The sequence below is a fragment of the Brevundimonas sp. Leaf168 genome (assembly GCF_001423685.1).
In the GTDB taxonomy this organism is placed as follows: Bacteria; Pseudomonadota; Alphaproteobacteria; order Caulobacterales; family Caulobacteraceae; genus Brevundimonas; species Brevundimonas vesicularis_C.
On sequence record NZ_LMOY01000013.1, the window covers coordinates 1 to 55,683 of the forward strand.

Sequence of the window (55,683 nt, forward strand, 5' to 3'; positions counted from 1 at the left end):
GGGTTGCCGTTGCCGGGGTTGCCCGAGCCTGGGTTGCCGTTGCCCGGATTGCCCGAACCCGGGTTGCCGTTGCCGGGGTTGCCCGAGCCTGGGTTGCCGGCGCCAGGGTTGCCGTTGCCGGGGTTGCCCGAGCCCGGATTGCCTGAGCCAGGGTTGCCCGAGCCCGGACTACCGTTGCCCGGATTACCGTTGCCCGGGTTGCCGGCGCCTGGGTTGCCCGAGCTGGGGTCGCCAGAATTAGTCGCTCCAGGATTGGCGCTGTTACCGGGGCCCGCTGCGGCATTGTTGCTTGCGTTGGTTGCAGCTGGCGGCAGTGAAGCGTTTCCGCTTGAAGCGGAGTTTCCTGCCGCAGCGGTGGACGTCGCAGTTGAAGACGTCGTTGGAACCGAAGTCGTGCTTGTGGTCGTAGCCGATGTTGTCGTCGTCGCGGCCGTCGAGGCGCCTGATGTGGACGCCGTCACAGTAGTGGCTGCTGGCGCGGCCGCTGGGGGGTTCTGAACCAGACCATCGGTCAAGGCCTCGTAGTCCAGACTCGGCGCCGCAACGGGAGCCGCTTCCGTCGGAACTGCAGCCGCCGGTGTGGAAACCTCGACGCTGGACGGTTGTTGGCGTGGAACCAGGGCGGTGGCGCCCGCCGCCACGTCGCTGACGGCATTGCCGTTATTGGCGCGAACTTCGACCAGACCTTCTGCGACATGCACGCGGTCGCCCATGGGGTCGACGGTGACTGTAAATGTCGTCCCCTTCACCACGGCGGCAAGCAGCGGCGTCTCCACGCGGAAGTGCGGCTGCCTCTGCCGATCGACCTGGAAAAGGGCCGAGCCGAGGTCCTGCAAGACCCGCGTCATGCCTCCGACTTCTGGCGCGAGCGTGGTGCGACTGTTCGGCCCTACCACGACCCTTTGCTGACCGTTCGTGATCATCGCACGGCCGTTTCCGCCTGTCGTGACGCTGGTTCCGGTCGGTAATACCTGCCCAACCGAGCCGTTTGCAGCGGGCCGCGCCGGTATGGCCACGCGAACAACGCCCGCCACTTCCCTGATGCGCCATTCATCCGCCAGAGCCTGGGTCGGGTAGCGCACAAAGAAGAAAAGGATCGCGAAGAATATTGCGTATCGATTGGCCAACACACACTCCAGACATTCTGTTTGATGTTCTGGATATCAGGACGTGCCTGCCAAGCTCTTAACTGGTGATATTAACACGATTTTTAGCCCGAACGCCGTAAATGATCTCCTGTGTTTGGAGAACGGCGTGCGTCATATTTTTTCGACTTCATGGTTAAGAACGATCAGCGTCCTGTGGGGGATGGTGGCGGTGCTGACCATGGCTGTCGCGGGACCGGTTCGCGCGGACGCTGAGCCGGCCTCGACGCCGGACGCCGGATGCGCCGGATGTCTGATCCTGACCAGCATGCTGATCCAGGGGGTGAGCGCCTATCCACTCGCCGATCTCGCCGACACCTATGACCAGCAGTTGGCGCGGCGCGTCTCGGTGGACGATCTTGTGCAGTCGGCCAATGCAATCACCGCCCGTTATCGCAACGACGGATATTTTCTGACCCGCGCCGTCGTCGCCGAAACCGACCCCGCCATCGGTGCCGCCCGCATCGTGGTGTTTGAAGGCTATATCTCGGAACTGAAACTGACCGGCGATGGCGCACGCGCCGTCGAACCGATCCTGAAGCCCCTGGTGAACCAGCGCCCCCTGACAATCGGCGAACTGGATCGCCGTCTGTCGCTGGCGTCCGACGTGCCCGGCGTCAAACTGACCAGCCGCATCGAGCCGATCATCGGCGACCCGGCGCAACACCGGCTGGTGGTCGAGACCGAAATGACCTCTGGCAGCGCCGGCGTCTATGCCGACAATCGCGGCTCCGAAACCCAGGGTCCGTGGCAGGTCTACCTGTCCGGGGCCCGCAACTCGACATTCATAACCGGCGACCAGATGACATTGGGCGTGCTGACAGTGCCGGATCGCCCTGAAGAACTCACCTATGTCGATGGGTCCTATTCTATCGTCGCGCCCGGAGGCGGCCGCGTCCGCTTCGGCGTATCGGGCTATGAGACGGATGCGCCGCTCCAGAACGCATCGGGCTGGGTCGGGGGGAGCAGCCGCATGGCCTCGGTCACGCTCTCGCATCCTCTGGTCCGTTCGCGCGACAAGAACCTCTGGCTCAACGCGGGACTGGATGTCCGTCGCGTCGAGCAGAACTACGTCGCCACGGGTCGCACCGACGAGACCCTGACCGTGGCGCGGATGTCGGTGGCGGGACAGCGGCGTTCCAGCTCCGGCTGGATGGCCGGCTCAATTCAGCTGTCGAAAGGGATTGACGCCTTCGGCGCCACGACCGAGCGCTCGCCGCTGAATACGCGCTACGACGCAACGGGCGAGTTCTTCAAGGTCAACGCCCAGGTCAGCGCCTATCGCGATCTCAGCAAGTATGTCGGCGTTTACATTGAGGCCTCAGGCCAATGGTCGGACGACGCCTTGCTCAGCTCCGAAGAGTTCTTCGTCGGCGGCCCGACCTATGGCCGGGCGTATGACTATGGCGAAGCCAGCGGCGACAAGGCCGTCGCCGGGATGATCGAGGCGCGGATCGGATATGATCCCAAAAGCGACCTGATCACCTTCGCCCAGGCGTTCGCCTTCTTCGACACCGCCAAGGTGTGGAACAAGACGCCCGGTCGCGACTGGTCCGAACAACTGACGTCCGCCGGCGTCGGTTCGCGCATCACCTTCGACCGCAAGACCACCCTGCGTATCGAGTTCGCCAAACCCCTGTCCCGCGCGCCCTATAACCAACCCGACAAAGGCTGGCGCACTTTCGTGTCTCTGTCGAAACAGTTCTAGGCGCGCGCAGAAACCCTCGCGATGCGCTGCGATGCATCGCGAGGCGGAGAACGGCCCGCCTAAAATTGGCGTCACGTTTGCAGTCGTATTGTTTGGAAGAAGTGGCGCACCCGGAGCGATTCGAACGCCCGACCCTCACATTCGTAGTCTGGCGAAAAGTCTCTATGGTTCAATCGAATACATTTCTGGACCTGTGACAAATGGGATTGGGGCAGAGAACTATCTCGCCCTGGTCGGTTGGGCAGCTTGATTGAACTTAATGTTTGAATTTCAGCCGGAGGGCTTGGTCGCAAACCGATCCGTTACGCGCAGTCGCCCGAGCCCTGACTTGACCGCTACCTGTCCGAGCGCAGCGAACCGAAAAGATCACGGACACTGGCGTCGCTGGCGCGCCCTTCACGCATGCGGTCCTTGTATTCGTCCATCATAGAGTCGGCGTAGGCCTCTTCGCGTTCCTGATATCCTGTCTCGGTCTCTTCCAGGACGTCCATAGCGCTGGCGACCTCCAGTTCTAGGTGTTTGGCGATGAACTCGATATCATCGCGAACACCCGAAAAGTCTTCGCCCGTGCGGCACTCCAAGAGCTCGCTGTCGATCGCGGCCAAGGTCTGCGCCCCCGCCTCCTTAAGCGTAGCGACAATAGCTTGGCCCACTGCCTTGAAGTCGGGAAAGTCCCTCCCGCGTTGGCCGCTCTGCTCGCGGAAGAAGCCGTGTCCGGAATACAGGGCGCGATCGTGCTGGCGCGCGCCCTGGGAGAAGAAGCCGCCTTCAGCCGGATCGTCCGTCGTCAGCATTCCATCTTGCTCGGGGCAATCGCCGAGGGCCACGCAAGGCCTGCGACGTGAGCAGCAAACGAAAAATCTTCTCATAATCATAGAGAGGATGTCTTAGAACCACCCATAGCTGCCATCGACCTCGACTGCTTTCCGGCCTTGGAGCCAACGTCCCCTTTTGGTGCCAAAGCCTACGGCCGAAATCGACCCACAGTGCCCCCTAAGTCATGGATTTGCCGGACTGCCTGAGGAAGGACGATCGCCGGGTATCTGGGGAAGCAGTAGGATCAAGGCCAGAATGACTACGGCAAGAAGCCCTGACGCATGCGGGCGACTGAACGCCAGACCCCGTGGTCGAGGAAGGTCGCCCACCACAGCTCCAAGGGGTCGCGTCAGGATTAAGGCCGCCCAGAACAACAGAACCCCGTTGATGCGGGTCCAAACTGCAACCTCCATTGAGATCGCCTCCCTGTCCGTAGCAAGTCTACGCTCTGCGCATTTATTTCGCGCCGCGAACGGACATTCGCGCTGGTACGCATTGCGGACGTTGGCAACTTGGGGGCGCTTCAATGGCTTTGCGCCAGTTTCCGACGTGTAGAGTTCACCGAAAAGCAGACGTTCAATCGCCTTCACGATCATGCCGGTGAACGCATATCATTGGCTCGCCGACCGGCACCTGGTCGGCTTAATGGTAGCTTGTGGGCGGGCTCTTATAAGTCACCCGAGTTCGCGCCCCTTGAGCTAGGCCGCCACGGCCCCCGACGCGTCCGACACGGCCTGGGACACGGCGCGGATCAGGGCCTCCGCCGCCACCGGTTTGGACACGACGCCGCAGAATCCCTGCGCCGACAGACCGGCTTCCTGACCCTCCGCGGCGTCGGCTGTATAGGCCAGAATGGGCGTGCGCCGGTTCGGACCCGATCCGGCGCGGATCTGCCTCAGCGCCTCGACTCCGCCCATCTTCGGCATCCGCATATCCATCAGGATCACGTCATAGGCGGCGAACTCGGCGCGTTCGACGGCCTCCGCGCCGTCCACGGCGTCATCAACGACCGAGCCCATGCCGCTCAGGAAGGCGCGGGCGAGTTCGCGGTTAGCCGGGTGGTCGTCGGCCACCAGCACACGCAGCCCCTCGACATCGACGCCGCCCATCGGCGTGGCGCCGGCCGCGATCTGCTGTTCCGCTGCGGACGCCGGTATATCGAACCAGAAGACGCTGCCCTGGCCCTCGATGCTGTCGGCGCCGATAGAGCCGCCCATGGCCTCGACCAGACCCTTGCAGATCGCCAGCCCAAGGCCGGTGCCCGCATGCGAACGGGTCTGCGACCCATCGATCTGCGAAAACCGTCGGAACAACCGGTCCAGCTTGTCGGCCGCGATGCCGTCGCCGGTGTCGTAGACGGCGACGCGCAACCGCTCGTCGACGCCGTTCCAGGTCACGGCGACGCGCACGCCGCCCTGATTAGTGAATTTCACCGCATTGCCGATCAGGTTCAGCAGGACCTGACGCAGGCGGTCGGGGTCGGCGACGATCGAGGCCTGATTCGTCGCCAGGTCCAGATCAAGGTCGAGGTCCTTGGCGCCCGCCTGGGGCGTGAACAGTTCCAGCGTCGAACGGGCCAGGGCGTCAATGTCGGTCGGCTCGGGCCGAATGGCGACCTGACCGGCCTCCAGCTTCGAGAAGTCCAGAATATCGTTGACGGTGCAGAGCAGGGCGCGCCCGGCGTTGTCGACCCGACCGACATAGTTGCGCGCCAGATCGGGGAGTTGCTGCTCCAGCGTCAGGCCGGTGAAGCCGATGATGCTGGTTAGGGGAGTGCGGAGTTCGTGGCTCATGTTTGCCAGGAACTCGGCCTTGACCGCCGCGGCGGCCTCGGCCTCCGCGCGGGCCTGCTCCAGTTGCGCCTCCAGCGCCTTGCGCCGCGAGATGTCTCGGATCACCACCACCGTCTCGACCGGGCGGCCGGCTTCGTTACGGACCAGTTGCATCCGGGTCTCGCCCCAGATCGCGCGCCCGTCGCGGTGGATCAGCCGGTGTTCCAGCGTCGCAGACCCCTGTCCCCGCGCCATCTGAGCGAAGGTCTCGGCCAGGCGCCCGCGATCGTCGGGATGGATGAAGGATTCCGCCGTCCGTCCCGCCATCTCCAACGGCTTCCACCCCAGCAGGCGCTCGACCGCAGGCGAGATGTAGTTGGAATTACCGTCCAGCTGAACGCGGGCGATGACGTCGGCGGCGTTGTCGGCCAGCAGCTTGAACCGGGCATGGCTGCGCGCCAGAACGTCCATCGCCGCCCGCTGGTCGGTCACGTCCTGGAAAACGCCGAACATGGCCAACGGCGTGCCGTCCGGCGCAAACTCGGCGGCGCCCTTGCTGACGACCTGGCGAACGACGCCGTCGTTGCGCCGAATGCACATATCCAGCTCGAACGGCCCCGCCCCCTTTAAGGTGCGCTGCCAGTTCTCATTCAGCAGCTTGCGCTCGGCCTCGGGATAGAAGGCCGTCGCCGTCCCGAAATCGGGCGTGAAAGCTTCGGGCGAGACGTCATGGATTTTGTAGACCTCATCCGACCAGAAAACGGCCTGATCGACCATGTCGACACGCCAGTGACCGACGCCGGACAGACCTTCGATCATGCTCAGCATATGCAACTGCTCGCCGCGCTGACGCTCTGCGCGCGCCCGTTCCAGCTCGGCCACGACCAGTCGCGCCAGGTCCCTCAGGCGATCCAGCGTCGCATCGTCCGGTCGCGGACGCGGCTGCGAATCGATCACGCAGAGCGTGCCGTAGTTGGCGCCGTCCGATCCTGTCAGCAGGGCGCCGACGTAGAAGCGGATGTGGGGTTCGCCCGTCACCAGAGGATTGTCGACGAAGCGGCTGTCCTGCGTTGCATCCTCGACCACCATCACGTCGTTGGCGGTCAGACCGAGGGCATGCGTACAGAAGGACACATCGCGTGGCGTCGAACAGTCGTCCATGCCGATGCTGGCCTTGAACCACTGGATATCCTCGTCAACCAGCGTCACCAAGGCGATGGGACAGTCCAGCAGATGCGCCGCCAGACGCGCCGCCGCATCGGTCGTCGCGTCGCGCTGTGCGCCTACGGCGTGCAACGAACGCAGACTGGAAAGACGCTGACTCTCGTTCATCGACGCGGCACCCGAACAACAACTTTTGTCCAAACCTCTGACAGCTTGCCTACTTTAGCGTTACCGTGACGGGAGCCTTCCGTGTGATCGGCTGCAATAAATCACGAGTGGCAATCTGTGCAACGGTCTGAAAAGCGCCAATACCGAACGTTGGTGGTGGGACCAAAACCAGACATCGTCCATCTTGGGATACGTGAGGAGGGCGTTTTGTTGGCGGTGCCAGATTTAGCAGGCCATGGCCCTCGTCGGACATTTTTTTGCTCCGGTGGGGCTGGCTGGAGGATAGCCTGAAAGGCGGCCCGATACCCTAAGATCTGGAACGGGTTCGCCGCATAAGAAATGCCATTTGTCATCGGATGATCGCAGCCCATGCTGATCCGCATGGCGACGGCGTCGCTTACATCACGTGCCAAGTCCTGGACGGAACGGTCGCGCATTACTCGGCAACCGAGCTTGAGGAGGCGATCAGGGATTTGGAAGAAGTGCACCGCCCCTCCAAATCGTAGCCAACTCTGCGCCACGACCGGTCGTTGCTGATCGCCCGATAAGCAGACTTTCGTGCGAGGGCCACCAAACTAAGAAAATTGCGCTGCTTCTCTTTAACACCCGCTCACCCCAGCCGCCCTGGCTCGGAAGACGAAGTTGAGAATCTCGAGGTCGTTGAGGACCGCCGAGGGGTCTACATCCAGCGCCGAAGCCAAAGCGTTCTTCAGCCAGGGGCTCATCCCGGGATGGTTCAGGACAAAGTCGATGGACGCATCGGCCGACACGGGCTTCTGACTACCAGATTTGATCTCTATCATCACACCGCCTCCTTGATCATCGGTTTGGTCGCTTCGACACGTGCCTCCCGGACCCACTGGAGATCGCCCGCGTATCGCCATGCCATCTGGCCGTCGTCGTCGAGGGTGAACAGATGTAGCCACCTGTTGTCGAATAGGCTTCGCACGCCAGGGTGGCGGTTCAGGATTTCGGTCATCGCCTCGCGCGGGGCCTCGATGCACACGGACAGGCGCAAGGGGTCATGAACATACGCTACCCCATCGTGGACGGACTGCCAGGGCAGGCCTACGCGAAGAAGTCCCCCATTGCCCTCGACGACGCCGATCCCGCCCGTCACGTTGTGGAGTACCTTGTCGCCACCGCCGAACGCCTCGGGGGCTACGATCGAGCCGTAGTACTGCAGGCTGATCCAGCTGGCGACCACCACCGGGGCGGTTAGAATCAGCTCGAGGACGGCGAACCCCTTGTCCTGCCTCCAGTCGTAGTCATGCAGAAATACGCGCCCTCCCAGGTTCCTGCCTGCGGTGCGCCGCCGAGGCGCTGCGATGAAAGCTTTGCAGCCCGCTAGACCCCATTCGGGCCGGGTTTCGGACCAGTCATTGCTGCGGCCCCAGAGGTCGCCTCTGTTCGCCCGCGGCAGTCTCAGGGCCCGCTCCCCCCGGGTCAGCACAGCGGCTCTGAAGAACAAGGTGCGCGCCTGGTCTAGCTCGTCCTCATGCACGGGAGACACGCGTTCCAGATCGTATAACTGTACGTCGTCCGACGTGGTGTCGTGAAGTGCCGCGACGAAGAGGGTGTGGAAAGGGATCGTTACGCCTCTGTCTGCCAGACCCGTGCGGACTTCTCGGTCGTTCAGCAACTGGGCCAGAAGACGAACATTGGCCTCACCCGAATATCCGCCGCAGGCTCCGCACTGGAGCGCGCTGGCGTGGGGGTTGTTGACGACCTTCGCGCCGTGTCCGATGAGAAAAACGAGCGGCGCGAACTGGTCCGTCAGGCACATCGCCCGCAGGACCCTCTCGGCCATCTTGATACGGGCCGGGAGCGGCGGTTCGGGATCGAACTTCGGGGCCGGATCGGCGTGGTGGGTCTTTTGTCTGAGGCCCAGGGCGTCGCCCGCCAGCTTGCCCACATACAGCGGGCCGGCCGCCTCCACGAAGGCGAAGGAAGAGACGGCCGCCAGCTTGAACCGACCCCATGCCCGATGGGCGCGCGACTGTATCCGCGCGAAGGTCTCGCCGACGATGGCCCGGTCGGATGCGCGAGATCTGAGGCTGGGATTAAGTAGAACCGGCAGCCTTAGCTCTTCGACATCCGAGGCGAATCGCCTGTGCGCGGTCGCCAGGCCGAAAAAGCCCGCAAACCCGAACGTCTGGACGCCGGGATCGACGCTCTCGAGAGCACGGCGAAAGACCTCGGAGCGAACGTCGATGCAGAAGGCGGCTTGCAGCTTAGGGCGGGTCGCGGCGTGGGGTTCTGGATGGTTGGCGAGGCCAGCGGACAGGACTCGTTGCCCCGCTCGGTCCGCCGCGTCTTGAAGGATGGCGTCGATCACGAGGTCCGGTGTCGGGACCACGGGTGCCTCATGGGCGGAGCGGACTTCGGTCCAGGCAGCGCCGATCCGCAGTCCGTAGCGAAGGAACAATGCTTCTTCCCACAGCAGCCGGACGGCTAGGAGATCCGTAACCGTCGTGTCTGCGCCGCCGACGAGTTCAGCTTGCCACTGCTTTTGCCGAGCGACCTGGGCCCACCCGCCAAGTGTCATCAATAACTGGTGGAAATAGGTGTCAACGGCCTGGGCAGACAGGCCCAACGTCTCGGCGACCCGGGCTGTCAGTACCGAAGCGGCGTCCGGTGCCTCGGCCACATGCAGGGCGAACCCCGGCAGGCCCGCGATCTCAGGCGTCAGGTCGTGGGTGGCGACGGCTTTCCAGGCCGCGTAGGCGCATCTGCCGCGTGGTCCGGCCCAGAAGCCTGCCCCTCGTCGAAATATGACCCAGCCTAGGCACCCAACCGCTCGGCGATCAAACCTGGCCAGTCGACCCCGGATGCCTCGGCCGCGAGATCGGCGACGGTGGGTAGGGCGACGGGCGATGGACGTGTCCGCGCGGCGGCGGCCTTCAGCGCGGCCAGGGTCGATGGCCTGAGGCGCGGATCGGCCAATTTCCAAGCTGCCAGAAGGTCTTCATCCAAAATAAGACCTTCGGCGATCCGGGCCTGACACCAGGCACGCGGCATGGTCACCGAAGCGCCGGCCACGCGAGCCAGACGCGCACCGGCCGTGGCCAAGTCTTCGCCCGCCTGTCCGAGGAAGGGGTTCACCGCGACACTGGAGGCCAGGGGCCAGACGGGCGGGATGGCATGGGCAGCGCGATTCGCCGCTCGCTCGAAAACGGCCTCTGGGCCATGGGAACAGACCTGGGTCATGATGCGGTGTCCTGAAGGTTGTCGGGATCAGGTCGGGCGGCGCGACGACCAGCCTCCGACCACGCGGTCGAAGAGAGCGTTGGCGTACAAGCCGTTCGACAGGTGGACGCGGAGCCCGGCGGCGGCCGGATGCTGGGCCCACAGCGGGAACATCGCCTGCACCACCGCGACCAGTCCGAAGCTAGTCACCGCAAGCAAGATCAGGCCCCATTCGAGGAGTCCAGGCGTGGGCGCGGACGGCAGGACGCCCGAGGTCAGCCATGTCGCGCCCATCTGCAAGGCGAAGTAGGTGGCCGAGGTGAAGACAGCATAGACCGCTGTGCGACGGGTCAGAGCGGCCGGAGCGGCATCCGCGAACCCCTGAGCCAGCATATAGGCGACCCCGAAAATTAGGATGGCCCCTAGGGCGACGATCTGAGGCGACTTGTGCGTCAGGCCAAAGGCCAAGCCGATGAGGCAATAGAGGGCAAACGCAGCCAGGAAAGCGCGACCGACAGCTCCCGCGTCCGGTGTCGCGACCGGCCCCGGCCGATTGATCGCGGCAACACGCTCGACGGCCCCACCCGACGACAGGAAGGAATGCGTCTTGTAGAGAGAATGAGCGACGATGTGCAGCAAGGCCAGCGGAAAGAGCCCGAGTCCGCACTGCATGGTCATGAACCCCATCTGGGCCACGGTCGACCAGGCCAAGGAGGTCTTGACGGCCGGCTGGGTCAGCATAACCAGACTGCCGAACAGGGCGGTGAAACCGCCGAGCACGACCAGCGGAGCCATAACGCCCGGCGCCAACAGCATGACATCAGCAAACCGGATCAGAAGGAAGCCACCCGCATTGATCACGCCTGCGTGAAGCAGGGCCGAAACCGGCGTCGGGGCCTCCATCACCTCAGTCAGCCAACTGTGCAGGGGGAACTGCGCAGATTTCAGCACGGCGGCCAACGCCAGAAGAGCCGCTGCGCCGACCGCCAGCCCGCCGCCCTGGCCGTCTTTGGCGTTGGCGAGGATTTTCCCGATGTCTGCTGTGCCATAGGTCAGCGCCCCGAGCGAGAAATGGGGGGCGGCGGCGCGGGCCTGGTCAGGCCTCAGGGCTTCGGCACTCCAGAGGAGTTCCTTGAGGCCACTACCCTCCCTCGCCGCGTCTCGCGCTTCCCAGATCTCGGAGCCGCGCGGCGTCAGGACGATCGGCTGCGCCGATGTGCTGTCGCTGTTGGCGAGGAGGCCGATGGCGCGGCAGGGCCCAACATAGGTGCCCAGCATCGTGCCGGTGCGGTCGACTGGAAACGGCACGGTTCGCCCGACCTCAAGGCGATCATCTCCGCGCTGAAGATGTTAGTTCCAAGCGCACCGCCGCCGTCGTCACTGAATGATGAAGCGCGCGATGGATAAGGTTAAATACGTCCAGCGCATCCGACGCCCGGACGGCACCGTCGATCTATATTTTCGCAAAGGGAACCACCGTGAGGGCCCTCTGCGGTCACTCGATGGTTCCCCAGAACTGAAGGCCGAGGTCGATGCGATTCTCGCTCGACTCGCGAGGGCGCAAGCCGCTCAGACACCGAGGGCGGGGACTGTAGGCGGCGCTATCCAGCGCTACAGAAAGTCCGCCGATTTTATCGGGCTCGCCCAGTCGACACAGATAGAATATGGGCGCCTACTCAATGAGATCGAGGTAGACGTCGGCGACGTTCGCCTCGCTGAAGTTGATAAAGGTTGGGTAAGAGACCTGCGTGATCTTTGGGCGCCGCGTGGCCATAAAGCCACGAATGACCGCGTTCAGATGCTCAAAAACGCCCTGAAGCCGGCCATTGAGGACGACCGCATAAAGACCAACCCTTTTTTGGGGCTGAAAAAGCTGGCTCCGCCCCATGACGCTGATGAGGTGAACCTTGCCTGGACAGACGAGGAAGTGGACGCGTTCATCGCGCTGGCCCTGGAGCGCAACATGCCGGGTCTGGCCCGTGCCGTGGCTCTAGGGCGCTGGGGCGGCTTCCGTCGGGGTACAAACTGCAACATCCCGCTGAGCGCTCGGATCATCGCGCAAGATGACGACGGTTTGGCCCAGCGTCGGCTCTACTGGACGACCGAGAAGCGTAAGGTTTCGTGCGACAAACGTGAAGACAGCCGTCTCTCCGCCTTTTTGGAGAGCACGCCTGCCAAAGCCCTTACCATCGCATACAACCAACGCGGCCACCCCTGGAAGGTGCGCGCTCTTAATCAGGCTGTCACCCGCCTGGCCACTGCGCTGGCTAAGACTAAGCGCGCTCGTCCCAATCTTACACCTCATGGCCTGCGCCATGCCCGTGGGCTTGAACTCGCGTACGCAGGTGCATCTGATGCCGAAATCATGGCGCAGCTTGAACACACCACCGAACGAGCGGCGCGGATTTACCGCCGGCAGGCGCAGCGTCGCCGCATGGCGGACAGCGGACAGGACCGAGTCGATAATGTCGTAGCGCTCAAGGCAGAGAGAAAACGGTCTTCGAACGGGACGTGAACGCAGACTGTAACGAAGGGTGTAAAACGACTGTAACAGCGCGGATCAAAACACGCGCCTCGTCCACTAAGTCGTTGAAAAAGATGGCGCACCCGGAGCGATTCGAACGCCCGACCCTCAGATTCGTAGTCTGATGCTCTATCCAGCTGAGCTACGGGTGCGGCTGCCTTGCGGCGAGGGCGGGTCTTTAGCCGGTGGATCGGGCGGACGCAAGCGGGGGAATGCAGTTTCTGCGTCTGAAGCGGTTGGCGTGGCGGCTGCGACGGCTTAGGCCTGTCTGACGCTCCCCTGCTTTCGGATCTTCCATGCGTTCATTCCGTCGCCAGATCGCCGCTGTGCTGGTTCCCGTCCTGATGGCGGGATGCCAGACCGCGACAGACATCCACGGCGCGCACTCGCCGACGACAGCGTCGTCGGCGGCCGTGTCGGCCCCACCACCTGCTGCATCGCCCGCTCGGGGGCCGTTCGTGGCGGCGGCGAATCCGCTGGCGGTCGAGGCGGGGATGACCGTGCTCCGGCGCGGCGGATCGGCCGTGGATGCGGCGGTGGCGATCCAGGCGGTTCTGGGTCTGGTGGAGCCGCAGTCGTCGGGCCTCGGGGGCGGAGCCTTTCTGATGAGCTATGACGCCGAGACCGGGACCGTCACGGCCTATGACGGGCGCGAGACGGCGCCGGCCTCAGCGACGCCCGAACTGTTCTATGAGGACGGCAAACCCCTGCCCTTCATCGACGCAGTGCTGTCGGGCCGCTCGACCGGGGCGCCGGGGGCGGTGGCCATGCTGGCGATGGCGCAGAAGGATCATGGAAAGTTGGCCTGGCGCGATCTGTTCGGAGACGCCGAACGGCTGGCGCGCGACGGGTTCACCGTCAGCCCGCGTCTGGCCGGCATGATCAATGGACGCTATCCCCAGGCGCGGACGCGTTGGGCCAGCGCCTACTTCACCAAGGCTAACGGCACGCGGTATCAAGCGGGCGATACGCTGAAGAACCCCGCCTACGCCGACACCGTCGCGCGACTGGCGCAGCAGGGGCCGGGCGTCGTCTATGGCGGGCCGATCGGGCGCGACATCGCGGCGGCGGTTCGCGAAGGACCGCGTCCCGGCGGTCTGACCGAGGCGGACATCGCCGGCTATCGACCACTTCGCCGCGACGCCCTTTGCCGGCCCTATCAGGCCTATGTGATCTGCGTGCCGCCGCCGCCGTCCAGCGGGGTGGCGTTGCTGCAGTTCCTGGCCATGGCCGAGGCGACGCCCGATCTGGACAAGGGGGCCAAGAGCCCTGAAGCCTGGGTCGCGTTCGGGCGGTTGCAGCGGCTGATGTATGCCGACCGGGACCGCTATATCGGCGACAACGACTTCGTCGGGGTGCCGATCGCCGGTCTGCTGGATCCCGATTATGTCGCGTCGCGCGCGGCCCTGGCCCCGCAGGTGAACGGGCCGGTCGAGGCCGGCGCCCCGACGGGATCGCCGCCGCGCGGGGTCGACCAGACCGCCGAGCCGGGCGGCACCTCGCACATGGTCGTGGTGGACGCCTGGGGCAATGCGGTCAGCATGACCACGACGGTCGAGAGCATCTTCGGCAATGGCCGGATGGTCGACGGCTTCTTCCTGAACAACCAGCTGACGGATTTCTCCTTCACGCCGCAGGAGGACGGACATCCGGCCGCCAATGCCGTGGCGGCGGGCAAGCGGCCGCGCTCGTCGATGACGCCGGTGCTGATCCTGGATCGTCAGGGGCGACTGGTCGGCGCAATCGGCTCGCCAGGCGGGTCCAGCATCCTGGCCTATGTCGCAAAGGCCCTGGTCGGCACGATGGACTGGGGCCTGTCGATGCAGCAGGCGATCGCCCTGCCCAATCTGGTGGTGCGGGGCGAGATGGTCGGGGCCGACACCGACATGATCGCGCCGGATATCCGCGACGCCCTGGCGGCGGCGGGCATGGCCCTGAGGCCCAACGCCACCGAGACCTCGGGCCTGCATGGCGCGATCTGGCGCGACGGGCGCTGGGACGGAGGCGCAGACCCGCGTCGCGAGGGCGTGGCGCTCTCGGAGATTCGTTAAAGGCTCAGCGGCCGGGACGGATCGACAGCTGGAAGGCCAGCAGGCCTTCGCTGACGTCGGTGTCCAGACCGTTCATGCCGCGCAGACCCTTGCCGGCGTCGATCTCGCGATAGACGACGCCAAACGACGTCTGCATGTCGCCCTTGCGATAGGCCACGCCGATCGAGGCGTCGCCCAGGAAGCTGCCCTTGTCCTGGGTATAGCCGGAGCGCGCGTAGTCGCCGTCGCGGGTGCGGGCGAAGTTGTAGCCGACGGCTCTGCCGGATCCGGCGGCATACAGATACCAGCGCGGCCGCTCGCCGAACCGCTCGCGGCCGTTGGGGGCCAGACGATCCAGACCCTCGCCGATCTTGAGCGTGACGCCAGCCTCGGCCGAACGGCCTTCGCTGCCGACGCCCAGGCCCGCGTGGGGCGTCAGGCTGACTTCCAGGCCGGAGGCGGTATGGCCGCGCGCGCCGCGGAAACCGCGCACATAGCGCAGGTCATAGGCGTCGGGGTCCAGTTCGGCCCGATCGACGGGCGTGACCGGCAAGGGAGAGCCGTCGGCGCGGCGCAGACGGCCGGCCGTCTCCAGCGTCACCCGGTCGGTGAAGTCGGTGCGATCGATCCAGACGTCGTTGCGCGTGCTGGCGGACAGGCCGGATCGGTCATCAGGACGGAAGGCGGTCGGGATTTCGATCTGGGCGCCGAACCGGGCGTCAGGTGCTACGCGGAAACTTGTCTGTTCAGTCAGGCGCGCCTCGACATCGGGCGAGGCGTCGAAGGCGTTGGGGGCCCAGGTCTGTGCGCAGGCGGCGCTCGCGCCGGCCATCGCCAACACGCCCCCAAAGCCGACAATACAGGCCTTTAATCGCATCCGGTCTCCCCACCGATCCGCTGGACACACACTGCAACCCTCAGGCGCAAGAGTCCAACGGCTTTTGGTCATGGTTTCGTCGCTTTTGAACGAGGACGACCAGCAGCGGTTCCCAAACGAAAAAGGGCCCCGCTGTCGCGGAGCCCTTCGGGTCGTTTGGTGCAGATGGCCTTATTGGCAGGCCAGGCACTCGTCGTAGTCGGTCTTGGGCAGGGAGAAGAGATCCGGCTGATTGGGATCGATCACCTCTTCCGCCTTGTCCTCGGCGCCTGCGAAGGCGGCGCGCTGCACCGACTTAGAGCGTAGATAGTAGAGCGATTTCACGCCGCGTTCCCAGGCGGACCAGTGCAGCATGTGCAGGTCCCATTTGTTCACGTCGCCGGGGATGAACAGGTTCAGCGACTGGGCCTGGCAGATTTCCGGCGCGCGGTCGGCGGCCAGTTCGATCACCCAGCGCTGGTCCAGTTCGAAGGCGGTCTTGAACACGCCCTTCTCGTCCTCGTTCAGGGCGTCGAGGTGCTGGACCGAACCTTCGTTCTCCAGGATGGAGCTCCACACCGCCTCGGTGTTGATGCCCTTTTCGTCGAGCAGGCGCTCCAGATAGGGGTTCTTGACCGCGAACGAGCCCGACAGGGTCTTGTGGGTGTAGATGTTGGCCGGGATCGGCTCGATGCCGGCGGACGTGCCGCCGCAGATGATCGAGATCGAGGCGGTCGGGGCGATGGCCAGCTTGTGGCTGAACCGCTCCATCACGCCGCGTTCCTCGGCGTCCAGGCACGGGCCCTTCTCTTCGGCCAGCAGGCGGCTGGCCTTGTCGGCCTCGCGACGCAGATGCTTGAACAGGCGCATGTTCCACGACTTGGCCATGGCGCTTTCGAAGGCCACGCCCTGCCCCTGCAGGAAGGAGTGGAAGCCCATCAGGCCCAGACCCACCGAACGCTCGCGCTTGGCCGAATAGACGGCGGCGGCCATGGCGGGCGGGGCGCGGCGGATGAAGTCCTCCAGCACATTGTCCAGGAACCGCATCAGGTCCTCGACGAAGCGCGGCTCCTCGCGCCATTCCAGGAAGGTCTCGGCGTTGACCGACGACAGGCAGCAGACGGCGGTCCGATCCACGCCCAGGTGGTCGCGGCCGGTATGCAGCATGATCTCGGCGCACAGGTTCGACTGTTTGACCTTCAGGCCCAGGTCGCGCTGGTGCGGCGCCATCTGGCGGTTCACCGTGTCCGAGAAGATCAGATAGGGCTCGCCGGTCTGCATGCGGATGTCGAGCAGCTTGGTCCACAGCGAACGGGCGTCGACGGTCTTCATGACCGCGCCGTCCTTGGGCGACTTCAGATCGAAGGTTCCGCCGACCTTGACCGCCTCCATGAATTCGTCGGTGACGTTGATGCCGTGGTGCAGGTTCAGGGACTTGCGATTGAAGTCGCCCGACGGTTTGCGGATCTCCAGGAACTCTTCGATTTCCGGGTGGTGGATGTCCAGATAGACGGCGGCCGAACCGCGGCGCAGCGAACCCTGGCTGATCGCCAGCGTCAGGCTGTCCATCACACGGATGAAGGGGATGATGCCCGAGGTCTTGCCCGCGCCCTTCACCTTTTCGCCGATGGAGCGGACGCCGCCCCAATAGGTGCCGATGCCGCCGCCGTTCGAGGCCAGGGCCACGTTCTCGTTCCAGACGTTCTGGATGCCGTCCAGGCTGTCGCCCACCGCGTTCAGGAAGCAGGAGATGGGCAGGCCGCGATCCGCGCCGCCATTCGACAGGACCGGGGTCGCCGGCATGAACCACAGGCGGCTCATATAGTCATACAGGCGCTGGGCGTGTTCGGCGTCGTCCGAGAAGGCGGTCGAGACCCGCGCGAACATGTCCTGATAGCTTTCGCCCGGCAGCAGATAGCGATCTTCCAGCGTCTTCTTGCCGAAGTCGGTCAGCAGATCGTCGCGCGAGCGGTCAACCTGGACCGATTTGACCACGGTCAAATGGGGGCGCTCCGGCGTCGGCGTCGCCGCAACGCCTTGGAATTCCGTCGTCTTCAATGCCTCGCCGCCAGCCATGGTCATCTGCGTCCTGAACAAAAAATCGTTTGAGCCGCCCGCGCCGCGACCACATCATCTTGTGGCCTCTGCGCTCCCCGAGCCCACATATAGGGCGCATATGCCTAATGACCCGTCAACGGGTTGACGCCGACCATTGTGGGCGAATCGGTCGGACAAGTCCCAGCCGTCTGGGGAAAAGCCCGCGTGCAAGCCAGCACGTTCGTTTTGCGCGCCTGCGACAGCGTGATCACGAACGCGTGATCGGAACGACTGCTCAGCTTGGCCGTTGGCTCGCCCATGACGCTTTCTGACTTACGCGCCTTTTTGATACGCGCCCTGACGGTCGCCCGCACGGAAATCGCCGCGCTTCTGGCCCTGCTGGTCGTCGCCGGCGGCGTTCTGACCTTCGCCGGCCTGGCCGATGAGATGACAGAGGGCGAGGGCCAGGCCTTCGATCTTCAAGTTCTGGCGCTGATGCGGCCTTATGCCGACGATCCAGGCCGGCCGTGGGGGCCGTGGTGGCTAAAGGAGGCAGCGGCGGATATCACCTCGCTGGGCGGCATCTCTGTGCTAGGCCTGTTCGCCCTGATCGTGATCGTCTTCCTGCTGAGCCAGCGGAAATGGCTGTCGTCCCTGCTGCTGGTCATTGGCCTGGCCGGCGGCGTCGTGCTCTCGGAGGGCCTGAAGGCGCTGTTCGAACGCGCCCGCCCCCCTGCCGCCGCTCAGGCGGTGGAGACGATCAACGCCAGCTTCCCCTCCGGCCACGCCCTGCTATCCACCGTCTTCTATCTCAGCGTCGCTGTCATGCTGACCCGCGCCTTCCCGCGCGAGCGGTTCAAGGTCTTCGTGCTGGGCGTCGGCATTCTGCTGGCCCTGCTGGTCGGGCTGACGCGCATCTATCTGGGCGCCCACTGGGCCACCGACGTCTTCGCCGGCTGGGCGGTCGGCGCGGCCTGGGCCATGGCCCTGTGGCTGGTCGCCTATGGGGTGGCGCGCTGGCAGAAGCGCCACCGTGCGGCGCTGCAGGACGAAGCCTCCCCGATCGAAGCCGCGCCCGACCCGACCAAAGTCTAGGCCCGCCATCCGCCTCGCGGCAGGCTAGTCTGAAGACATGTCGGAGACGCACGCCATGGATCACGCCGCCCTCTACGCCGAACGCCTGAAGACCCCCGACCAGGCCGCCGCCCTGATCGTCTCGGGCGCCAAGGTCGCCATGGGCCTTGGCGTGTCCCAGCCGCCCGCTCTGCTCAGGGCCCTGGCCGAACGGGCCGAGCGCGGCGAGGTGGAGGATGTGAACCTCTACTATCTGCTCTCGACCGCCATCGCCGGGGAGACGGTGCTGCGCTATGAACGGATGGACCGGATCCGCCCCTGGAGCCTGTTCCACAGCGCCATCGAACGCCGGCTGGAACAGCGCGCACACGAGGAGGGTCGCCCCAACCCCGTGCAGTTCATCCCCACGGGCTTTCAGCAGTCGCCCCGCCTTCTGTGCGACGAGGTCAAGGTGGACACCCTTATTTGCACCGTCTCGCCGATGGATGCGGACGGCTTCTTCTCGTTCGGCACCAACACCGACTACGCCAAGCCGGTGTCGCAGACGGCGAGGACCGTGATCGTCGAGGTCAATCCGCACATGCCGCGCGTGTTCGGCGACTGCACCGTCCATGTGTCCAAGGTCGCCGGCATCGTCGAACATGCCGCGCCCCTGCTGGTCGTGCCGCGCGCCGAACCCCAACCGGCGGACCTGGCCATCGGCCGCATCATCGCCAACCTGGTCGAGGACGGGGCGACGCTTCAGATGGGGATCGGCGCCCTGCCCAACGCCGTCTGCGACGCCCTGATGGACCACCGCGATCTGGGCGTTCATACCGAGATGCTGACGCCCGGCCTGGTCGAGCTGATGCAGGCCGGCGTGGCCAACCATGCCCGCAAGACCCTGCATCCCGGCGTAGGCGTCTTCGCCTTCTCGATGGGCGACCTCAACACCTATGAGTTTCTGGACGGCAATCGCGGCATGGAGGCCCATCCGGTCTCGTATGTGAACGACCCGGCCGTGATCGCGCGCAATGCGAAGATGATCTCGGTCAACGCCACGCTTCAAGTCGATCTGACCGGCGCCTGCTGCTCAGAGTTTCTGAACGGGCGCCAGTTCACGGCCGCCGGAGGCCAGCTGGACTTCGTGCGCGGCACCTATGGATCCGAGGGCGGCAAGTCGATCATCGCCTGTCATTCCACGGCGGCCAAGGGCACGGCCTCTCGCATCGTCGCGCGTCTGGACGGGCCGGTCACCACGCCGCGCAACGACACCCACATCGTCGCCACCGAACACGGCTGGACCAATCTGAAGGGCAAGTCGTCCAGCGAACGCGCCCGCGCCCTGATCGCCTTGGCCGCGCCTGAGTTTCGCGACGGCCTGACAACAGCGGCGCGCGAGCAGGGTCTGATCTGACACCGCACTTGATCTCGGGCCGTCTGTCGGGACTTCTGGCGTCATGAAGACCGTCCGCCTGCTGGCCCTGCTGTCCCTGCTCGTCGCCGCGCCTGTCAGCGCGAGGGCCGCACAGGGCGCCTATGCCACCGATGGCGACTGTGACGGCCGTCCTATGACCACCGTGCGCATGGCGCCCGGCTACTGCCTCGGGCTGGTCTGGCAGGGCGCGAGGGCCGAGGAACCGCGAATGCCGCGCGGCCTGCTGGCGCTATCGAACGGCGACTGGTTGGTGACGGATCTGGGCAACTGGTATCCGGGCAATGGCGCGATCTGGCGGCTGTCGTTCGGCTCCGACGGTGCGCCGCGCTGGAGACGACTGGCCCAGGGGCTGAACATGCCGCACACGGCGGCGCGCGGGCCGGACGGGCGCATCTATGTGTCCGAGATGAACCGCATCCTGACGATGGACCCCGACGCGGCCGATCCGGCGGCGACGGTGCGCACCGTGATCGGCGACCTGCCGGACAACCGGCTGCACGCCAATCGCCACCCGCTGTCCAGCTTCGTCTTCGACGCAAACGGCGACCTACTGGTCAATGTCGGCGCGCCCAGCGACCGCTGCGTGGATGCGCGGGGCAGAGCGCGCGCCAATGCGGCGGGGGTCTGCATCGACAGCGCGGCGACAGCCCAGGTGCGGCGTCACGCCTATCTGGGAAACGGCCGCTGGGCCGAGGACAGCACCGTCTTCGCCTCGGGCCTGCGCAACTCCATCGCCCTCGTGCGGCACCCGTCGGGCACGATCCTGCAAGGCGAGAACTCGGTCGACCTGACCACGCCCGACCATCCCTATGACGAGATCAATGTCCTGCGTCAGGGCGGCCATTACGGCTGGCCCTATTGCGTCGATCTGGCGACGCCCCTGCCGGGCTGGAGCGCGGGCCAGGCGCGATGCAGCCAGCGCGACCGCCCGGTCGCCCTGCTGCCGCCCCATGCCGCGCCGCTGGACCTGATCTATTACGACGGGGCGATGTTCCCCGAACTGCGCGGCCGGCTGCTGATGAGCTGGCACGGCTATCGTCGCGCGGGCGGCCGGATCGTGGCGGCCGAGGCGGATGGCGAGGGCCGCCCCCTGACCGACATCGGCGGTCGCTACGCCATCTATCCGCGCGGCGCCCTGACCTATCCGGCCGGCGCGCCCAGCATACGCGGCAAGGTGCTGACGCCGGGCTGGGACACGGTCGCAGGCCGTCAGCCGCGCGGCGCGCCGGTCGTGCTGGCCGTCGCCGCCGACGGATCGATCTGGGTCACGGACGACCGAAACCGGGCGATCCTCAGGATCGCCCGGTCGGATAGGACGCCCTAGCTCTTGCGCGCATCGCGCTTGGCCAGGACGCGCAGGCGCAGGGCGTTCAGCTTGATGAAGCCGGCCGCGTCCTTGTGGTCATAGGCTTGGACGCCTTCTTCGAAGGTCACCAGGTCCTGATCGTACAGGCTGTTGGGGCTTTCGCGGCCGATGACCGAGACATTGCCCTTGTACAGCTTGATCTTGACCGTGCCGGAGACGTTTTCCTGGCTCTTGTCGATAGCGGCCTGCAGCATCTCGCGCTCGGGCGAAAACCAGAAGCCGTTGTAGATCAGCTCGGCGTATTTCGGCATCAGCTGGTCCTTCAGGTGCATGGAGCCGCCGTCCAGGGTGATGCTTTCGATGCCGCGGTGCGCCGCAATCAGGATGGTCCCGCCGGGGGTCTCATAGACGCCGCGCGACTTCATGCCGACGAAGCGGTTCTCGACCAGGTCCAGACGGCCGATGCCGTTGTCGTGACCATACTGGTTCAGGGCGGTCAGGATCGTGGCGGGCGACATGGCCTCGCCGTTGATCGAGACGGCGTCGCCCTTTTCGAAGCCGATCTCGATGACCGTCGCCACGTCCGGCGCGTCCTCAGGGCTGATGGTGCGCTGGTGGACGAACTCGGGCGCCTCGAGCGCCGGGTCTTCCAGCACCTTGCCCTCGGACGAGGAGTGCAGAAGGTTGGCGTCGACGCTGAAGGGCGCCTCGCCGCGCTTGTCCTTGGCGATGGGGATCTGGTTCTTCTCGGCGAAGTCCAGCAGGGCCTCGCGGCTGCGGAACTCCCACTCGCGCCACGGGGCGATGACGCGGATGTCGGGCTCAAGCGCATAGTAGCCCAGTTCGAACCGGACCTGATCGTTGCCCTTGCCGGTCGCGCCGTGACAGACGGCGTCGGCGCCGACCTGACGCGCGATCTCGATCTGGCGCTTGGAGATCAGCGGGCGGGCGATGGAGGTGCCCAGCAGATAGTCGCCTTCATACTGCGCATTGGCGCGGAACATCGGGAAGACGAAGTCGCGCACGAACTCTTCGCGCAGGTCGTCGATGAAGATGTTTTCGGGCTTGATGCCCAGCTTCAGCGCCTTCTCGCGCGCCGGGCCCAACTCTTCGCCCTGGCCCAGGTCGGCGGTGAAGGTTACGACCTCGGCGTTGTATTCGGTCTGGAGCCACTTCAGGATGATCGAGGTGTCCAGCCCGCCCGAATAGGCGAGGACGACTTTCTTGACGGGCTTGTCGGCGGGGGCGGACATGGCGGCTCTTTCAGCAAGGGGCGGTCAGTCGGGGAGTTGACGCGCGCATAAGACCGGGGGTGCGGCGATGCAACCTTTTCCGGGTCGCGCGGGCGAGAACATGAACCTTTCGTCATGTTCCATTTGGTCGCGTTGCCAGGCGGCAGACCGGCGTTATGGTCCCCTCCAACTGCAATCCCGAGGATATCGCATGCGCCGCACTGGCTCTCTCGTCGCCGCCGCCGCCCTTCTGGCGGTTTCAACGCCCGTCTGGGCCTCCGTGGCCTCTGCACCCGCCGCCCAGGCCGCTGGTCAGGCTGCCGCTCCCGCCGTCCAGGCCGCGCCGGTCTCGCAGCTGATCAACGAAGTCGACATCCCCTACACCAAGTTCACCCTCGACAACGGCCTGACCGTCCTGGTCCATGAGGACCACAAGGCCCCCGTCGTCGCCGTCTCGGTCTGGTACAATGTCGGCTCCAAGGACGAGCCGGCCGGCAAGACCGGCTTCGCCCACCTGTTCGAACACCTGATGTTCGGCGGCTCGGAAAATGCGCCCGGCAGCTATTTCACGCCGATGCGCAACATGGGCGCGACCGACATGAACGGGACTACCTATTTCGACCGCACCAACTATTTCGAGACGGTCCCGACCCCGGCGCTGGAACAGGCCCTGTTCATGGAAAGCGACCGCATGGGCTACATGCTGGGCGCCATCAGCCAGGAGACGCTCGATCTGCAACGCGGCGTCGTCCAGAACGAAAAGCGTCAGGGCGACAACCAGCCCTATGGCCTGAACCAGTACAAGCAGCTGGAGGCCTTGTTCCCCGAAGGCCACCCCTATCGCCACTCGACCATCGGTTCGATGGCCGACCTGGACGCCGCTTCGATGCAGACGGTGCGCGACTGGTTCACCTCCAACTATGGCCCCAACAACGCCGTTTTGGTGCTGGCCGGCGACATTACCCCCGCCAAGGCGCGTGAACTGACCGACAAATACTTCGGCCCGATCGCAAAGGGGCCGGTGAACAATCCCGCCCAGGCCCCGGTCCCGACCCTGTCCGCCCCGCTCAGCGAAACCACCCATGACCGCGTCTCGAACGCCCAGGTCGAGGTCAGCTGGGCTGTGCCCGGCATGCTGGACCCGGATTCGGTGCCGCTCAGCGTCGCGGCATCGGTCCTAGGCGGCCTGGCCTCCTCGCGCCTGGACAATGAGCTGGTGCGCGGCGAACAGACCGCCGTCTCGGCCAGCGCCGGCAACAGCGCCTTCCACCGCGTCGGCATCTTCGAGATGAGCGCCACGATCAAGCCGGGCGAAGACCCCGCCGCCGTCGAGGCGCGGATGCGTGAAATCCTGAACGGCCTGATCGCGAACGGCCCCACGCAGGACGAGATCAACCGCGTCGTCACCCAATACGCCTCGCGTCGCATCCAGGGCCTGGAACAGGTCGGCGGCTTCGGCGGCAAGGCCACGGCGCTCGCCGAGGGCCAGCTCTATGCCGGCGATCCGGAGTTCTACAAGAAGCAGCTGGCCGCCTACGCCGCCGTCACGCCGGCCCAGGTCAAGGCGGCGATGCAGAAGTGGCTGACCCGTCCGGCCTACACGCTGACCACCCTGCCCGGCCAGCGCGAAGCCTATCAGGAGGCGGCCGCCGCGCCGTCCGGTGCCAACCGCACCCCGGCGCCGGAAATCGAACGCAAGCCGCGCATGCCCAAGCCCGAGATCGGTCAGGTCGCCAACGTCGACTTTCCGGCCGTCGAGCGCACGCGCCTGTCGAACGGCATGGAGGTGATCTACGCCCAGCGCGACGCCACCCCGACGACGAAGATCGCGCTCGACTTCGACGCCGGCCTGGCCGCCGACGACCGGTCCAAACTGGGTCTGCAGACCCTGATGCTGGACCTGATGGACGAGGGCACCCGCACCCTGAACGCCACGCAGCTGGCCGAGGCGCAGGAAGCCCTGGGCGCAACCATCACCACCGGCGCGACGATGGACAGCTCGGTCGTGCAGCTGTCGGCGGTGACGCCGAACCTGAAGCCTTCGGTGGATCTGATGGCCGAGGTGGTGCGCAATCCCGCCTTCGCCCCGGCCGAGCTGGAGCGCCTTCGCGCCACCCGCCTGTCGCGCATCGCCGCCGAGCGCACCCAGCCGGCCGCCCTGGCCAGCCGCGCCCTGCCGGAACTGATGTACGGGCCGAATAGCCCCTATGGCCGTCCGTTCAGCGGCAACGGCGACGAGGCCAGCGTCAAGGCGATCACCGACGCCGACATCCGCGCCGACTACGCCAAGTGGATCCGTCCGGACAACGCCAAGCTGTTCGTCGTCTCCGACCGCCCCCTGGCCGAGCTGACGCCGATCCTGGACAGCGCCTTCGGTCAATGGGTCCCGCCCGCATCGGCCAAGGCCGTCAAGGACTTCTCGGCCCCCATCCCGGCCGCGACGCCCAAGATCGTGCTGATCGACCGTCCGCAATCGCCCCAGTCCTACATCATGGGCGGCGAGGTCCTGGGCCTGTCGGGCACCGACGACCTGTTGGTGCTGAACGCGGCGAACAATGTGCTCGGCAACGACTTCCTTTCGCGCATCAACTCGGATCTGCGTGAGACCAAGAGCTGGTCCTACGGCGTCAATGCCTCGGTCAATCCGTTCGCCGGACGCGTGCCCTATCTGGTCACCGCCCCGGTCCAGGCCGACAAGACCGGCCCGGCTATCGAAGCCCTGAACCAGCAGTTCAATGACTTCCTGTCGGGCGGCAAGGGCGTGACGCCCGAGGAGCTTCAACGCACGATCAACGGCAACACCCGCCGTCTGGCCGGCAGCTACGAGACCTCGGCCGCCGTCCTGGGCGCGATGCGCTCCAACGCCCTGCTGGGCCGTCCGGACGACTATCCGGAAACCATCGCGGCGCGCACCAACGCCCTGACGGCAGCCCAGCTGGACGCCGCCGCCAAGGCCGCCATCGACCCGTCCAGGTTCGTCTGGGTCGTGGTCGGCGACGCCTCGGTGGTCAAGCCGCAACTGGACGCCCTGGGCATCCCTGTCGAGGTCCGCGCGGCGGCCCCCGCCGCCCAGTAGGGCGACGACAAGCCGAAACGACGAAGGCCCGGAGAGCGATCTCCGGGCCTTTTCTTTTTGCCGTCGTGCTCGGGCCTGACCCGATGATGAGGGCCTCTAGTCCAGCGTGGCGCCGGTCGTGCGCATGATCTCGGCGCGCAATTCGGGCAGACCGAGACCCTTTTCGGACGAGGTCAGGGCCACCACCGGGAAGGCGGCGGGGCGTTTGGAGATGGCCTTCAGGGTCGCGGCCTGCACGGCCTCGCCCTCGCCCTTCTTCAGCTTGTCGGCCTTGGTCAGGACGATCTGATAGCTGACGGCCGCCAGATCGAGCGCATCCAGCGCCTCCGTATCCACCGACTTCAGCCCATGGCGGCTGTCGATCAGCAGATAGACCCGCTTCAGCGTCACCCGGCCGCGCAGATAGTCGCGGCCCAGATCCTGGAACTTCTTGACCGTGGTCTTGGACGCCTTGGCCCAGCCATAGCCGGGCAGATCGACCAGACGCATCCGGCCATCCAGGTCGAAGAAGTTGACCTCGCGCGTGCGGCCCGGCTCGTTCGAGGCGCGGGCCAGCTTGTGCATGCCCACCAGCCCGTTGATCAGGCTGGACTTGCCCACGTTCGAGCGGCCCGCGAAGGCGATCTCAGGCAGATCCGGGTCGGGCAACTGCTCGATCTTGGCCGCGCCCATGACGAAGGTCGCAGGCCGCGCGAACAGGACGCGCGCCGCCTCGATGTCCTCGGGCGTGAACTCGGTCTCGTCGATCACGCCGGTGACTTCTTGAACCGGGCGAAGAAGGTGTCGATCGGGTTCTCGGCCTTGTAGCGGTGCATGATCACATACTGCTGCAGGATGGTCAGGATGTTGGACCAGGCCCAGTAGATCAGCAGGCCCGCCGCGAACGGCGCCATGATGAAGGTGAACAGCAGCGGCATGAACTGGAAGATCTGGCGCTGGACCGGATCGGCCGCCGGCGGGTTCATCGCCGTCTGCAGCCACATCGTCAGGCCATAGGCGATCGCCAGCAGACCCAGGTGCAGCGGGCCGGCCAACAGGCCGCCGATCAGCGGCGCCATCGCCGGATCCCACGGGATCAGGCCGAACAGGTTCCAGATCGACGACGGGTCGCGCGCCGACAGGTCATGGATGAAGCCCAGGAACGGCTGGTGACGCATTTCGATGGTTACGGTCAGCACCTTGTACAGGGCGTAGAAGACCGGAATCTGAAGCACCAGCGGAAGGCATCCGGCGACCGGATTGATCTTCTCGCGCTGATACAGGGCCATCGTCTCCTGCTGCTGCTTCTGCGGGTCATCTTTGAACTTTTTCTTGATCTCCTCCATCTTGGGCTGGAGGTTCCGCATCTTGGACATCGAGGCGTAGGCGTTGTTGGCCAGCGGGAACATGACCAGCTTGACGATGACGGTCAGCGCCAGAATGGCGACGCCGAAGCTGCCGACCAGGCCATAGACGTTCTCCAGGATCCAGAAGATCGGACGCGTCAGGAACCAGAACATCCCCCAGTCGATCGCATAGACGAAGCGGGGCAGGTTCAGGCTCTGCTCATAGGATTTCAGCACCTCGGCGCGCTTGACCCCGGCGAACAGGCGTTGGGTCTCGGTCGCGGTGGCGCCGGGCTGGATGGTGCGGGTCGTGCCCAGGACATTGGCTTCCAGCTGCTGGGCGCCGTTCAGGTCGCGGACGCGGAATTCGGTTTCGACCGCCTCGTTCTGCTGAGGCAGCAGGGCCGCCAGCCAGTATTTGTCGGTGATGCCCAGCCAGCCGCCGGTCGAGGCGTTCTCGATCCGCGGCTCCTTCAGCCAGTCCTTGTATTTCTTCTGCTCGGTCCGGTAGTCGCCCGGCTTGCCGAAGGTGCCGATCGCGCCCTCGTGGACGATGTGCGACGAGCCGGCTGCGGGCGGCACGCCCTGGCGCTGGACGCTGCCGTAGGGTGCGATGGTGATCGCCTGCGTGCCCAGGTTCTGGACCGTGTCCTGCACCGAGAAGACGTATTTGTCGTCAACCGAGATCACGCGGGTGAAGCGCAGGCCCTGGCCGTTGTCCCAGGTCAGGGTGACCGGCGTCGTCGGCGTCAGGGTCGAACCATTGGTCAGGCGCCAGACGGTATTGGGTCCGGGCACGCCGCCGGCGACATTGGGGCCGGTCCAGCCGAACTGGGCGAAATAGGCGTTCTGCATGCCCTGCGGCCGGAACAGCTCCACCGGCTGGGGCTTGTCCTGAACCTCGCGGTAGTCGGTAAGGAACAGGTCATCGATCCGGCCGCCCTGAAGCGACAGCGACCCCTTCAGGGTGCCGGACTGAATCGGCACCCGCGCGGCGGTGCTCAGCGCCTGGCTGCGGTCGGTGACGAAGGTCGGGCCCTGCGGGCTCAGCGCCGTGCGCGCGGCGTTATCGGCGGTCTGCGACTGCTCGGCCTGGGCCTGCTGTTGCACGGCGCGACGCTCGGCCTGCGGACGCAGCACGGCGAAATAGTAGATCCCCATGATCAGGACCGAGCACACGATGAAGATGATCGTGTTGCGCGTGTTTTCGTTTTTCATGGATTCTGGCGGTCCTGGCCGGAGGGGGCGCGGGCGTGCGAAGGCCTGTTGGCCTTGGGTGTCGCCAGCCTTGTAAGCGTCGATTTCACGTCGTCAAGCAGACGGTCCCACGCACGCTCGGTCGTGCCCATGCGGGCGATGAAGACATAGTCGCTTCCGGGCACGCCGTGCTGGGCCAGCATGGCCCGTGCGGCCTCGCGCAGACGGCGTTTGGCGCGGTTGCGCTGAACCGCCCCGCCGATCTTCTTGGTGGCGGTGAAACCCAGGCCGATGTGCGGCGAACCGTCGCCGCGCTCCAGCCGCTGGATCACTACGGCGCCGCGCGCCTCGGAAACGCCTTTGGCGGCCGCCAGGAACTGGGGCCGCCGCAACAGACGCTTGATCTGTAAAAGGTCGCTCATGCGTCCAAAAGGTCCGGACGCGTAAGCCGCTTACGCCGTCAGGCGCTTGCGGCCCTTGGCGCGACGGCGCGCAACAATCTTCTGGCCGTTCTTGGTGGCCATCCGGCTGCGGAAGCCGTGACGGCGCTTGCGCACGAGTCGCGACGGCTGATAGGTCCGCTTCACGGTCGGCTCCTGACGTTAAAAGGTTGGGCGACGGGGCAAGAGGCGTCCGCCGCAGGAAGGGCGGGCGTATAAGTCGCATGTCCGCGTGAGTCAACGCTCGGACGGCATTTCGGGACGATGAAACGGATGGCGAAACGAACGGCGAAGGAATGGGCCCTGCGGCTGGCGCCGCTGGCGGCCATCGCCGGCCTGGTGATCGCCTTCTTCGCCCTGGGCTGGAACCGCTATCTGTCGATGGATCTGATCCGTGAGCACGGACTGAACCTTCAGGCCTATGCGCAACAGAACTGGTGGATCGCGCTGGTCGCCTTCATCGCCGTCTACGCCGTGGCGACCGCCTCGACCATTCCCGGGCCCGTTTTCCTGACCCTGCTGGGCGGGATGATGTTCGGCCCCTATGTGGGGGCCCTGGCGCAGTCGACGGGGGCCACCATCGGTTCGGTCGTCATCTATTATGTCTATCGCACCTCGATCGGTTCGTGGCTGCGCGCCAAGTTCGAGGCCGACGCCGGCTTCATGGATCGGCTGGCCAAAGGCATCGACCGCAACGCGTTCACCACCCTGTTCACCCTGCGCGTGATCCCCAGCGTGCCCTTCGTCTTGGTCAACGCGACGGCGGGGATGATGGCGGTGCCGCTGAGGCCCTACATCATCGCCACCTTCATCGGCCTGCTGCCATCCACCTTCATCTATACCTGGATCGGATCGCAGTTGGGCGACCTGCTGCGCGCCGGCGTGCGGCCGGACCTGCCGATGCTGCTGCAACAGTTCTTCTGGCCTTTGATGGGCGTGGTCTTCCTTTCCCTGCTGCTGCCCATCGGCATCAAGCTGTTCCAAATTATCCGTGCACGGCAGATCGGGGCGACGGCGGCATGAGCGCCCTGTTCGACCGGATCGCAGCGCGGCTGAACCTGACGCCGGACCAGGCCAGTCTCTGGCGCGAGCGTCTGACGCCGCGCGCGCCCGACGGTCTGTCGGCGCGGCTGCTGCTGCTGACCGTCGCCTTCACCCTGGCGGTCGAGGCTTTGATCCTGGGCCCGAACCTAGCGGCCTTCCATGAGCGCTGGCTGCGCGACCGGCTCCAGGCCGCCGAACTGGCCTCGGTCGGGGTCGAGGCCCTGCCCTATAGCGCGGTCGAGGACGACACGGCCGCCGAGCTGATGCGGATCGGCGGGGTTCAGGCGGTGGCCCTGACGGAGCAAGGCGTGCGCCGCCTGCTGCTTCAGGCCCCCAACCTGCCCCGCGCGCCCGAACTGATCGATCTGAGGCGTCAGGACAGCTGGTCGCGCCTGACCGACCCGTGGCGCACCCTGTTCGGCCATCCGGACCGCTCGCTGCGGGTTCAGGCCAAGCCGCGCTATCGGTCCGGCGACTTCATCGAGATCGTCACCCCCGCCCAGCCGTTGAAGCTGGAACTGCGTGCCTTCCTGCTGAACAGCCTGCTGGTGTCCCTGCTGGTGTCGGTGACGGCGGGCGCGCTGCTGTATGGCGGTCTGGCCCTACTGGTGCTGCGGCCGCTTCGTCGCGTCACCCGCTCGATGGAGCGGTTCGCCGCCGATCCCGAGAGCGAGGCCGAGGCGCCGTCCGATCGCCACGACGAGATCGGCCGCGTCGAGCGCGAACTCAGCCGGATGCAGGAGGAGGTGCGCCATTCCCTGCGCTCTCGCGCCCGTCTGGTTGCGCTGGGCGAGGCGGTGGCCAAGATCAACCACGACCTGCGCAACATGCTGACCTCGGCCCAGATGGCGTCCGAGCGGCTGGCGACCTCCGCCGACCCCCAGGTGGCCAAGGCCCTGCCCCGGCTGGAGCGCGCGCTCAGCCGCGCCGCCGGCCTGTCGCGCAATGTGCTGGAGTACGGAAAGAGCGAGGAGCCCGCCCCCCAGAAGACCCGCGTCGTCCTGACCAAGGCCCTGACCCTGGCGGCCGAGGACGCAGGACTGGACCCCGACGGCGTGCGCCTGGTCAAACAGCTGCCGCCTCGGTTCGCCGTCGAGGCCGACCCGGATCAGCTGTATCGCATCCTGGTCAATCTGATGCGCAACGCCCGCCAGGCCATCGAGGCCGATCCCACGCGTCCGCCCGAGCGGCGCGGCAAGGGCGCCATCACCGTCAGCGCCTTTGGTCAGGACGGCTTCTGCGTCGTGCGCATCGCCGACGACGGCCCCGGCATTCCGCCGCGTCTTGCCGAACGCCTGTTCGAACCCTTTGTCAGCTCAAAAAGCTCGGACGGCTCGGGCCTGGGCCTGACCATCTCGCGCGAACTGGCCGCCCTTCACGGCGGCGACCTGCGGCTGGTCGAGACCGACGGAACAGGCGCAGCCTTCGAACTGCGCCTGCCCGGATAGGCGATCAGGCCGCCTTCAGGGTCGCCATGTCGATGACGTAGCGGTAGCGCGCCTCGCCGTTCTCGATCTTCACATAGGCGTCGTTGATCTCGGCGATGTCGATCATGTCGACCTCGGGGGCCACGCCGTTGGCGGCGCAGAAGTCCAGCACGTCCTGGGTTTCCTGAAGATTGCCGATCAAGGAGCCGCCGACCGTCTGGCGTTTGAAGGCCATTTTCGAGTTGTCGACCCCATCCACAACATCGAGATTGCCAACAACGATGAAGGCCGCATCGCGCTTCATCAGGTCCAGCAGGGCGCCGATCTCGTGCTTCTCGGGCACGGTGGACAGGATGAAGTCGAACGTCCCCGCCAGGGGCGCCAAGGCCGTCTTGTCCGTCTCGATATGGGCCGCGTCGGCGCCCAGCCGCTTGGCGTCCTCGATCTTCTCCGGCGTCGAAGTCAGGACGGTCACTTCCGCCCCCAGAGCCTTGGCCAGCTTGGCCGCCATATGGCCCAGACCGCCAAAGCCCAGGACGGCGACCTTGTCCCCCGCCTTGACGCCCCAGTGTTTCAGCGGCGACCACGTGGTCACGCCGGCGCACAGGATGGGCGCGGCCGCCTTGAGGTCCAGGCCTTCGGGGATGCGCAACACGAAGTCCTCGGGCACGACCACCACATCGGAATAGCCGCCGTAGGTATTGTCCCGGCCGTACATGTTGGCGCCGTCTTCGGTCTCGGTCGCTGGCGTCATGGGGCCGTTATAGGTCGCCAACCAGCTGTTCGGACCCTCGCAATAGTTCTGATCGCCGGCGCTGCAGGCCTCGCATTGGCGGCAGCTGTCGATCATGCAGCCGACGCCGACCAGATCGCCTTCCTTGAAGCGCGAGGTCTCGGCGCCCGCCTGTTTGACCCGCCCGACGATCTCGTGGCCCGGCACGCACGGATAGACCGTGTTGGCCCATTCGTTTTTGACCTGGTGGATGTCGGAGTGGCAGACGCCGGCGTAAAGAACCTCGATCACCAGCTCGTTGGGCTTGGGATCGTCGCGCTCGAACGTCATGGGCTCGAGCTTGGACCGGGCGGTCTTTGCGCCATAACCGATTGATTGGAACATGAAAGTCTCCGGGAGCAAGGGGATGTTGCCGCAATCCCCAGCGCTCGAAGACGTTCCAGCGTCGCCCTATTCCAGACCGTCGTCGGACACGACGAAGGGCCGGTTCTCCGCCTTGGCCTGGGCCGCCAGCTCCTCCTGGACCAGATGCCAGCGCCGCAGCCGCTCATAGTCGATGGCGTGTTCGGGCGAGGCGTCCAGCCAGTGACGGAAGTCCTCGACCTGAAGCCTGGCGTCTGCGGCGGTCATATCGGGCAGGGCCGGCACGTTCGGCAACTGGCGCGCGACATCCGCAGGAATGGGGAAGTCGCCGGACGCGGTGCTCAGGATCATCGATCTTCTCGGCTAGGCTGCGGTCGGGAGAGATCGACCATGACGCGAAGCCGAGCCTTTCGCCACCTTTTCATCGCTGCGGCGTTGTGCAGCAGGATCACAATGGCCAAGCTGCGGGCAACGCCTCGGCCTCGGGAGAGACAGTCATGATCATTCGCACCGCCGTCGCCGCCGCCCTGCTGGCCGCCGCCCTGACCGCGCCCGTCGCCGCCCAGACGACGACGGCGCCGGCGACCGCCGACCCCTATCGCGATCAGCGCGCCCTGCCCGACCCAGCCGATCCCGCCAGCCGCGACGCCCTGCTGAAGGCGCGGGGCGAGGCTTATCACCGGGCCAGCGACGCGCAGCAGACCGAAGAGGAACTGCGCACCACCCGCGCTCTGAACGACGAGATCGCCGCCCAGAACGCCCTGGCCGACAAGACCGACGCCGCCAACCGGCTGGACTACGACGCCGCCCTGGCCCGTCACCAGATCGAGGTCAGCCAGGCCGAGGAACAGGCCCGCGCCGCCGCCGAGACGGCGCGTTTGGCCCAAGAAAAATATGATCGAGACTACGCCGCCTGGCAGGAACAGGTGCGACTGTGCCGCACGGGCTTCCGCCCCGCCTGCACCGCCCGGCCGGCGTGGGTCGAACCGGCTCAGTAAACGCCGTCAGTCCGCCTTGGCCTTCGCTTCGGCGATCAGGGCGTCATCGATTTCGCGGGCGCGCACAGCGGCCGGGCGGGTGGTGATCCGCTCGGCATAGGCCTTGAACGCCGGCCGTTCGGGCAGGCTCTTGAACATCAGTCCCCAGGCGATCTGGCTGCCGACATAGACATCGGCGGCGCTGAACCGTTCGCCGAGGATCCACGGGCTGCGATCCAACGCGTGTTCCAGCCCGTCGATCACCTGATCGAACGAGCCGTAGCCGACCATGGCCGACTTCTCGGGCGGCGGCAGTTGACCCAGCGACTTGGCCGTCACCGCCGCCTCGACCGGTCCGGCCGCGAAGAACATCCAGCGGTAATAAAGGCCGCGCAGCGGATCGTCCGTCGCCGGCGCCAGGCCGGCTTCAGGAAAGGCGTCGGCCAGATAGGCGCAGATGGCGGCGCATTCGGTCACGACGACGCCGTGATGTGCGATGGCCGGCACCTTGCCCATCGGATTGATCGCCAGATAGTCCGGCGACTTCATCGCCGGATAATCGACCACGACGGTGCGATAGGGCTGGCCTGCCTCCTCCAGCATCCAGCGAACGATGCGTCCGCGCGACATGGGGTTGGTGTAGAAGACGATCTCTTCGCTCATGGCGTGCTCTCCCTTTCGAGAGAGCCTACGCCCGAAATGGGAGATGGGTCAGCCCGCGGCCAGGCTCATGTCGCGCCGCGCCATCATGCGATCGAACGCGCCCCAGACGCCCTCGACACCGCGCCAGCCCGGAGCAATATGATCGCGACTACGCCCCTTGGCAGGAACAGGCGCGGCTATGCCGGTCGGGCCTCCGCAAGGCCTCATCGCGCGACCGGCCTGGATCCGGCCAGCGCAATAAACCGTGCCGGCTGAAACCATAGAGGGATCGGGCGGTTGTCTCTATCGAACCCCAAGCGAAAGAGACCCTCCATGGCCGATGCCACCGCCAATATCGCCGCAACCAAACGCTTCGGCGAGATCGTCAACACGGGCGCTCTGGACGCCTTTCCCGAGGTCGTGGCGGAGGCTTGCGTCGACAACGATCCCGCACCGGGTCAGGGACCGGGGCCCGAAGGCTTCAAGGCCTTCTTCACCGAGATGCGGACCGCCTTCCCCGACCTGAAGGTCGAACCTCAGACCATGCTCAGCGAAGGCGATCAGGTGGCCTTCGCCTACACCCTGACCGGCACGCACAAGGGCGACTTCCAGGGCGTAGCCGCTACGGGCAAGTCCATCGAGGTTCGCGGGATGCAGATCGGCCGGTTCGAGGAGGGCAAGATGGTCGAACGTTGGGGCAGCTCCGACGAGCTGGGCATCCTCAAACAGATCGGCGCGGCCCCCGTCTGAGGCCGCGCCCCTGGTCGCGGGTTCAGCCCGCGACCAAGCTCATGTCGCGGCGCGCCATCATGCGGTCGAACTCGGTCCAGACGCCGTCCGCGCCGTGCCAGTTTCCTTGCGTCGCCGCCTTGGAATATTCGGTGGCGCGGGCCTCGAAGAAGTTGGCGTGTTCAACGCCGCTGAGCAGCGACTGCAGCCACGGCAGCGGATTTTCCGTCACCCCATAGACTTCCGGCAGCTTCAGCTGACGCAGGCGCCAGTCGGCGATGAAGCGGATGTATTGTTTGATGTCTTCCGGCGTCATGCCCTGGACCGAGCCCATCTCGAAGGCCAGGTCGATGAACTTGTCCTCCATGTTCACCACCGTCTTGCAGCAGTCGACGATATCGTCCGCGACTGACTTGGTGACGGCCCCCGTCTCCTTATTGAAGGCGTGGTACAGCTTGATGATGCCTTCGCAGTGCAGGCTCTCGTCGCGCACCGACCAGGACACGATCTGGCCCATGCCCTTCATCTTGTTCTGGCGCGGGAAGTTCATCAGCATGGCGAAGGACGCGAACAGCTGAACGCCTTCCGAGAAGCCGCCGAACATGGCCAGGGTCCGGCAGATGTCCGCGTCTGAATCCACGCCGAACTGGCCCATGTAGTCGTGCTTGTCCCGCATGGCCTCGTATTCCATGAAGGCGCCGAATTCGCTCTCGGGCATGCCGATGGTCTCGAGCAGCAGGGCGTAGGCCGCGATATGGATCGTCTCCATATTGCCGAAGGCGGCCAGCATCATCTTCACCTCGGTCGGTTTGAAGACCCGACCGTAGCGTTCCATGTAGTTGTCCTGAACCTCGATGTCCGCCTGGGTGAAGAAGCGGAAGATCTGGGTCAGCAGGTTGCGTTCGCCGTCGCTAAGGGTGGAGGCCCAGTCCTTGACGTCCTCGCCCAGCGGCACCTCTTCGGGCATCCAGTGGACCTGCTGCTGCTTCTTCCACATGTCGAACGCCCACGGATAGCGGAACGGCTTGTAGGCGGCCGACGGGGTCAGAAGACCGGCGCGCTCGGGGAGGATGATCGGAGTGATGGCGTTCATCGAACTGGACCTGAGGGCGATTCTGAAGACGTATTCACCATGCGGTTTGAAGGCGTCGGCGCCAAGTCAAAATAGGTCTATTTTGCGATCACAATTTATCGCGACCGCTAGATGTTGTGTCCGTGCCGCACATTCCTGGGGACGGGCCTGGGGATGAAGCCGCGCCCGACGGCTCAGGCGGCTTGGGCGTCCAGTCGCGACGCAGCGGCGCTCAGCGTCTCGTCGATGGCGGCATAAAGCTTGGCCTGGGTCACCGGTTTGGCCAGATGACCGTCCATGCCGGCGGACAGGCACCGTGCGGCGTCTTCGGGCATGGCCTCGGCGGTAACCGCCAGGATCGGCGTCCGGCCGGCGGAGTCGGCCAGGGCGCGGATCGCGCGAGTGGCGGCCAGACCATCCATCACCGGCATGCGCACATCCATCAGGATCAGGTCGAAAGCTTCGGCCGAGGCGGCGTTCACCGCCTCGCGCCCGTCGCAGGCCTCGGCGGTGTCGCAGTCCGCGGCCTGCAGCATGATGCGCAGCAGATCCCGATTGGCCGGGTGGTCGTCGACGATCAGAACCTTCATGCGACGGCTGTCCAGCGGCGCGCCGCTCTCCGTCTCCACCGGAACCACGACCGGCGCCTCGATCTCCACGGTGAAGGTCGAGCCCTGCCACTGCACACTTTCGACGGCGATCGTTCCGTTCAGCCGCTCGGCGTGGCTCTTGGCCAGGGCCAGGCCAACGCCCGCCCCCTCATGCGCGCGGCTGGTGGAGGCGTCCGCCTGTTCGAACAGGCGGAACACGCCGGCCAGGGTCTCGGCATCCATGCCGCAGCCGGTGTCCGACACGGCGATCCGCAGCCGGTCATCGGTCCGATCGACCATGACGCCCACGCCTCCGTGCGAGGTGAATTTCGAGGCGTTCAGAGTCAGATGATGCAGAATCTGGCGAAGCCGCCGCATGTCGGTCAGCACCCAGCCCTCGGCCTCCGGCGCAATGTGCAGGTCGAAGGTCAGGCCGCGGATTTCGGCCCACTCGCGCGCCGGCGCCACGGCGTCCTGGATCAAGGCGCGCAGATCGGCGGGCTTCAGCACGACCTCGTCGCCTCCGCGCGAAATCTCCAGCAAGTCCTCGACCAGACGCAGCATGGATTCGCCGCACTGGCGCACCGCATTGACCTGGCGATGGCCCTCGGCGTCCAGACTGGTGGAGCGCGACAACAGGTCGGCATAGCCGGTGACCCCGGTCAGGGGCGTGCGCATCTCGTGGCTCATCAAGGCCAGGAAGCGCGACTTCGCCTCATCGGCGCGCTTGGCCCGGGCCAGGGCGTCCAGCGCCGCCGCCGTGCGCGTCCGCAGACGCGCCGTCAGACGCCGACGCTCGGTCGACAGGGTGGTGATGGGCAGGACAGACCCGACGACGCACAGCAGGAACAGATGAAACACGTTCATCTGGCGCATCACCTCAGGCAGGGCGGCGAGAACCGGATCGGGCGGCAGGCGGGTCAGCACGACCGGCCCATGGCCGCCCAGCGTGGCGGCGCCGCCGATGGCCGCGACCAGCACCACCGCGCAGGCGGTGGTCGGCGGGCAGAGCCGGAAGGCCAGAAGAATCAGCGGCGGAAGCACCGCGAACATCACCGGCGCCGACGACTGGGTAAACACCCACAGCGTGACGCCGCCGACCAGAACCAGCAGGGCGGCCGCCTCCGTCATCGTGGCCTGGGCGTCGTCCCTGAAACGATGGTTGCGCGCCAGCAGCAGCAGGGACGGCGTGACGATCATCATCGCCAGCAGCTCCATGTCGAACAGGTGGTGCATCCGGAACGCCAGCGTGCCCGGCACCTTCCAGCTCATCAGCACCGCGACCGCGCCCGCGAGCAGGGTGCTGATCAAGACGGCCGGTACGGCGGCGAAGACGGCGAAGCGGAACAGACGCCAGGGACGTCGCATATCCAGCGCGGCCCCGCAAAAACGGCGCGCCAGCACGGCGGCGATGCAAACCTGGGTCAGGTTCAGGGCGACATTGGTGAACATCATCACGCCGGGGTCGCCGCGCACGACGTTGCTGGCCAGATTGATGGCCGCGCAGGCGATCATGACGCCGATGGCCTGACGACGATGAAGTTGAAGAACGGCGGCCAGCAGCACGGCATTGGCCGGCCACAGAACCGTGGCGCCGAAGGCATGCATGCTCCACTGGGCGACCGACAGGCACAGGGCGAACAAGGCCACATAGGCGTAGGGCGACGGTCCAGCCGCGCGGCCGGCCTCGTGACGGAAAAACCGCCAGCGCCCGCCTTCTGCGTTCACCCACTTCAGTCCCATGACGTAACGGTGACACGCAGGGGTTAAGGATCCCGTAGCGGCCCACCTAAGTAGGATTGCGGAACCGCCGTTCAGCGTCGCCGTTTACTCGCCCTTGCCAGCGAAGGGCCCCAGCCAATGTCAGACGTGATCGCCGAACCGACCTTCGAGCCGCCGGCGGACGCCCTGGCCTTCTATGAAGAGAGCCTGCGCCTGCTGAAGGAGAGCGGTATCCCCTTTCTGCTGTCGGGCACCTATGCGGTCACGGCCTACACCGGCATCCGTCGTCCGACCAAGGATCTGGACGTCTTCTGCAAGCCCGGCGACTACCCCCGCATCCTGGCCTTCTTCCAGAAGCACGGCTACCGCACCGACGTCGAGGACGAGCGCTGGATCGCCAAGGTCTGGAAGGACGAGAAACACTTCTTCGACGTCATCTTCGCCATGTCCAACGGCACCATCGCCGTGTCCGACAGCTGGTTCAGCGAGGACCGGATCACCGTCTATGGCCATCAGGTCCAGATCACCCCGCCCACGGCCCTGATCCTGTCCAAGGTCTTCATTCAGGACCGCTATCGCTATGACGGGGCCGATGTGAACCACGTCATCCTGAAACAGTCCGACGCCATCGACTGGAAGAGCCTGCTGGACCAAATGGACCTCTATTGGGAGGTGCTGGCGGCGCATCTGCTGAACTTCCGCTTCGCCTATCCGACCGAGCGCGACCGGATTCCGCGCTGGCTGATGGAAGAGTTGGTCCAGCGATTGACGGCCCAGATCGATCTGCCGGCGCCGCGCGTGAAGGTCTGTCGCGGCCGGCTGTTCAGCCCGCGCGACTATGTTGCCGACGTCGCCGAATGGGGCTTCGGCGACGTGGTGGGCAAGGGGCTGGAGGAACGCCACGACCCCGTCAACCTGGGCCACTGAAAAGGTAAGCCGCCATGACCGACGCCGTCCCCGATCCTCAGACAACCCAACCCGGCCTGGAACCCGGCCCCGCCAAGACACTGCGCGTCGCCGCCGTCGGCGACCTCCATGTCGGCGAGACCACCGAGCATCGCTATCGGGACCTGTTCGAGCGGGTGTCGGACGACGCCGATGTCCTGTGCCTGTGCGGCGACCTGACCAACTACGGCAAGACGCCCGAGGTCGAGCGGCTGCTTGAGGATCTCAAGCTTTGCAAAATCCCGATGGTCGGCGTGCTGGGCAACCATGAGCACGAGTGCGGCCAGCCCGAGGTCGTCACTAAGATGCTGACCGACGCCGGGGTCAAGATGCTGACCGGCGAGGCCTATGAGATCGACGGCGTCGGCTTTGCGGGCGGCAAGGGGTTCGTCGGCGGCTTCGGCCGCTATATGCTCTCCTCGTTCGGCGAGGCCTCGATCAAGCGTTTCGTGCAGGAGGCGGTCGAGGACGCCAATCTGATCGAGAACTCGATCCGCATGCTGCGCACCGAACGCTCGGTCGTGCTGCTGCACTATGCGCCCGTGGTCGAGACGGTGATGGGCGAGCCGCCCGAAATCCACGCCTTCTTGGGCTCTTCGCGTCTGGCCGAGACCATCGACCGCTATGACAATGTTCGCCTGGTCGTTCACGGTCACGCCCATCGCGGCGGACCGGAGGGACGCACCACCAAGGGCACGCCCGTCTATAATGTGGCCCTGCCGGTACTGAAGACCCTGGGCGACAAGCCTTATCGGGTCTTTGAAATCTGACCGGACTGTAGGAGGGTGCGGCCGGGGCTGGGATGCAGCCTCGTTCGGGGCCGCAAGGCGGCCCGTCGTGGAGTTTCCGATGCGCCTTCTGTCTTCCGCCGCGGCCGTCGCCGTCCTGGCCCTGACCACCCCCGCCTTCGCCGCCGGTCAGGCCGCCGCCCCTGCCCCTGCGCCCCAAGCCGCTCCGGCGCCTGAACCGGCCGAAGAGGCGGACAGCCCCGAGGAAGCCGCCTTCGAAGCCAAGGCGGAAGCCTTCGGTCAGGTCATGGAGACGATGGCCAGCGAGATGCAGGCCGCCGCAGCCCAGGCCGACAAGACCAAGGCCAAGGCCGATCTGGACGCCATCCAAGCCAAATATCAGCCCCAGGTCGACGCCTTCGCCGAAGATGTCCAAACGTTCGCCGTCAGCAGCGGCCAGGCGACGCCCGAACAGCTTGCGCCGGCGATCCAGCAGATCAAGGGCATCCCTGCCGATGTCCGAGGCAAGATCGACGCCGCCGTTGCAGCCCCTGCCGCCGCTGCGCCGGCGACGCCGCAGTAAGCCAAGCCTTACCGCGATTTCACTTGAGACGGGGCGGCTGAGGGCGGAGTTTGCGCGGGTCATTCAACGGGAGCCGTCCCATGATCCGCCTGCTCAGCCTGACCGCCGCCCTGGCGCTCGCGCCCCTCTCCTCGGCCTTGGCGCAGACCCCCGCGTCTGCGCCTTCGCCCGTGCCGGCTTCCGCCGAAGCCGCCGAGGCCCGGATGGAAGCCGCCGCCGAGGCTTTCGAAGCGCGCATGGAGACCTTTGGCGAACGCGCCGAGGCGATTTCCGAAGACGAAAGCCTGAGCGAGGCCGAACGCGGCCGTCGCATCGCCGCCCTGTGGTCGGACTATGCGCCCGATGTCGCCGCCTTCACCGCCGAGACCACGAAACACGCCACCGAAATGGCCGCCCAGGCCCTGAAGGACATCGACGTCGACGCCATTGTCGCTGAGGCGCTGAATGACCCCGAGGTCAAACAGGCGATGGAAGAGGGGATGCAGAAAGGCGTCGTCACCGCCGAAGGCATCGCCCGCAACAGCGCCTGGACCAATCCGACGCCAGAGCAGATGGAGACCTACAGCCTGGTCGCCCAATACGCGCTGGACCAGGCCGCCGACGCCGTCGTCGAGGAGGGCGTCGAAGCGCCCGAGGCCCCGGAAGCGCCCGAACCGCCGGCGCCGCCGGCCCGTCCGGCCGCCTAACGTCTTTATCTCCTCCCCATGCAATGGGGAGGGGGACCGCGCAGCGGTGGAGGGGCTCTTGTAATCGCCCGGATGCGTACTGGCGGTGAAGAACCCCTCCGTCACGGCGCGAAGATGCGCCGCGCCACCTCCCCGCGACGCGGGGAGGAGACAGAGCGCCTTGACCGCGACAGACTAAGCAGCGACATCGCGCCGCATGCCCGCCTTGCCCGTCGATCCGCACCTCTATTCGACCTTCCTCGGCGTCATGGCGGTGATGGCGATCACGCCCGGCCCGGCCAATCTGTTCGCCGTCGCGACCGGCGTTGAAAAGGGCCGCGCCTCGGCCCTGATCGGCGTACTGGGCATGAACGCCGCGACGCTGGTGTGGTTCGGCGCGGCGGCCCTCGGTCTCGGCGCCTTGGTCAAGGCCTTCCCCGCCGCCTTCAAGGTCATCGCCGTGCTGGGCGCGCTCTATGTCGCCTGGCTGGGGATCAAGGCGCTGCGCGGCGCCTTCGCCACCGCCGCCGATCCCGACGAGGTCGTCGTCAAGAAAGGCCGCAGCGCCCTGATCGACGGGTTCGCCGTCCAGATCGCCAATCCCAAGGCCATCCTGTTTTTCACAGCCGTCCTGCCGCCCTTCATCGACGTGAACCGCCCGGTCGCGCCGCAGATGGCGATGTTCGCCATGGCGGCCATCGGCATGGATATGGTGTCGATGAGCACCTATGCCCTGTCCGGCGCCGCCTTGTCGCAACGCATGCAGCAACCGCGCTTTCGAAAGGGCTTCGGCGTCTTCGTCGGCCTGCTGCTGATGGTCGCGGCCGTGCTGATCGTTCTTCGGCTCTAGACGCCGCGACGCTTCGTCATACAGTGGTCGGGAACGCCTTCGTTCATGCTCCGTTCAGCCGTCAGAGCGCCCGAATGGGCGATCAAGGAGTTTGATGTCATGAAAACCCTCCCCCTGAAGACCCTGGCGGTGACCGTCGCCGCCGGTCTGGCCCTGGCGGCCTGCGCCACCGCCACCCCGTATCAACCCGCTGGCTTCAACGGCCAGCGTGGCGGCTATGCTGAGCAGCGCCTGGAAAACAACCGTTTCCGGGTCAGCTTCTCGGGCAATTCGCTGACGTCGCGCGAACAGGTCGAACAGTCGCTGCTGCTGCGTTCGGCCGAACTGACGGTCGAGAGCGGTTACGACTGGTTCTCCACCGTCAACCGCGCCACCGACCGCGACACCCGCTTCGTCGGCACGCCCGACCCGTTCTATTCGGGCTATAACCGCTTCTACAGCCCCTACTGGGGTCCATCGTGGCGCTACTACCGCAGCGGCTTCTGGAGCCCGTGGGACCGTTACGGCCCGTGGGGCGTCAACGACTTCGACGTCCGCCAGGTCGACCGCTTCGAGGCCAATGCCGAAATCGTCCTGGGTCGCGGCCCCAAACCCGCCAACGACCCCAACGCCTTCGACGCCCGCGAGGTGATCCAGAACCTGGGCCCGCAGGTCACCCGCCCGGCGGCCTGATGCTGAAAGCCCCTCTCCACGGCGTGGAGAGGGGCTTTTTCTTTCATCCCACCCGCGGCGACTTCAGCCGGCGCTTGTTGGAGTGGGTCGCGGGCGCCGTGCCCAGATCTTCCGGCACCTCGCCCTTGAAATAGTAGCGCTGCCACGCCTCCTTGGCCGCATCCGGGTCGCCTCCGGCCAGACGCTGGTTGAAGTCGGTGCGGGCGCGGTTCCAGGCCTCGAACTGACCCTTCATCACCGGGTTGGATTCCAGCGTGCGGATGATCGGCTGGAACTGTTCGACCTTCTTGTGCTCGATCAGATTGATGAAGCAGAAGGGTTCGCCCTTCTCAAACGTGATCCGTCCCGGCCGGGTGAAGATCCAGTTCATCGTGAAGGGGAAGGGCAGCCAGTCCGTCTCGATCAGGCCGACCAGCGGCTGGATGCCGTCCTTCACATGGTTGGGCGACCCCGAACACATCATCCCCCAGCCGGGCGGCGTGCGGAACAGATATTGCGGATGCATGGTCAGCACCCCGCGCGAGAAGTGCGAGGTGACGAAATGGGCCAGATCGTGCTGGGGCCGATCCGGCGTGATGACGATGTCTTCCTGGCGCGGACCGCCGTTCCACTCGGCCGAGAAGCCGAACGGGCACAGGATCTCCCACCCCGTCGTGTTGGCCATGTTCAGCGGCAGGCAGCGATAGGGGTGGCGGCTGATGAAGGCGTCCATCCAGTTGCGCGACTGGCGGCCGGGCACCAGGTCCGGCGGCCGGGCCGTCATCGGATAGCATTCCAGTTCCAGCGGGCGCGTGTTGACGGTATCGACCATGACCATTTCCTAACGCCCGAAACCCGACGGCTCAACCATGACTGACGCACCCGCTTTCGACCGCGAGACCCTGACCGTCTGGCTGAAGGCGAACGGCGTGGATCACGCGACCCACGACCACCCGGCCGTCTTTCGGGTCGAGGAAGGGCTGGACCTCAAGGCCGACCTGCCCGGCGCCCACACCAAGAACCTGTTCCTCAAGGACCACAAAGGCCGGCTGTGGCTGATCTCGGCGCGTCAGGACACGGTGATCGACCTGAAACGCGCCGCCGCCGTCATGGGGTCGGGCCGCTTGTCGTTCGGCAACGAGACGCTGATGTGGGAAACGCTGGGCGTCCGCCCCGGCTCGGTCACGGCGCTGGGCCTGATCAACGACATCGACCGCCGCGTGACCTTCGTGCTGGACCAGCGCCTGTGGGACGCCGACATCGTCAACTTCCACCCCCTGACCAATACGGCGACCACCGCCCTGGATCAGTCGGCTTTCCGGCGAGTGCTGGCGCTGCTGGAGCGTGAGCCGGTGGTGGTGGATTTCGAAGCGATGGGCGCTTGAACCGATTGCGCGACATTACATCTTAGCCAGGCGCGCCCTTCTCCACGACGCCCGAACGCCAAGGATCGCGACCGGCAGGGCGAAGATGTTCATATAGCTACCGCCCATTCTGTAGTCGAACAGCCACCGGCCGCAGGTGATTTCCACCACGAGCCAGGCGAGGACAAAACAGATCGGCCAGATCGTGCGTCCATACACGATGGCGTAATAGGCCAGGATCACAAATCCCGTCAGCACCCCATGCACGACCAGACTGGACCAGTCGCCCGTGAAGAGCGCGACAAAGGCCAAGAAGCCGTGAACCATGCCTAAGGGAATAACGGCTGTGCTTCCGCCTTCGATGCCCTCCGAAAGGCTGCGTTTTGTGTCCACGGGCGCGAAGGCGGCCGCCAGAACCCTCCGATCATTGCCGAGGGCGTTCGACACCACCTCACCAAAGCGCACCCTGCGACCGGCGGCGCGCTCCGCCAGCGGCAGCGGCTTTTTGATGGGGCTGTTTTGGTTGTCCAGCATTCAACCTGAATACGGCAGGCTTGCTTGAAGACAGGTTAGCGGCGATGCCGAAGCGGTCGCGGCACCTATCCTGTTGGACTTCGGGAATGTCGCGAGGGACGCGGCAGCGTTGCGTTTACACCATCGTCATCGCCAACCGCTTGAACCTTGCCGCACAGGCCCCATCTCGCAAAGTCCGGCACAATGAGGCAGACGAGCGGCGGGGGAAGTCAGACGAATTAGACGAATTAGACGGTGTTTTTCATGACCACCGTCTGAAATCCCGGCGCGACCTTTTCCCGGCTTGATGCCGACGCATCCCGACGCCATCTGAACCGTTGAACCTGACCGATCTCTGCGCGGACCTCGCCCATGACCCTGCTCGACCCGACCCTGACCCCCGACGCCGCCGGCGACCTGATCAAGGAAGGCACCGACGCCTCCTTCATGACCGACGTCATCGAGGCGTCCAAGCATCAGCCGGTCATCGTCGACTTCTGGGCCACCTGGTGCGGGCCGTGCCGGACCCTGGGTCCGGCGCTGGAGAAGGCCGTGCGCGCCGCCAAGGGGGCGGTGAAGATGGTCAAGATCGATGTCGACGCCAACCCGGCCTATGCGGGCCAGCTGCGGGTGCAGTCGATTCCGACGGTCTACGCCTTCTTCAACGGCCAGCCGGTCGATGGCTTCCAGGGCGCCATTCCCGACAGTCAGATCAAGGCCTTCATCGACAAGCTGACCGGCGGTCAGGGCGGCTCGACCGAGACGGCGCAGCTGCTGGAGCTTGGCGAGGAATCGCTGGGCCTGAACGACTTCGGCGGCGCGGCCCAGGCCTTCGCCCACGTCCTATCGATCGAGCCCGAGAACGAAAAGGCCATCGCCGGCATGGCGCGGGTCTATCTGGCGGGCGGCGACCCCGAACAGGCGGCCCAGACCATCGCCATGGCGCCGCAGGACTCCAAGGAGCCGATGGTCCAGAGCGTGCGCGCCCAGCTAGCCCTGGCGTCTAAAGCCCCTTCCGGCGCCTCGGCCGAGCTTGAGGCCAAGGTCGCCGCCGATCCGAACGATCATCAGGCGCGCTTTGATTTGGCCGAGGCCCAGAGCGCGGCCGGCGACTTCAAGGGCGCGGTAGATAATCTGTTGGCCATCATTCAGGCCGACCGCGAGTGGAACGATCAGGCGGCCCGCAAGCAGTTGCTGGTCATCTTCGAGGCGGCGGGGCTGACCTCGGACGTGTCCAAGGACGGTCGTCGCCGCCTGTCGTCCATTCTGTTTTCGTGATCCAGAACAAGCGGGCCTCAAGCAGCGCGAAGCGCGGTAGGCCCCAGGAGAAGTGATGCCTCAAGGCTATGTCCGCGCCCTCGACCTGCCCCAGATGATCCCGGTGTTCCCGCTGGGCGGGACCATCCTGCTGCCGCGCGGACAGCTGCCGCTGAACATCTTCGAGCCGCGCTATCTGAATATGGTGGACGACGCCATGGCCGGCGACCGGATCATCGGCCTGGTCCAGCCCAAGGGCGGCACGCCGGCCCTGCCCGGCCTGTCGCCGGTTGGCTGCGCGGGTCGGATCACCAGTTTCGCCGAGACCTCCGACGGGCGCTATCTGATCACCCTCACCGGCGTGTCGCGCTTCCGCATCGCCGCCGAAATGCCGTCCAAGACCCCCTATCGCCAGGTCCGCGCGGCGTTCGAGGCCTATGAGGATGATCTGGTCTCCCCGCCCGAGGAGCCGGACTTCGACCGCGACGCCTTCCTCGACGCCCTGCGCGCCTATATGGCCCACCGGCTTCTGGACATCGATTGGGACACGGCCGAGACCGCGCCGATGGAGGCCCTGGTCAACAGCCTGTCGATGGCCCTGCCGTTCGAACCCGCCGAGAAGCAGGCGCTGCTGGAGGCGATGGGCCTGATGCCCCGCGCCGAGGCCCTGACCGCCCTGATGCGCATCGACGCCGCCGACGGCGGTGACGACGCCGCGCCGTCCATGCAATGACGGGCTCAAGTAGCGCAAAGCGCGGTAGCCCCCTAAAGAGCTCTCAACTAGCGCCAGCGCGATAGGCCAAGAAAAATGAGTGACGCCTTCAATACGCCCGTGTCCGTCGATCCCCGCCTGCTGGAGGTGCTGGTCTGCCCCGTCACGCGCGGCAAGCTGACCTACGACCGCGACGCCAACGAGTTGATCTCGGCGGGCGCCAAACTGGCCTATCCGATCCGCGAGGGCGTGCCGATCATGTTGGCCGAGGAAGCGCGTCAGCTCGACTGAGCGCCGCACCGACACCGAACATCCACTGGCCCGGAGCGCGGCGCGCCCAACGGGCCTCAAGTAGCGCAACGCGCGATAGGCCCAAGAAAAATGACCCTCAGAGTCGCCATTCAGATGGACCCGATCGAGGCCGTCGACATCGCCGGGGATACCACCTTCCTGATGGCCGAGACGGCCCAGGCGCGCGGTCACAAACAGTGGGTCTATGATTTCCGCACCCTGGCGCTGGAAGAGGGCCGCCTCTTCTGCCGCGCCCGCCCGATCACCGTGCGCCGCGAGGTCGGCAACCATGTCGACTTCGGCGACTGGGAAAAGCTGGATCTGGCCGAGGACGTGGACGTGATCCTGATGCGCCAGGATCCGCCGTTCGACATGGCCTATGTGACGGCCACCTATCTGCTGGAGACGGTGCATCCCCGGACCCTGGTGGTCAATGACCCGGCCCAGGTGCGTTCGGCCCCCGAAAAGCTGATGGTCACCGCCTTCCCCGGCCTGCAACCGCCGACCCTGATCTCGGCCGACCCCGTCGCCCTGGACGCTTTCCACAAGAAGCATGGCGAAGTGGTTTTGAAGCCTCTGCACGGCAACGGCGGCTCGGGCGTGATCAAGCTGCGCGCCGACGACCCCAACCTAGACGCCCTGATCGAGATCCATGCCGCCGGCAGCCGCGATCCGCTGGTGATCCAGAAGTTCATTCCCGCCGTGTCCAAGGGCGACAAGCGCATCCTGCTGATCGACGGCGAACCCGTCGGCGCCATTAATCGCGTCCCGGCGGCGGGGGCGGTGCGCTCGAACCTGCATGTCGGCGGCACGGCCATGCCGGTCGAGCTGACGCCGCGCGACCTGGAAATCTGCGCCGCCATCGGCCCGTCGCTGAGGGAACGCGGCCTGATCTTCGTCGGCATCGACGTGATCGGCGACTATCTGACCGAGATCAACGTCACCTCCCCCACCGGCGCCCAGCAGCTGAAGGTCTTCACCGGAATCGACGCCACGGCCCTGATGTGGGACGCCATCGAGGCCAAACGCGCCGCACAGGTTGCGTGATCGCCACTTGAATTAGATTTCAGTTCATGGTTCGTTCTCTTCCTAAGGTGGGAGAACGACATGGTCGCGCGGGTTGTCACGGTCGCCTTTGACGGGGTGGAAGCCCGGCGCGTGGACGTCGAGGTCCAGTTGATCGGCAATGACGGGCCGACGATCTTCAATATCGTGGGCCTGCCGGACAAGGCCGTGGCCGAAAGCAAGGAGCGGGTGCGCGGGGCCTTCGCCGGCATCGGTCTGGCCCTGCCCGCCAAGCGGATCATCGCCAACCTGGCGCCGGCCGACCTGCCCAAGGAAGGCAGCCATTTCGACCTGCCCATCGCCCTGGCCCTGATGGCGGCCATGGGAGTGATCGCGCCCGATGCGCTAGACGGCTGGGCCGCCATCGGCGAGCTGGGGCTGGACGGCCAGATCGCGCGGGTCGGCGGCGCCCTGCCCGCCGCCGTCGCCGCAGACGCCATGGGCCTGGGTCTGATCAGCCCCGAAGCGACGGGACCGGAGGCGGCCTGGGCCGGCGGTGCCCGGATCCTCGCGCCGCGCTCGCTGATCAGTCTGGTCAACCATTTCAAGGGAACCCAGGTGCTGCGCGCGCCCGAGCCCGGACCGCTGGCGGACGGCAAGGCCGTGCCCGACCTGCGCGAGGTCAAGGGTCAGGAAAGCGCCAAGCGCGCGCTGGAGATCGCGGCGGCCGGCGGCCACAACCTGCTGTTCATCGGCCCGCCGGGGTCGGGAAAGTCGATGATGGCGCAGCGCCTGCCGGGCCTTTTGCCGCCCCTGACCTCGCAAGAGTTGCTGGAGACCTCGATGGTCTGGTCGGTCGCCGGCCTGATCGAACGCGGCGCCCTGACCCGCGATCGCCCGTTCCGCAGCCCGCACCATTCCGCCTCAATGGCGGCCCTGACCGGCGGGGGTCTTCGCGCCAAGCCCGGCGAGGCCTCGCTGGCGCACAATGGCGTGCTGTTTCTGGACGAACTGCCGGAATACAGCGCCCAGGCCCTGGACTCGCTGCGGGCGCCGCTGGAGACGGGCGAGATCGTCGTCGCCCGCGCCAACGCCCACATTCGCTATCCCGCGCGGTTCCAGTTGGTGGCGGCGATGAATCCGTGCCGCTGCGGCATGGGCGGCGCCGGACGCGGCGCGTGCGGCAAGGCCCCGCGTTGCCAGCGCGACTATCAGAACCGCGTCTCGGGTCCGATGTTCGACCGCATCGACCTGACGGTCGAGACGCCGCCCGTCACCGCCGCCGACATGGCCCTGCCCCCGCCCGCCGAGGGCACGGCCGAGGCGCGGGCGCGCGTGGCGACCGCCCGCGCCATGCAGGAGGACCGGGTGCGCGAGGCCGGGCTGGACGCCGCCCAAGGCCTGAACGCCCGCGCCTCCGGCGGCACGCTGGATCGGTTCGCCACGCCGGACGAGGCGGGCCGGATGCTGCTGATGCGGGCGGGCGAGGCCGGCGGCCTGACCGCGCGCGGCTGGACCCGCACCCTGCGCCTGGCCCGCACCATCGCCGACCTCGACGGCAGCACCGGCGTTCTGCGTCGCCACATCGCCGAGGCCCTGATCTACCGCCGCACCACCATCGGCGCCGAAGCCGACTTCGACCGCCGCGTGGCGCAGCGCCATGAAGGGTTCGGCCTGCGCGAGGGCGACGACGAGCAGACACCCTTCCTGCACGCGTGAGGCGCCCGCGTCATGGTGGAGACATCCTTAACCGTCGACCTTTAGGCTCCGTGTCGTTGGGGAGACGGCCATGACGCGACGGACGGCGACGAAGCGGATTGAGGAGCGGGCGAGCGCGCCTATCGACCCAGCCCAGCAGTTCCTGCGACTGATGAGCCACGAGATGCGCACGCCGCTGAACGGCGTCATCGGCATGATCAACCTCTTGCAACGGACCCGGCTGGACGGCGCCCAGCGCGCCTATGCCGAAAACGCGCGTCAGTCGGCCGAACATCTGCTGGGTCTGGTCAACGACCTCTTGGACTATGCGCGGCTGGAGGCCGGGGCGCTGGAGTTCGACCTGGCGCCCGTTGACCTGGAAGGTCTGGTGCGCGGCGTCGCCGAGTTGCTGAGCCCGCGCGCCCACGACAAGGGGCTGGAGATCGTCTGGTCGGTCGCCGCCGACGCGCCCGACGTGCTGGCGGACGAAGGCCGGCTGCGTCAGGTGCTTTTCAACCTGGCGGGCAACGCCGTGAAGTTCACCGAAACCGGCGGCGTGCGCATTTCGGTCGAGCGCGTCGGCGGCAGCGCGGCGCGCCCGCGTCTGGCCTTCCTGGTCGACGACACCGGCCCCGGCGTCGCGCCCGAGGCGCGTACCCGGATCTTCGAGGAATTCGGCCACGCCGACAGTTCCGACGCGGTCCGCCAGGATGGCGCGGGTCTGGGTCTGGCCGTCGTGCGCAAACTGGCCGCCGCCATGGACGGCTCGGTGAAGGTCGAAAGCCGGCCCGACGGCGCCGCAACCGGCGGGGGCGCCCGCTTCCGCTTCGAGGCCGCCTTCGCCGCGGTCGCGGTGGCGCGCGACAAGCCGTTGCGCGGGCAGACGGTCGCGGTGCGCGCCGTCGATCCGTTTGTCCTGTCGGCGGCTCGCGCCCAGATCGAGGCCTCGGGCGGCGTCGTGGCGGATGCGGCCCCGGTTACTCTGGTCGATCACGCCGACGCCCCGGCGGGCGCGCTAACGGCCCTGCCTTCAAGCGGTCGCGGCATCGTCCTGCTGAAACCGGCCGAGCGCGATCTGATCGCCCGCTATCGCGCCGTCGGCTTCCACGGCTATCTGATCAAGCCCTTGCGTCGCGCGTCCCTGGCCGAGCGCGTCCTGGCCGCCATCGGCGCCGAGGCGCCCGACAAGGCCAGCGCCCACTGCGCCGCCCCGGTCGAAGACGACCGTGTCGCTCCCGTGCAGTTTGCCGGAATCCGCGTCCTGCTGGCCGAGGACAATCCCGTCGGCGCGCTTCTGGCCCGCACCCTGTTGCGCCGCGAGGGCTGCACCGTCGAGACGGCCGCCACCGGCGATGAAGCCGTCGCGGCCCTGAAACGCGCGCGCTACGACGTAGTCTTCATGGACATGCGGATGCCCGGCATGGACGGCCCCGCCGCCGCCCGCACCATCCGAGCGGCGGGCGACACGACGCCGATCCTGGCCCTGACCGCCAACGCCTTCGCCGAGGACCGCCGCGCCTGTCTGGAAGCCGGCATGGACGACCATATCGTCAAGCCGCTGGATGCCGAGGCCCTGCGCGCCGCGCTCGCCCGCTGGACGAAGCGCGACATCCGCGCCAAGGTCGGCTGAGTTACAGGCGCCCGCGTTTCCGGCCGCCGCGCCGGAGCCGTGCATGACCGACCAAGTCCATCCCCCCGCCAACGGCAAGCCCGCCGGCCGTTTCGGCGGCCTCGCCGTTTATGGCGAGCGGCGCGTCTTCATCATGCTGTTGCTGGGTTTCTCGGCGGGCCTGCCGAACCTGCTGATCTTCGACACCCTGTCCGCCTGGCTTCGCGAAAGCGGCCAGACGCTGGAAGTGATCGGCTTCTTTGCCCTGGCCACCCTGTCCTATTCGCTGAAGTTCGTCTGGGCGCCGCTGATCGACCGGACGTCCGTGCCCGGACTGACGCGGCTGTTGGGTCATCGCCGCGCCTGGATGCTGGTGACGCAGGCCGTGATCGTGTTCGGCCTGTGGTCGATCTCGACGCTGAACCCCGCCAACGCCCTGATCGCAGTGGCTGGATTCGCCGCCCTGGTCGGCTTTTTCGGGGCGACACAGGACATCGTCATCGACGCCTGGCGCATCGAGGCCGCCGACGACAGCCGGCACGGCGCGATGGCCGCTGCTTATCAGATGGGCTACCGGGTCGCCATGATTGTCGCGGGCGCCGTGCCGCTGGTCCTGGCTGATCTCTATAACTGGAACCTGTCCTACGCCGTGATGGCCGCTTTGATGGGCTTCGGCATCGCCGGCGTTCTGTTCGCCCCGCGGGAAAAGGCTCATTCCATCCGCGCCATCCCGGTCGGTGACGTGCCGTCTCGCCCTGGCTTCGAGGTGATCGAATGGATCGTGCGCCTGGCCGTTATCGGTGTGGCGGCGATGGTGCTGGGGTCGGGCCTGACCGGCCAGTCGGGCCCGCTGAATGCGCTGTTTGGATTGTTCGGCCTGGGCGCGGAAGGCAAGGCGGCTGTGGCCGCAGCCCTCTCGGCCAAGCCCGAGGGCGTCTATCTGCAGGTCGGTCTGGTCTTCCTTGGCCTGGCGGTAATGGTGCTGGCGTGTTGGCCCGTGCCCGGGGTCAAGACTCGGCCCGGAGCCTATCTGGCAGGGTCGTTCGGCGAACCCGTAGTGGACTTTTACAAGCGGTTCGCGGGGGTCGCCACGCTGATCCTGGCGCTGATCTGCGTCTATCGCCTGGCGGATTTCGTGCTGAACATCATGAACCCCTTCTATCTGGATCTTGGGTTCTCCAAGACCGAACTGGCCGAGGTGCGAAAGGTGTTTGGCGTGGTCATGACCACCCTGGGCGTCTTCGTCGGCGGCTGGTCGGTGGCCAAGCTGGGCCTGATCCGCACCATGGTGATCGGCGCCTTCATGAGCCCGGTGTCGAACCTGGTCTTCGCCTGGCTGGCGACCCAGGGCCCCAGCATCCCGGCCCTGACCGTCGCCATCGGGGTGGACAACGTCGCCACCGGCTACGCCGGCACCGCCCTGATCGCCTATATGTCCAGCCTGACGTCAATTGGCTTCACAGCGACGCAGTACGCCCTGTTCAGTTCGCTCTATGCGCTCCCGGGCAAGCTGATCGCGTCGCAGTCTGGCCGGATCGTCGAGGCGTCGGCGCGGGCTGCGGAGGGGACAGGACCTTTCGCGGGTTTGCGGCCGCTGTTCGCGCGATTGCCCGAAGGTTCCTTGGCGGCGGGAGCGGCGACCAGCGGCGTGACGCCGGCGGCGCTGGGCGCGGGGTACGTCGTCTTCTTCCTCTATTCGACGATCATCGGCATTTTCGCCATCGTTCTGGCCTTCATCGTGGCCAGCAAGCAGACCGCCTTGCAGGCGCGCCAGAAGGCCGCGTTGGAAGAGGAGGCTGCGATCGCGGCGACCGAGGGCAAGCCGTCCTGAGGCGTCAGCGCTTCAGAAAACCGCCGATCATGTCGCCCAGGCCGCCCGGCAGTTTGCCAAGCAGGTCGTCGGCGCCGTCGATCTGACCGCCGGGGGTCAGGCGGTCGATGGCTTCGGGCAGAAGACCGGCCAGGGTATCGCCGGCCTGTTCGGGGGTCACGCCCATCTTGGCGGCGATGGCGGCGATGGGGCCGTGGCCAAGGACGGCCGTGATCTGCTCAGGCGAGATGTTGGCGTTCGGCCCCGTGCCGACCCACGAGCCGATCACATCACCCAAGCCCGCCTGACCGAACTTCTCGGCCAGGCCGCCGACGCCGCCCTGACCCTCGAGCAGATCGCTCAGACCGCCCGCGGCGTCGTCGCCGAGACCCTTCACCACATTGTCCAGAAAGCCCATCGCCGTCTCCCGAATGATGGCGCATCGTAACACCGTCATGCGACGGATACGAGAAAGGCCCGCCAGGATCCGGCGGGCCTTTTCAACATCAGCTTTTGAGAAAGCCTTAGTTCTTGGCTTCGTTCGCGCCTTGCGTGACGGCCGAACCGGCGGCCGAGACGTCGCGGCCTGCGCCGGCGATGGTGTTGCAGGCCGACACGGCCAGAGCGGCGGCGACGATGGACAGGGTGATGATCTTGCGCATGGTGTGAACCCTTGTTGGTATGGTCAAGTTTCGTCGAAACGCCGACCCTGGGCTTGGGTTGCATCAAGCGACGCCGTATCGAAAATTTTGCTTTCGACGTGTCCGATCGCCGCAACGGCGGGGGCATTGATCCCTTGCGCCGCGCGCACGCGGCCCCGAAGGTGCGCCCCTGTTTCACGAGGGGTTGTTCATGCGTCGTCTTCTGATCTCGTCCGCCGCCATGATGGCGGTGCTGTCCGCCGCGCCCGCGCTAGCGCAAACCTCCGCCCCCGCACAGACAGCCGCGGCCGAAAGCGAGGACGCGCGGCTGAACGCCTTCTTTGAGCAGGCCTTCCAGGCGCGGATCGCGCTGAGCCCGCAGCAGATGACGTCGCTGGGCATCAAGACCGACTACGACAAGCTGGACGATGTGTCGGACGCCGCCGCCGACCGCGCCCTGGCGCTTCAGGAGGCGCAGCTGGCGCAGATGAAGGCCCAGTTCGATCCGCAGAAGCTGGGGCCGCAGGCGGCGCTGTCGTGGCGGATGTTCGAATATGGCGTCCAGCAGGCGCGACTGTCGAACCAGTGGCGCGACTGGGGCTTTCAGTTCGCCGCCAACGGCAATCCGACCACCAGCCTGCCGGTCTTTCTGATCAACAACCACCGGGTCTCCAGCGTGGCCGACGCCGAGGCCTATGTCGCGCGGATCAAGGCCGCCGAGACGCAGATGGATCAGGTGGCCGACGAACTGCGTCAGCGCGCGGCCGCGGGCGTCGTCTCGCCGCGCTTCGTCTTCGCCCCGTCCATCGCCAACACCCGCAACGTCATCACTGGCGCGCCGTTCGACGATGGCGCGGACAATCCGGTCTGGGCCGACTTCACCAAGAAGGTCGAGGCGCTGGAGACGGATCAGGCGACGAAGGACCGGCTGCTATCGGAAGCCCGCGCCGCCCTGACCGGTCCTTACAAGGCCGGGTTCGAGACCGTGTTGACGGCGCTGGCCGAGGTGCAGCCCAAGGCTGACAGCGACGCGGGCGTGTGGCGCCTGCCGCAGGGCGAGGCCTACTACAACGCCCGGCTCCAGCTCTCGACCACCACCGACCTGACCGCCGACCAGATCCATCAGATCGGTCTGGCCGAGGTCGCCCGCATCCAGGCCGAGATGGACACCATCAAGACCCAGGTCGGCTTCACCGGCTCGCTACAGGCGTTCTTCACCTTCCTGAAGACGGATCCACGGTTCCAGTATCCGAATACGCCCGAGGGCAAGGAGCAGTATCCGACCGACGCCCGCGGCTTCATCGCCCAGGTGATGGCGGCGGCGCCGCAGTGGTTCTCGACCCTGCCCAAGGCGGCGCTGGAGGTGCGGGCGGTGGAGCCGTTCCGCGAGGCGACGGCCTCGATCGCCTTCTACAACTCGCCCGCGCCGGACGGATCGCGGCCGGGCATCTACTACGTCAATCTGTCGGACATGACCCAGGTGCTGACGCCCCAGATCGAGGGCATCAGCTATCACGAGGGCGCGCCGGGCCACCACTTCCAGATCGCCTATGCGCAGGAGATCGAGGGTCTGCCGCGCTTCCGCCGGTTCGGCGGCTACGGCGCCTATGCCGAAGGGTGGGGGCTGTACGCCGAACAGCTGGGCAAGGAGATGGGCTTCTATCAGGACCCCTATTCCGACTTCGGCCGGCTCTCGACCGAGCTGTGGCGCGCGGTGCGCCTGGTGACCGACACCGGCCTGCACGCCAAGCGCTGGAGCCGCGAACAGGCGATGGACTATTTCCGCCAGAACTCCCTGCTGTCAGAGCGCGACATCGAAAAGGAGGTCGAGCGCTACATCACCAATCCCGGCCAGGCGACCAGCTACAAGATCGGCGAGCTTAAGATCGAGGAACTGCGCGACCGGGCCAAGACGGCCTTGGGCGATCGGTTCGACATCAAGGACTTCCATGCGGTCATGCTGGGCTCCGGCTCGGTGCCGCTGGACGTACTGGAGGATCAGGTGGACAGCTGGATCGCGGCGGGCGGCGGGGCCCCGACGGCGTAAACACGCCCTTCTCCCTCCCCGCTGCGGGGAGGGATGTCGCGAAGCGACAGGGTGGGGACGGCCCGACAAGGACGCACTTGCTGATGCCGGACGGTATTGCCGACGACATCGCCTCGCAGCCCCCACCCGGCTTCGCTGCGCTCCCCGGAGCGGGGAGGGAGAGGTCTGGAGTCGGATTTTTCCGACTTTGTGTGTATGAGCCGCCGCCATGCCCTTCACCGCGACCGTCCTGACCATGTTTCCCGAGGCCTTTCCGGGCCCGCTCGGCGTGTCTCTGATCGGCACGGCCTGGCGCGAGAAGGGCTTGTGGAGCCTGGAAACGGTTGACATTCGCGCCTTTTCCACAGATACGCGCGGCTTCCTGGACGACACCCCTGCGGGTGGCGGCCCAGGAGCTGTGCTGAAGGCGGACGTGGTGGCTCGGGCGGTGGATAGCCTGCCGGGACCGAAACGGCCGCTTTTGTACATGAGCGCCAGGGGTCGACCCCTGACCCAGGCGCGCGTCAAGGAATGGGCGAAAGCCGACGGGATCGTCGTGC

51 protein-coding genes and 1 tRNA gene (1 of these 52 only partly in view) are annotated in these 55,683 nt (G+C 66.3%); 27 read left to right on the top strand and 25 right to left on the bottom strand.

Going from position 1 to position 55,683, the window contains the following annotated elements; genetic code table 11:
• Nucleotides 1-1,127: FecR domain-containing protein (locus ASF81_RS15315; protein ID WP_156363277.1), on the bottom strand; the 1,127-nt coding region annotated here is incomplete at its 3' end.
• Nucleotides 1,128-1,326: 199 nt separating this feature from the next.
• Between ASF81_RS15315 and ASF81_RS13255 the strand changes: the two genes are divergently transcribed.
• A complete protein-coding gene (locus tag ASF81_RS13255; protein ID WP_235559382.1) occupies nucleotides 1,327-2,853 on the top strand; it encodes a ShlB/FhaC/HecB family hemolysin secretion/activation protein in 1,527 nt (508 codons plus the stop codon).
• A 335-nt stretch (nucleotides 2,854-3,188) separates the two neighbouring features.
• On the opposite strand, the gene ASF81_RS15120 is transcribed toward ASF81_RS13255, so the two are convergent.
• The 7 genes from ASF81_RS15120 to ASF81_RS13280 form a co-directional block, all read right to left on the bottom strand.
• Nucleotides 3,189-3,647, bottom strand: a complete 459-nt coding sequence (locus ASF81_RS15120) for a hypothetical protein (protein WP_055809337.1) — start codon at nucleotides 3,645-3,647, stop codon at nucleotides 3,189-3,191.
• A gap of 204 nt (nucleotides 3,648-3,851) precedes the next feature.
• Complete coding sequence (locus ASF81_RS15690; RefSeq protein WP_156363281.1) at nucleotides 3,852-4,265, bottom strand: hypothetical protein; 414 nt, start codon at nucleotides 4,263-4,265, stop codon at nucleotides 3,852-3,854.
• 102 nt (nucleotides 4,266-4,367) lie between these two features.
• Nucleotides 4,368-6,773, bottom strand: a complete 2,406-nt coding sequence (locus tag ASF81_RS13265) for an ATP-binding protein (protein ID WP_055809339.1) — start codon at nucleotides 6,771-6,773, stop codon at nucleotides 4,368-4,370.
• Nucleotides 6,774-7,372: 599 nt separating this feature from the next.
• Nucleotides 7,373-7,576 carry a hypothetical protein gene (locus ASF81_RS13270; protein ID WP_055809342.1) on the bottom strand — a complete coding sequence of 68 codons (204 nt, stop codon included), beginning with the start codon at nucleotides 7,574-7,576 and terminating at the stop codon, nucleotides 7,373-7,375.
• Nucleotides 7,576-9,651, bottom strand: coding sequence for a YbcC family protein (locus ASF81_RS13275; protein WP_255353892.1), 2,076 nt, complete (start codon nucleotides 9,649-9,651; stop codon nucleotides 7,576-7,578). Before ASF81_RS13275 ends, ASF81_RS13270 begins: the two co-directional genes overlap by 1 nt.
• Nucleotides 9,558-9,983, bottom strand: coding sequence for a putative inorganic carbon transporter subunit DabA (locus ASF81_RS15570; protein WP_200932973.1), 426 nt, complete (start codon nucleotides 9,981-9,983; stop codon nucleotides 9,558-9,560). The genes ASF81_RS13275 and ASF81_RS15570 overlap by 94 nt, the downstream gene beginning before the upstream one ends.
• 27 nt (nucleotides 9,984-10,010) lie before the next feature.
• Nucleotides 10,011-11,270 (bottom strand): proton-conducting transporter membrane subunit, encoded by a 1,260-nt coding sequence (locus ASF81_RS13280; RefSeq protein WP_200932974.1) that lies wholly within the window; start codon nucleotides 11,268-11,270, stop codon nucleotides 10,011-10,013.
• Between the two features lie 76 nt (nucleotides 11,271-11,346).
• Here ASF81_RS13280 and ASF81_RS13285 point away from each other — a divergent pair, with 76 nt between their 5' ends.
• Nucleotides 11,347-12,477 (top strand): tyrosine-type recombinase/integrase, encoded by a 1,131-nt coding sequence (locus tag ASF81_RS13285; protein ID WP_055809345.1) that lies wholly within the window; start codon nucleotides 11,347-11,349, stop codon nucleotides 12,475-12,477.
• Nucleotides 12,478-12,561: 84 nt separating this feature from the next.
• On the opposite strand, the gene ASF81_RS13290 is transcribed toward ASF81_RS13285, so the two are convergent.
• Nucleotides 12,562-12,638 (bottom strand) — tRNA-Arg (locus tag ASF81_RS13290).
• A 144-nt stretch (nucleotides 12,639-12,782) separates the two neighbouring features.
• On the opposite strand from ASF81_RS13290, the gene ASF81_RS13295 reads away from it, so the two are divergent.
• A complete protein-coding gene (locus ASF81_RS13295) occupies nucleotides 12,783-14,537 on the top strand; it encodes a gamma-glutamyltransferase family protein (RefSeq protein WP_055809348.1) in 1,755 nt (584 codons plus the stop codon).
• A 4-nt stretch (nucleotides 14,538-14,541) separates the two neighbouring features.
• On the opposite strand, the gene ASF81_RS13300 is transcribed toward ASF81_RS13295, so the two are convergent.
• On the bottom strand, nucleotides 14,542-15,348 hold the full coding sequence (locus ASF81_RS13300) for a lipid A-modifier LpxR family protein (RefSeq protein WP_200932975.1): 807 nt from the start codon (nucleotides 15,346-15,348) through the stop codon (nucleotides 14,542-14,544).
• A 216-nt stretch (nucleotides 15,349-15,564) separates the two neighbouring features.
• Entirely contained in the window at nucleotides 15,565-17,454 is a 1,890-nt protein-coding gene (locus ASF81_RS13305) for a ribonucleoside-diphosphate reductase subunit alpha (protein ID WP_055809354.1), read from the bottom strand.
• A gap of 273 nt (nucleotides 17,455-17,727) precedes the next feature.
• Here ASF81_RS13305 and ASF81_RS13310 point away from each other — a divergent pair, with 273 nt between their 5' ends.
• Genes ASF81_RS13310 through ASF81_RS13320 form a run of 3 tightly spaced genes read left to right on the top strand, consistent with a single transcriptional unit; the run spans nucleotide 17,728 to nucleotide 21,224 of the window.
• Nucleotides 17,728-18,504 (top strand): phosphatase PAP2 family protein, encoded by a 777-nt coding sequence (locus ASF81_RS13310; RefSeq protein WP_055809357.1) that lies wholly within the window; start codon nucleotides 17,728-17,730, stop codon nucleotides 18,502-18,504.
• A gap of 37 nt (nucleotides 18,505-18,541) precedes the next feature.
• On the top strand, nucleotides 18,542-19,879 hold the full coding sequence (locus ASF81_RS13315) for an acetyl-CoA hydrolase/transferase family protein (protein ID WP_082503576.1): 1,338 nt from the start codon (nucleotides 18,542-18,544) through the stop codon (nucleotides 19,877-19,879).
• A gap of 43 nt (nucleotides 19,880-19,922) precedes the next feature.
• A complete protein-coding gene (locus tag ASF81_RS13320) occupies nucleotides 19,923-21,224 on the top strand; it encodes a sorbosone dehydrogenase family protein (RefSeq protein WP_055809360.1) in 1,302 nt (433 codons plus the stop codon).
• Here ASF81_RS13320 and ASF81_RS13325 read toward each other — a convergent pair.
• The gene (locus ASF81_RS13325; RefSeq protein ID WP_055809363.1) at nucleotides 21,221-22,459 is read right to left on the bottom strand and encodes an argininosuccinate synthase; all 1,239 of its coding nucleotides are present in this window, start codon (nucleotides 22,457-22,459) and stop codon (nucleotides 21,221-21,223) included. The two genes, ASF81_RS13320 and ASF81_RS13325, sit on opposite strands and share 4 nt — an antisense overlap.
• Nucleotides 22,460-22,649: 190 nt before the next feature.
• Here ASF81_RS13325 and ASF81_RS13330 point away from each other — a divergent pair, with 190 nt between their 5' ends.
• On the top strand, nucleotides 22,650-25,514 hold the full coding sequence (locus ASF81_RS13330; protein WP_055809366.1) for a pitrilysin family protein: 2,865 nt from the start codon (nucleotides 22,650-22,652) through the stop codon (nucleotides 25,512-25,514).
• A 96-nt stretch (nucleotides 25,515-25,610) separates the two neighbouring features.
• Here the strand turns inward: ASF81_RS13330 and yihA are convergent, their stop codons facing one another.
• From yihA to rpmH, 4 genes are read right to left on the bottom strand one after another with little or no spacing between them, the layout of a single operon-like run.
• A complete protein-coding gene (gene yihA, locus ASF81_RS13335) occupies nucleotides 25,611-26,264 on the bottom strand; it encodes a ribosome biogenesis GTP-binding protein YihA/YsxC (protein WP_055809369.1) in 654 nt (217 codons plus the stop codon).
• Nucleotides 26,261-28,057, bottom strand: a complete 1,797-nt coding sequence (gene yidC / locus ASF81_RS13340; protein ID WP_055754639.1) for a membrane protein insertase YidC — start codon at nucleotides 28,055-28,057, stop codon at nucleotides 26,261-26,263. Before yidC ends, yihA begins: the two co-directional genes overlap by 4 nt.
• Entirely contained in the window at nucleotides 28,054-28,458 is a 405-nt protein-coding gene (gene rnpA / locus ASF81_RS13345; RefSeq protein WP_055754640.1) for a ribonuclease P protein component, read from the bottom strand. Before rnpA ends, yidC begins: the two co-directional genes overlap by 4 nt.
• A 30-nt stretch (nucleotides 28,459-28,488) precedes the next feature.
• Nucleotides 28,489-28,623 carry a 50S ribosomal protein L34 gene (gene rpmH / locus ASF81_RS13350; RefSeq protein ID WP_003164000.1) on the bottom strand — a complete coding sequence of 45 codons (135 nt, stop codon included), beginning with the start codon at nucleotides 28,621-28,623 and terminating at the stop codon, nucleotides 28,489-28,491.
• 126 nt (nucleotides 28,624-28,749) lie between these two features.
• Here rpmH and ASF81_RS13355 point away from each other — a divergent pair, with 126 nt between their 5' ends.
• Nucleotides 28,750-29,499, top strand: a complete 750-nt coding sequence (locus ASF81_RS13355; RefSeq protein WP_055809372.1) for a TVP38/TMEM64 family protein — start codon at nucleotides 28,750-28,752, stop codon at nucleotides 29,497-29,499.
• Nucleotides 29,496-30,968, top strand: a complete 1,473-nt coding sequence (locus tag ASF81_RS13360) for a sensor histidine kinase (RefSeq protein WP_055809375.1) — start codon at nucleotides 29,496-29,498, stop codon at nucleotides 30,966-30,968. Before ASF81_RS13355 ends, ASF81_RS13360 begins: the two co-directional genes overlap by 4 nt.
• 4 nt (nucleotides 30,969-30,972) lie before the next feature.
• Here ASF81_RS13360 and ASF81_RS13365 read toward each other — a convergent pair whose 3' ends face one another.
• Both ASF81_RS13365 and ASF81_RS13370 read right to left on the bottom strand, forming a co-directional pair.
• The gene (locus ASF81_RS13365) at nucleotides 30,973-32,064 is read right to left on the bottom strand and encodes an NAD(P)-dependent alcohol dehydrogenase (protein WP_055809377.1); all 1,092 of its coding nucleotides are present in this window, start codon (nucleotides 32,062-32,064) and stop codon (nucleotides 30,973-30,975) included.
• Between the two features lie 66 nt (nucleotides 32,065-32,130).
• Nucleotides 32,131-32,394, bottom strand: coding sequence for a hypothetical protein (locus tag ASF81_RS13370; RefSeq protein ID WP_055809380.1), 264 nt, complete (start codon nucleotides 32,392-32,394; stop codon nucleotides 32,131-32,133).
• 146 nt (nucleotides 32,395-32,540) lie between these two features.
• On the opposite strand from ASF81_RS13370, the gene ASF81_RS13375 reads away from it, so the two are divergent.
• Complete coding sequence (locus ASF81_RS13375) at nucleotides 32,541-33,041, top strand: hypothetical protein (RefSeq protein ID WP_055809822.1); 501 nt, start codon at nucleotides 32,541-32,543, stop codon at nucleotides 33,039-33,041.
• Nucleotides 33,042-33,047: 6 nt separating this feature from the next.
• On the opposite strand, the gene ASF81_RS13380 is transcribed toward ASF81_RS13375, so the two are convergent.
• Complete coding sequence (locus ASF81_RS13380; protein ID WP_055809383.1) at nucleotides 33,048-33,683, bottom strand: glutathione S-transferase family protein; 636 nt, start codon at nucleotides 33,681-33,683, stop codon at nucleotides 33,048-33,050.
• A gap of 312 nt (nucleotides 33,684-33,995) precedes the next feature.
• Here ASF81_RS13380 and ASF81_RS13385 point away from each other — a divergent pair, with 312 nt between their 5' ends.
• Complete coding sequence (locus ASF81_RS13385; RefSeq protein WP_055809387.1) at nucleotides 33,996-34,412, top strand: ester cyclase; 417 nt, start codon at nucleotides 33,996-33,998, stop codon at nucleotides 34,410-34,412.
• Between the two features lie 22 nt (nucleotides 34,413-34,434).
• Here the strand turns inward: ASF81_RS13385 and ASF81_RS13390 are convergent, their stop codons facing one another.
• Nucleotides 34,435-35,484 carry a ribonucleotide-diphosphate reductase subunit beta gene (locus tag ASF81_RS13390; RefSeq protein WP_055809390.1) on the bottom strand — a complete coding sequence of 350 codons (1,050 nt, stop codon included), beginning with the start codon at nucleotides 35,482-35,484 and terminating at the stop codon, nucleotides 34,435-34,437.
• 173 nt (nucleotides 35,485-35,657) lie between these two features.
• The gene (locus tag ASF81_RS13395; RefSeq protein ID WP_235559372.1) at nucleotides 35,658-37,781 is read right to left on the bottom strand and encodes a response regulator; all 2,124 of its coding nucleotides are present in this window, start codon (nucleotides 37,779-37,781) and stop codon (nucleotides 35,658-35,660) included.
• A gap of 132 nt (nucleotides 37,782-37,913) precedes the next feature.
• Between ASF81_RS13395 and ASF81_RS13400 the strand changes: the two genes are divergently transcribed.
• The 6 genes from ASF81_RS13400 (at nucleotide 37,914) to ASF81_RS13425 (ending at nucleotide 42,218) form a co-directional block, all read left to right on the top strand.
• Nucleotides 37,914-38,702, top strand: a complete 789-nt coding sequence (locus ASF81_RS13400) for a nucleotidyltransferase family protein (protein WP_055754649.1) — start codon at nucleotides 37,914-37,916, stop codon at nucleotides 38,700-38,702.
• A gap of 14 nt (nucleotides 38,703-38,716) precedes the next feature.
• Nucleotides 38,717-39,490, top strand: a complete 774-nt coding sequence (locus ASF81_RS13405) for a metallophosphoesterase (protein WP_185225515.1) — start codon at nucleotides 38,717-38,719, stop codon at nucleotides 39,488-39,490.
• Nucleotides 39,491-39,569: 79 nt separating this feature from the next.
• Nucleotides 39,570-40,031, top strand: a complete 462-nt coding sequence (locus ASF81_RS13410) for a hypothetical protein (protein WP_055809397.1) — start codon at nucleotides 39,570-39,572, stop codon at nucleotides 40,029-40,031.
• An 80-nt stretch (nucleotides 40,032-40,111) separates the two neighbouring features.
• Nucleotides 40,112-40,717 carry a hypothetical protein gene (locus ASF81_RS13415; RefSeq protein ID WP_055809400.1) on the top strand — a complete coding sequence of 202 codons (606 nt, stop codon included), beginning with the start codon at nucleotides 40,112-40,114 and terminating at the stop codon, nucleotides 40,715-40,717.
• A gap of 196 nt (nucleotides 40,718-40,913) precedes the next feature.
• Nucleotides 40,914-41,546 carry a LysE family translocator gene (locus ASF81_RS13420; RefSeq protein WP_055809403.1) on the top strand — a complete coding sequence of 211 codons (633 nt, stop codon included), beginning with the start codon at nucleotides 40,914-40,916 and terminating at the stop codon, nucleotides 41,544-41,546.
• Nucleotides 41,547-41,645: 99 nt separating this feature from the next.
• The gene (locus ASF81_RS13425; protein WP_026108394.1) at nucleotides 41,646-42,218 is read left to right on the top strand and encodes a hypothetical protein; all 573 of its coding nucleotides are present in this window, start codon (nucleotides 41,646-41,648) and stop codon (nucleotides 42,216-42,218) included.
• A gap of 43 nt (nucleotides 42,219-42,261) precedes the next feature.
• Here the strand turns inward: ASF81_RS13425 and ASF81_RS13430 are convergent, their stop codons facing one another.
• The gene (locus ASF81_RS13430; protein WP_156146787.1) at nucleotides 42,262-43,029 is read right to left on the bottom strand and encodes a DUF6065 family protein; all 768 of its coding nucleotides are present in this window, start codon (nucleotides 43,027-43,029) and stop codon (nucleotides 42,262-42,264) included.
• A gap of 37 nt (nucleotides 43,030-43,066) precedes the next feature.
• Between ASF81_RS13430 and ASF81_RS13435 the strand changes: the two genes are divergently transcribed.
• Complete coding sequence (locus ASF81_RS13435; protein WP_055809407.1) at nucleotides 43,067-43,582, top strand: prolyl-tRNA synthetase associated domain-containing protein; 516 nt, start codon at nucleotides 43,067-43,069, stop codon at nucleotides 43,580-43,582.
• Between the two features lie 15 nt (nucleotides 43,583-43,597).
• On the opposite strand, the gene ASF81_RS13440 is transcribed toward ASF81_RS13435, so the two are convergent.
• Nucleotides 43,598-44,095 (bottom strand): hypothetical protein, encoded by a 498-nt coding sequence (locus ASF81_RS13440; RefSeq protein WP_055809410.1) that lies wholly within the window; start codon nucleotides 44,093-44,095, stop codon nucleotides 43,598-43,600.
• Nucleotides 44,096-44,446: 351 nt separating this feature from the next.
• On the opposite strand from ASF81_RS13440, the gene ASF81_RS13445 reads away from it, so the two are divergent.
• The 7 genes from ASF81_RS13445 to ASF81_RS13475 all read left to right on the top strand — a co-directional run bounded on the left by ASF81_RS13445 (nucleotide 44,447) and on the right by ASF81_RS13475 (nucleotide 52,477).
• A complete protein-coding gene (locus tag ASF81_RS13445; protein ID WP_055809413.1) occupies nucleotides 44,447-45,352 on the top strand; it encodes a co-chaperone YbbN in 906 nt (301 codons plus the stop codon).
• A 55-nt stretch (nucleotides 45,353-45,407) separates the two neighbouring features.
• Nucleotides 45,408-46,064 carry an LON peptidase substrate-binding domain-containing protein gene (locus ASF81_RS13450; protein WP_055809416.1) on the top strand — a complete coding sequence of 219 codons (657 nt, stop codon included), beginning with the start codon at nucleotides 45,408-45,410 and terminating at the stop codon, nucleotides 46,062-46,064.
• A gap of 75 nt (nucleotides 46,065-46,139) precedes the next feature.
• Nucleotides 46,140-46,334: a Trm112 family protein gene (locus ASF81_RS13455; protein WP_055754657.1), complete on the top strand. Its 195-nt coding sequence runs from the start codon at nucleotides 46,140-46,142 to the stop codon at nucleotides 46,332-46,334.
• 90 nt (nucleotides 46,335-46,424) lie between these two features.
• On the top strand, nucleotides 46,425-47,381 hold the full coding sequence (gshB, locus tag ASF81_RS13460) for a glutathione synthase (protein ID WP_055809420.1): 957 nt from the start codon (nucleotides 46,425-46,427) through the stop codon (nucleotides 47,379-47,381).
• A 60-nt stretch (nucleotides 47,382-47,441) separates the two neighbouring features.
• Nucleotides 47,442-49,058: a YifB family Mg chelatase-like AAA ATPase gene (locus ASF81_RS13465; protein WP_055809423.1), complete on the top strand. Its 1,617-nt coding sequence runs from the start codon at nucleotides 47,442-47,444 to the stop codon at nucleotides 49,056-49,058.
• Between the two features lie 70 nt (nucleotides 49,059-49,128).
• Nucleotides 49,129-50,667, top strand: a complete 1,539-nt coding sequence (locus ASF81_RS13470; RefSeq protein WP_055809426.1) for a response regulator — start codon at nucleotides 49,129-49,131, stop codon at nucleotides 50,665-50,667.
• A gap of 43 nt (nucleotides 50,668-50,710) precedes the next feature.
• Nucleotides 50,711-52,477 (top strand): MFS transporter, encoded by a 1,767-nt coding sequence (locus tag ASF81_RS13475; RefSeq protein WP_055809429.1) that lies wholly within the window; start codon nucleotides 50,711-50,713, stop codon nucleotides 52,475-52,477.
• 4 nt (nucleotides 52,478-52,481) lie between these two features.
• Here the strand turns inward: ASF81_RS13475 and ASF81_RS13480 are convergent, their stop codons facing one another.
• Both ASF81_RS13480 and ASF81_RS13485 read right to left on the bottom strand, forming a co-directional pair.
• Nucleotides 52,482-52,874 (bottom strand): YidB family protein, encoded by a 393-nt coding sequence (locus ASF81_RS13480; RefSeq protein ID WP_055809432.1) that lies wholly within the window; start codon nucleotides 52,872-52,874, stop codon nucleotides 52,482-52,484.
• A 106-nt stretch (nucleotides 52,875-52,980) separates the two neighbouring features.
• On the bottom strand, nucleotides 52,981-53,118 hold the full coding sequence (locus ASF81_RS13485; protein ID WP_017505021.1) for an entericidin A/B family lipoprotein: 138 nt from the start codon (nucleotides 53,116-53,118) through the stop codon (nucleotides 52,981-52,983).
• Between the two features lie 190 nt (nucleotides 53,119-53,308).
• Here ASF81_RS13485 and ASF81_RS13490 point away from each other — a divergent pair, with 190 nt between their 5' ends.
• Both ASF81_RS13490 and trmD read left to right on the top strand, forming a co-directional pair.
• The gene (locus ASF81_RS13490; RefSeq protein ID WP_055809828.1) at nucleotides 53,309-55,144 is read left to right on the top strand and encodes a DUF885 family protein; all 1,836 of its coding nucleotides are present in this window, start codon (nucleotides 53,309-53,311) and stop codon (nucleotides 55,142-55,144) included.
• 208 nt (nucleotides 55,145-55,352) lie between these two features.
• Nucleotides 55,353-55,683, top strand: the 5' end (the start) of a protein-coding gene (trmD, locus tag ASF81_RS13495; RefSeq protein WP_017505018.1) for a tRNA (guanosine(37)-N1)-methyltransferase TrmD. 395 nt of this gene lie beyond the right edge of the window; 331 of the gene's 726 nt are visible here — the first part of the coding sequence; its start codon is at nucleotides 55,353-55,355; its stop codon lies off the right edge, out of view.

What these genes read in the sequence shown, in the direction of transcription:
- ASF81_RS13255 (WP_235559382.1), top strand. Translation starts at nt 1,327, where the DNA reads ATGGCTGTCGCGGGACCGGTTCGCGCGGACGCTGAGCCGGCCTCGACG.
- ASF81_RS15120 (WP_055809337.1), bottom strand. Translation starts at nt 3,647, where the DNA reads ATGCTGACGACGGACGATCCGGCTGAAGGCGGCTTCTTCTCCCAGGGC.
- ASF81_RS15690 (WP_156363281.1), bottom strand. Translation starts at nt 4,265, where the DNA reads ATGATCGTGAAGGCGATTGAACGTCTGCTTTTCGGTGAACTCTACACG.
- ASF81_RS13265 (WP_055809339.1), bottom strand. Translation starts at nt 6,773, where the DNA reads ATGAACGAGAGTCAGCGTCTTTCCAGTCTGCGTTCGTTGCACGCCGTA.
- ASF81_RS13270 (WP_055809342.1), bottom strand. Translation starts at nt 7,576, where the DNA reads ATGATAGAGATCAAATCTGGTAGTCAGAAGCCCGTGTCGGCCGATGCG.
- ASF81_RS15570 (WP_200932973.1), bottom strand. Translation starts at nt 9,983, where the DNA reads ATGACCCAGGTCTGTTCCCATGGCCCAGAGGCCGTTTTCGAGCGAGCG.
- ASF81_RS13285 (WP_055809345.1), top strand. Translation starts at nt 11,347, where the DNA reads ATGATGAAGCGCGCGATGGATAAGGTTAAATACGTCCAGCGCATCCGA.
- ASF81_RS13295 (WP_055809348.1), top strand. Translation starts at nt 12,783, where the DNA reads ATGCGTTCATTCCGTCGCCAGATCGCCGCTGTGCTGGTTCCCGTCCTG.
- ASF81_RS13300 (WP_200932975.1), bottom strand. Translation starts at nt 15,348, where the DNA reads ATGGCCGGCGCGAGCGCCGCCTGCGCACAGACCTGGGCCCCCAACGCC.
- ASF81_RS13305 (WP_055809354.1), bottom strand. Translation starts at nt 17,454, where the DNA reads ATGACCATGGCTGGCGGCGAGGCATTGAAGACGACGGAATTCCAAGGC.
- ASF81_RS13310 (WP_055809357.1), top strand. Translation starts at nt 17,728, where the DNA reads ATGACGCTTTCTGACTTACGCGCCTTTTTGATACGCGCCCTGACGGTC.
- ASF81_RS13315 (WP_082503576.1), top strand. Translation starts at nt 18,542, where the DNA reads ATGTCGGAGACGCACGCCATGGATCACGCCGCCCTCTACGCCGAACGC.
- ASF81_RS13320 (WP_055809360.1), top strand. Translation starts at nt 19,923, where the DNA reads ATGAAGACCGTCCGCCTGCTGGCCCTGCTGTCCCTGCTCGTCGCCGCG.
- ASF81_RS13325 (WP_055809363.1), bottom strand. Translation starts at nt 22,459, where the DNA reads ATGTCCGCCCCCGCCGACAAGCCCGTCAAGAAAGTCGTCCTCGCCTAT.
- ASF81_RS13330 (WP_055809366.1), top strand. Translation starts at nt 22,650, where the DNA reads ATGCGCCGCACTGGCTCTCTCGTCGCCGCCGCCGCCCTTCTGGCGGTT.
- yidC (WP_055754639.1), bottom strand. Translation starts at nt 28,057, where the DNA reads ATGAAAAACGAAAACACGCGCAACACGATCATCTTCATCGTGTGCTCG.
- rnpA (WP_055754640.1), bottom strand. Translation starts at nt 28,458, where the DNA reads ATGAGCGACCTTTTACAGATCAAGCGTCTGTTGCGGCGGCCCCAGTTC.
- ASF81_RS13355 (WP_055809372.1), top strand. Translation starts at nt 28,750, where the DNA reads ATGGCGAAACGAACGGCGAAGGAATGGGCCCTGCGGCTGGCGCCGCTG.
- ASF81_RS13360 (WP_055809375.1), top strand. Translation starts at nt 29,496, where the DNA reads ATGAGCGCCCTGTTCGACCGGATCGCAGCGCGGCTGAACCTGACGCCG.
- ASF81_RS13365 (WP_055809377.1), bottom strand. Translation starts at nt 32,064, where the DNA reads ATGTTCCAATCAATCGGTTATGGCGCAAAGACCGCCCGGTCCAAGCTC.
- ASF81_RS13370 (WP_055809380.1), bottom strand. Translation starts at nt 32,394, where the DNA reads ATGATCCTGAGCACCGCGTCCGGCGACTTCCCCATTCCTGCGGATGTC.
- ASF81_RS13375 (WP_055809822.1), top strand. Translation starts at nt 32,541, where the DNA reads ATGATCATTCGCACCGCCGTCGCCGCCGCCCTGCTGGCCGCCGCCCTG.
- ASF81_RS13380 (WP_055809383.1), bottom strand. Translation starts at nt 33,683, where the DNA reads ATGAGCGAAGAGATCGTCTTCTACACCAACCCCATGTCGCGCGGACGC.
- ASF81_RS13385 (WP_055809387.1), top strand. Translation starts at nt 33,996, where the DNA reads ATGGCCGATGCCACCGCCAATATCGCCGCAACCAAACGCTTCGGCGAG.
- ASF81_RS13390 (WP_055809390.1), bottom strand. Translation starts at nt 35,484, where the DNA reads ATGAACGCCATCACTCCGATCATCCTCCCCGAGCGCGCCGGTCTTCTG.
- ASF81_RS13400 (WP_055754649.1), top strand. Translation starts at nt 37,914, where the DNA reads ATGTCAGACGTGATCGCCGAACCGACCTTCGAGCCGCCGGCGGACGCC.
- ASF81_RS13405 (WP_185225515.1), top strand. Translation starts at nt 38,717, where the DNA reads ATGACCGACGCCGTCCCCGATCCTCAGACAACCCAACCCGGCCTGGAA.
- ASF81_RS13410 (WP_055809397.1), top strand. Translation starts at nt 39,570, where the DNA reads ATGCGCCTTCTGTCTTCCGCCGCGGCCGTCGCCGTCCTGGCCCTGACC.
- ASF81_RS13415 (WP_055809400.1), top strand. Translation starts at nt 40,112, where the DNA reads ATGATCCGCCTGCTCAGCCTGACCGCCGCCCTGGCGCTCGCGCCCCTC.
- ASF81_RS13420 (WP_055809403.1), top strand. Translation starts at nt 40,914, where the DNA reads ATGCCCGCCTTGCCCGTCGATCCGCACCTCTATTCGACCTTCCTCGGC.
- ASF81_RS13425 (WP_026108394.1), top strand. Translation starts at nt 41,646, where the DNA reads ATGAAAACCCTCCCCCTGAAGACCCTGGCGGTGACCGTCGCCGCCGGT.
- ASF81_RS13430 (WP_156146787.1), bottom strand. Translation starts at nt 43,029, where the DNA reads ATGGTCGATACCGTCAACACGCGCCCGCTGGAACTGGAATGCTATCCG.
- ASF81_RS13435 (WP_055809407.1), top strand. Translation starts at nt 43,067, where the DNA reads ATGACTGACGCACCCGCTTTCGACCGCGAGACCCTGACCGTCTGGCTG.
- ASF81_RS13440 (WP_055809410.1), bottom strand. Translation starts at nt 44,095, where the DNA reads ATGCTGGACAACCAAAACAGCCCCATCAAAAAGCCGCTGCCGCTGGCG.
- ASF81_RS13445 (WP_055809413.1), top strand. Translation starts at nt 44,447, where the DNA reads ATGACCCTGCTCGACCCGACCCTGACCCCCGACGCCGCCGGCGACCTG.
- ASF81_RS13450 (WP_055809416.1), top strand. Translation starts at nt 45,408, where the DNA reads ATGCCTCAAGGCTATGTCCGCGCCCTCGACCTGCCCCAGATGATCCCG.
- ASF81_RS13455 (WP_055754657.1), top strand. Translation starts at nt 46,140, where the DNA reads ATGAGTGACGCCTTCAATACGCCCGTGTCCGTCGATCCCCGCCTGCTG.
- gshB (WP_055809420.1), top strand. Translation starts at nt 46,425, where the DNA reads ATGACCCTCAGAGTCGCCATTCAGATGGACCCGATCGAGGCCGTCGAC.
- ASF81_RS13465 (WP_055809423.1), top strand. Translation starts at nt 47,442, where the DNA reads ATGGTCGCGCGGGTTGTCACGGTCGCCTTTGACGGGGTGGAAGCCCGG.
- ASF81_RS13470 (WP_055809426.1), top strand. Translation starts at nt 49,129, where the DNA reads ATGACGCGACGGACGGCGACGAAGCGGATTGAGGAGCGGGCGAGCGCG.
- ASF81_RS13475 (WP_055809429.1), top strand. Translation starts at nt 50,711, where the DNA reads ATGACCGACCAAGTCCATCCCCCCGCCAACGGCAAGCCCGCCGGCCGT.
- ASF81_RS13480 (WP_055809432.1), bottom strand. Translation starts at nt 52,874, where the DNA reads ATGGGCTTTCTGGACAATGTGGTGAAGGGTCTCGGCGACGACGCCGCG.
- ASF81_RS13485 (WP_017505021.1), bottom strand. Translation starts at nt 53,118, where the DNA reads ATGCGCAAGATCATCACCCTGTCCATCGTCGCCGCCGCTCTGGCCGTG.
- ASF81_RS13490 (WP_055809828.1), top strand. Translation starts at nt 53,309, where the DNA reads ATGCGTCGTCTTCTGATCTCGTCCGCCGCCATGATGGCGGTGCTGTCC.